Annotated in this window: 43 protein-coding genes (1 of these 43 only partly in view); 18 read left to right on the top strand and 25 right to left on the bottom strand. The window is 40.8% G+C overall.

From position 1 onward, the window contains the following. Positions 1-209: 209 nt before the first annotated feature. Complete coding sequence (locus H6G75_RS04575) at positions 210-572, bottom strand: four-helix bundle copper-binding protein (protein ID WP_190978781.1); 363 nt, start codon at positions 570-572, stop codon at positions 210-212. 1,210 nt (positions 573-1,782) lie between these two features. On the opposite strand from H6G75_RS04575, the gene H6G75_RS04570 reads away from it, so the two are divergent. Next, entirely contained in the window at positions 1,783-4,374 is a 2,592-nt protein-coding gene (locus H6G75_RS04570; protein ID WP_190978780.1) for a GAF domain-containing protein, read from the top strand. A 113-nt stretch (positions 4,375-4,487) separates the two neighbouring features. Here the strand turns inward: H6G75_RS04570 and H6G75_RS04565 are convergent, their stop codons facing one another. Then, on the bottom strand, positions 4,488-5,402 hold the full coding sequence (locus tag H6G75_RS04565) for a DUF4351 domain-containing protein (protein WP_190978779.1): 915 nt from the start codon (positions 5,400-5,402) through the stop codon (positions 4,488-4,490). A gap of 120 nt (positions 5,403-5,522) precedes the next feature. After that, positions 5,523-9,464 (bottom strand): S8 family serine peptidase, encoded by a 3,942-nt coding sequence (locus H6G75_RS04545; RefSeq protein ID WP_277884070.1) that lies wholly within the window; start codon positions 9,462-9,464, stop codon positions 5,523-5,525. A gap of 65 nt (positions 9,465-9,529) precedes the next feature. Between H6G75_RS04545 and H6G75_RS33435 the strand changes: the two genes are divergently transcribed. After that, positions 9,530-9,652: a hypothetical protein gene (locus tag H6G75_RS33435; RefSeq protein WP_277884069.1), complete on the top strand. Its 123-nt coding sequence runs from the start codon at positions 9,530-9,532 to the stop codon at positions 9,650-9,652. Here H6G75_RS33435 and H6G75_RS04540 read toward each other — a convergent pair whose 3' ends face one another. Further along, the gene (locus tag H6G75_RS04540) at positions 9,653-10,084 is read right to left on the bottom strand and encodes a hypothetical protein (protein ID WP_190978778.1); all 432 of its coding nucleotides are present in this window, start codon (positions 10,082-10,084) and stop codon (positions 9,653-9,655) included. Positions 10,085-10,588: 504 nt separating this feature from the next. On the opposite strand from H6G75_RS04540, the gene H6G75_RS04535 reads away from it, so the two are divergent. From H6G75_RS04535 to H6G75_RS04520, 4 genes are all read left to right on the top strand, one after another. Continuing rightward, the gene (locus H6G75_RS04535) at positions 10,589-11,596 is read left to right on the top strand and encodes a zinc-binding dehydrogenase (RefSeq protein WP_190978777.1); all 1,008 of its coding nucleotides are present in this window, start codon (positions 10,589-10,591) and stop codon (positions 11,594-11,596) included. Positions 11,597-11,669: 73 nt separating this feature from the next. Beyond that, a complete protein-coding gene (locus tag H6G75_RS04530; protein WP_190978776.1) occupies positions 11,670-13,832 on the top strand; it encodes a pentapeptide repeat-containing protein in 2,163 nt (720 codons plus the stop codon). Positions 13,833-13,867: 35 nt separating this feature from the next. Beyond that, positions 13,868-14,734, top strand: coding sequence for a GNAT family N-acetyltransferase (locus H6G75_RS04525; protein WP_190978775.1), 867 nt, complete (start codon positions 13,868-13,870; stop codon positions 14,732-14,734). A gap of 318 nt (positions 14,735-15,052) precedes the next feature. Next, positions 15,053-16,834 carry an ABC transporter ATP-binding protein gene (locus H6G75_RS04520; RefSeq protein WP_190978774.1) on the top strand — a complete coding sequence of 594 codons (1,782 nt, stop codon included), beginning with the start codon at positions 15,053-15,055 and terminating at the stop codon, positions 16,832-16,834. Positions 16,835-16,870: 36 nt separating this feature from the next. On the opposite strand, the gene H6G75_RS04515 is transcribed toward H6G75_RS04520, so the two are convergent. Then, entirely contained in the window at positions 16,871-17,242 is a 372-nt protein-coding gene (locus H6G75_RS04515) for a cupin domain-containing protein (protein ID WP_190978773.1), read from the bottom strand. A 554-nt stretch (positions 17,243-17,796) separates the two neighbouring features. Next, complete coding sequence (locus H6G75_RS04510; protein ID WP_190978772.1) at positions 17,797-18,615, bottom strand: type 1 glutamine amidotransferase; 819 nt, start codon at positions 18,613-18,615, stop codon at positions 17,797-17,799. Between the two features lie 302 nt (positions 18,616-18,917). On the opposite strand from H6G75_RS04510, the gene H6G75_RS04505 reads away from it, so the two are divergent. After that, positions 18,918-19,697 carry a hypothetical protein gene (locus H6G75_RS04505; RefSeq protein ID WP_190978771.1) on the top strand — a complete coding sequence of 260 codons (780 nt, stop codon included), beginning with the start codon at positions 18,918-18,920 and terminating at the stop codon, positions 19,695-19,697. Between the two features lie 257 nt (positions 19,698-19,954). On the opposite strand, the gene H6G75_RS04500 is transcribed toward H6G75_RS04505, so the two are convergent. Continuing rightward, positions 19,955-21,292, bottom strand: a complete 1,338-nt coding sequence (locus tag H6G75_RS04500; protein ID WP_190978770.1) for a MurT ligase domain-containing protein — start codon at positions 21,290-21,292, stop codon at positions 19,955-19,957. A gap of 253 nt (positions 21,293-21,545) precedes the next feature. Here H6G75_RS04500 and H6G75_RS04495 point away from each other — a divergent pair, with 253 nt between their 5' ends. After that, entirely contained in the window at positions 21,546-22,133 is a 588-nt protein-coding gene (locus tag H6G75_RS04495) for a thylakoid membrane photosystem I accumulation factor (RefSeq protein WP_190978769.1), read from the top strand. A gap of 157 nt (positions 22,134-22,290) precedes the next feature. After that, the gene (locus H6G75_RS04490; RefSeq protein ID WP_190978768.1) at positions 22,291-22,899 is read left to right on the top strand and encodes a hypothetical protein; all 609 of its coding nucleotides are present in this window, start codon (positions 22,291-22,293) and stop codon (positions 22,897-22,899) included. Positions 22,900-23,029: 130 nt separating this feature from the next. Here the strand turns inward: H6G75_RS04490 and H6G75_RS04485 are convergent, their stop codons facing one another. Continuing rightward, positions 23,030-23,221 carry a hypothetical protein gene (locus H6G75_RS04485; RefSeq protein ID WP_190978767.1) on the bottom strand — a complete coding sequence of 64 codons (192 nt, stop codon included), beginning with the start codon at positions 23,219-23,221 and terminating at the stop codon, positions 23,030-23,032. 480 nt (positions 23,222-23,701) lie between these two features. Here H6G75_RS04485 and H6G75_RS04480 point away from each other — a divergent pair, with 480 nt between their 5' ends. The 3 genes from H6G75_RS04480 (at position 23,702) to ychF (ending at position 27,777) form a co-directional block, all read left to right on the top strand. Further along, entirely contained in the window at positions 23,702-26,230 is a 2,529-nt protein-coding gene (locus H6G75_RS04480) for a mannose-1-phosphate guanyltransferase (protein ID WP_190978766.1), read from the top strand. A 188-nt stretch (positions 26,231-26,418) separates the two neighbouring features. Continuing rightward, on the top strand, positions 26,419-26,640 hold the full coding sequence (locus H6G75_RS04475; RefSeq protein ID WP_190978765.1) for a hypothetical protein: 222 nt from the start codon (positions 26,419-26,421) through the stop codon (positions 26,638-26,640). 45 nt (positions 26,641-26,685) lie between these two features. Beyond that, positions 26,686-27,777 (top strand): redox-regulated ATPase YchF, encoded by a 1,092-nt coding sequence (gene ychF, locus H6G75_RS04470; RefSeq protein ID WP_190978764.1) that lies wholly within the window; start codon positions 26,686-26,688, stop codon positions 27,775-27,777. A gap of 82 nt (positions 27,778-27,859) precedes the next feature. Here the strand turns inward: ychF and H6G75_RS04465 are convergent, their stop codons facing one another. Beyond that, positions 27,860-28,768 carry a hypothetical protein gene (locus H6G75_RS04465; protein ID WP_190978763.1) on the bottom strand — a complete coding sequence of 303 codons (909 nt, stop codon included), beginning with the start codon at positions 28,766-28,768 and terminating at the stop codon, positions 27,860-27,862. 282 nt (positions 28,769-29,050) lie between these two features. Between H6G75_RS04465 and H6G75_RS04460 the strand changes: the two genes are divergently transcribed. After that, the gene (locus H6G75_RS04460) at positions 29,051-30,082 is read left to right on the top strand and encodes a hypothetical protein (protein ID WP_190978762.1); all 1,032 of its coding nucleotides are present in this window, start codon (positions 29,051-29,053) and stop codon (positions 30,080-30,082) included. A gap of 101 nt (positions 30,083-30,183) precedes the next feature. On the opposite strand, the gene H6G75_RS04455 is transcribed toward H6G75_RS04460, so the two are convergent. The 9 genes from H6G75_RS04455 to H6G75_RS04415 all read right to left on the bottom strand — a co-directional run bounded on the left by H6G75_RS04455 (position 30,184) and on the right by H6G75_RS04415 (position 41,325). Then, entirely contained in the window at positions 30,184-30,771 is a 588-nt protein-coding gene (locus H6G75_RS04455) for a DUF1877 family protein (protein WP_190978761.1), read from the bottom strand. Between the two features lie 179 nt (positions 30,772-30,950). After that, positions 30,951-31,823 (bottom strand): S-methyl-5'-thioadenosine phosphorylase, encoded by an 873-nt coding sequence (locus tag H6G75_RS04450; protein WP_190978760.1) that lies wholly within the window; start codon positions 31,821-31,823, stop codon positions 30,951-30,953. 277 nt (positions 31,824-32,100) lie between these two features. Next, positions 32,101-35,169, bottom strand: a complete 3,069-nt coding sequence (locus H6G75_RS04445; RefSeq protein ID WP_242051454.1) for a type I restriction endonuclease subunit R — start codon at positions 35,167-35,169, stop codon at positions 32,101-32,103. A gap of 244 nt (positions 35,170-35,413) precedes the next feature. Continuing rightward, positions 35,414-36,349 carry a DUF4351 domain-containing protein gene (locus H6G75_RS04440; protein WP_190978759.1) on the bottom strand — a complete coding sequence of 312 codons (936 nt, stop codon included), beginning with the start codon at positions 36,347-36,349 and terminating at the stop codon, positions 35,414-35,416. Positions 36,350-36,703: 354 nt separating this feature from the next. Next, positions 36,704-36,928, bottom strand: a complete 225-nt coding sequence (locus H6G75_RS04435) for a type II toxin-antitoxin system Phd/YefM family antitoxin (RefSeq protein WP_190978758.1) — start codon at positions 36,926-36,928, stop codon at positions 36,704-36,706. Between the two features lie 14 nt (positions 36,929-36,942). Continuing rightward, positions 36,943-38,298, bottom strand: coding sequence for a restriction endonuclease subunit S (locus tag H6G75_RS04430; protein ID WP_190978757.1), 1,356 nt, complete (start codon positions 38,296-38,298; stop codon positions 36,943-36,945). After that, entirely contained in the window at positions 38,283-38,702 is a 420-nt protein-coding gene (locus H6G75_RS04425) for a type II toxin-antitoxin system VapC family toxin (RefSeq protein ID WP_190978756.1), read from the bottom strand. The genes H6G75_RS04430 and H6G75_RS04425 overlap by 16 nt, the downstream gene beginning before the upstream one ends. Then, on the bottom strand, positions 38,695-39,009 hold the full coding sequence (locus H6G75_RS04420; RefSeq protein WP_190978755.1) for a hypothetical protein: 315 nt from the start codon (positions 39,007-39,009) through the stop codon (positions 38,695-38,697). The genes H6G75_RS04425 and H6G75_RS04420 overlap by 8 nt, the downstream gene beginning before the upstream one ends. 99 nt (positions 39,010-39,108) lie before the next feature. Continuing rightward, entirely contained in the window at positions 39,109-41,325 is a 2,217-nt protein-coding gene (locus H6G75_RS04415; protein ID WP_190978754.1) for a class I SAM-dependent DNA methyltransferase, read from the bottom strand. A gap of 356 nt (positions 41,326-41,681) precedes the next feature. On the opposite strand from H6G75_RS04415, the gene H6G75_RS04410 reads away from it, so the two are divergent. After that, entirely contained in the window at positions 41,682-43,769 is a 2,088-nt protein-coding gene (locus tag H6G75_RS04410; protein ID WP_190978852.1) for an S-layer homology domain-containing protein, read from the top strand. A 127-nt stretch (positions 43,770-43,896) separates the two neighbouring features. Then, on the top strand, positions 43,897-44,601 hold the full coding sequence (locus H6G75_RS04405; protein ID WP_242051453.1) for a hypothetical protein: 705 nt from the start codon (positions 43,897-43,899) through the stop codon (positions 44,599-44,601). Positions 44,602-44,723: 122 nt separating this feature from the next. Here H6G75_RS04405 and H6G75_RS04400 read toward each other — a convergent pair whose 3' ends face one another. The 3 genes from H6G75_RS04400 to cofH all read right to left on the bottom strand — a co-directional run bounded on the left by H6G75_RS04400 (position 44,724) and on the right by cofH (position 48,221). Continuing rightward, positions 44,724-46,244, bottom strand: a complete 1,521-nt coding sequence (locus H6G75_RS04400) for a family 10 glycosylhydrolase (RefSeq protein ID WP_242051458.1) — start codon at positions 46,242-46,244, stop codon at positions 44,724-44,726. A 347-nt stretch (positions 46,245-46,591) separates the two neighbouring features. Then, positions 46,592-46,987, bottom strand: coding sequence for a photosystem II protein Psb27 (gene psb27 / locus H6G75_RS04395; RefSeq protein WP_190978752.1), 396 nt, complete (start codon positions 46,985-46,987; stop codon positions 46,592-46,594). Between the two features lie 100 nt (positions 46,988-47,087). Then, positions 47,088-48,221 (bottom strand): 7,8-didemethyl-8-hydroxy-5-deazariboflavin synthase subunit CofH, encoded by a 1,134-nt coding sequence (cofH, locus tag H6G75_RS04390; RefSeq protein ID WP_190978751.1) that lies wholly within the window; start codon positions 48,219-48,221, stop codon positions 47,088-47,090. Between the two features lie 1,014 nt (positions 48,222-49,235). Between cofH and H6G75_RS04385 the strand changes: the two genes are divergently transcribed. Both H6G75_RS04385 and H6G75_RS04380 read left to right on the top strand, forming a co-directional pair. Then, the gene (locus H6G75_RS04385) at positions 49,236-50,471 is read left to right on the top strand and encodes a glycosyltransferase (protein WP_190978750.1); all 1,236 of its coding nucleotides are present in this window, start codon (positions 49,236-49,238) and stop codon (positions 50,469-50,471) included. A gap of 211 nt (positions 50,472-50,682) precedes the next feature. Then, positions 50,683-52,356: a glycosyltransferase gene (locus H6G75_RS04380; RefSeq protein WP_190978850.1), complete on the top strand. Its 1,674-nt coding sequence runs from the start codon at positions 50,683-50,685 to the stop codon at positions 52,354-52,356. A gap of 25 nt (positions 52,357-52,381) precedes the next feature. On the opposite strand, the gene H6G75_RS04375 is transcribed toward H6G75_RS04380, so the two are convergent. Next, positions 52,382-52,996, bottom strand: a complete 615-nt coding sequence (locus tag H6G75_RS04375; RefSeq protein WP_190978749.1) for a DUF3318 domain-containing protein — start codon at positions 52,994-52,996, stop codon at positions 52,382-52,384. 206 nt (positions 52,997-53,202) lie between these two features. On the opposite strand from H6G75_RS04375, the gene H6G75_RS04370 reads away from it, so the two are divergent. Continuing rightward, positions 53,203-53,463 carry a hypothetical protein gene (locus H6G75_RS04370; protein ID WP_190978748.1) on the top strand — a complete coding sequence of 87 codons (261 nt, stop codon included), beginning with the start codon at positions 53,203-53,205 and terminating at the stop codon, positions 53,461-53,463. 124 nt (positions 53,464-53,587) lie between these two features. Here H6G75_RS04370 and H6G75_RS04365 read toward each other — a convergent pair whose 3' ends face one another. The 3 genes from H6G75_RS04365 to H6G75_RS04355 form a co-directional block, all read right to left on the bottom strand. Then, a complete protein-coding gene (locus H6G75_RS04365; protein WP_190978747.1) occupies positions 53,588-55,228 on the bottom strand; it encodes an iron uptake porin in 1,641 nt (546 codons plus the stop codon). A 116-nt stretch (positions 55,229-55,344) separates the two neighbouring features. Then, on the bottom strand, positions 55,345-56,991 hold the full coding sequence (locus H6G75_RS04360; protein ID WP_190978746.1) for an iron uptake porin: 1,647 nt from the start codon (positions 56,989-56,991) through the stop codon (positions 55,345-55,347). Between the two features lie 131 nt (positions 56,992-57,122). Then, on the bottom strand, positions 57,123-57,671 hold the 3' portion of the coding sequence (locus H6G75_RS04355) for a Crp/Fnr family transcriptional regulator (protein WP_190978745.1). 72 nt of this gene lie beyond the right edge of the window; 549 of the gene's 621 nt are visible here — the last part of the coding sequence; its start codon lies beyond the right edge, outside the window; it ends in the stop codon at positions 57,123-57,125.

Here is a 57,671-nt window from a genome sequence, read left to right as displayed (position 1 = left end):
AATTTGATCTTTGAAACTATTCAGAGATAATAGCTCCAAGTTTTCCACAGCAATTTCCGCAATTTATAGCAGGTTACAGGTTACAGGCGATAGGTAACAGAGTTCAAAATGTCTTGGTTACTGCTTCAAAACAACTTCAAGCGCCCAGGCTGTATCAGTCTGGGCGCTTGAATAATAGGTTGCAGAGAAACTTCTGCGAAGTAGTTAAATTAAGCAGGCATCATTTGCATAGAACGGCAGGTTTCAGCGCACTTACGGCAAGCTGCGGCACATTCCATCATCTTGGCATCATCGCTCATTTGTTCACAAGTCATTGCACAGCGATCGCACATTTCAGCACACAACATACAAGTGCGTCCCATAAATTCGGAACCACCCATCATCATATTCATACACATCATGCACATTTCAGAGCAATCACGCATCATCCCCATCATGGTCATATCCATGTACATACCGCCTTTACTCATGCAGTAAGTCATAGTTTCCATGCACATTTTCTGACATTCCATGCAAGCGTTCATACAGGTTTGCATTTCCGCAGTCATGGATTCAGTCATCATCATCATCATAAGAAAAATCTCCTGATTTTTTGATGCTTTTATCACGTCCTTTGCCGGACTTACCTATAACATTAATCTGATATTTTTCAGGGGTCAATAGATTTTTTTGTCATTTTTTAAGCCATTAATTCCGATAAATTTACCGGAATTACTCAACCATAACCCACAAAATAGTGATGTTTATTAGCGAATGATTAATCTACTGAGCTTTTAAACTCCGGTATTAAAGTAGAGATTATCTTTTACAGTCAAGCCATAGCTGTAAAGTATGTCTGGAGCTATGTTATGGGTTTGAATAATGTTATATTTCTTTAACAAGCCATTAAAAACTACTTTAAACTTAATACGAAAATTTAGCGGATTTTCATTTGTCCAAAGATAGATTTTTTGCACCTGCTATGTGTCTAAACTTTTGTTCCTAAATAAATGCTAATTACTCTTTTTGATAAATTAAAAATTTGTTATGGTCGGATTTAACTTCCCAAGTATAGCAACCCTATATAAATTAAAGCATTCAGAATTTCAGCTCCTAAACTTAATGTTTCCCCTGGGAAGAATTCAGGAGTCAGAATGTTGAAGAATTTATTCAAATACTTGTCCGTCAATAGATTAATTAGGCTGCATTGCTTTTAAATACTGAATTCTGACTCCTGAGTACGGAATTGTTAATCACCTTGTCTTTCTTGTACCTAGTTTAATTGACAGTCACTAAGGGGTAGAAACTCATTTTCAGTATTGCCCAACTAAGTATCATTGCCATTGAGCAATTTGTCCAAGATTGATTTAGACTCAAGAAATTGTAAAAATTGATAAAATTACAGTATTACAGGGAACTACCATCTTTCCAAAAATTAGGGCTGTTAGTTTAGCCAAAACTTTGGGAATTATCAAAATACTAGTCTCATAGATATTGTTTGCCAGATCAATCACAGCTGACGGAATTTAGTCTCATCCACCAAGATTCCGAATCACAGCTAACTTTTCGCTATCGTATCTTCAGCAAAGAACATGGCCAGAAAAAGAACTATATTTGTTTACGCCCAACTGCCATCAAACCGAGGATTGGCAAAGACAGGGGTAAAGCAGGATGACGCTTGCTCAACAAGCGATTAAACTGTGGGTAATGTCAATCCTTGTATAGCTTTGAGCTATACATAAATAAAATTAATGACATTGTTAATTATTCCTAAAGTCTAATTCTTGCTATAAAAAACTACTTATGACAGTGCATCAACGTGGTGTTGGGGAGACCGCTGATTTAATTATTGGTGTTCACAACCAAGAAAATCAACAATTACAACCCAATTCAGCTCCTGTGGGTGCTCTTGCCAGAAGAAAAGGAACTATTTCTACTTTTCTTGCTCCCTTGACTCAGGACACTTTTAAACAAGTGGTGACTGAGGTTGAGCATAAGCTACAGATTGTACATCAAACCCTGTCAATGTTGGATTCTCATGGGTTTGAGACAATCCTGCAAGAAATGTTGCAGTCGATTACCTTAAAAACTGGGGAATTATTAGGAGCAGACCGTACGACTATATTTTTGTTAGATGAAGAAAAACAGGAATTATGGTCAATTGTAGCTGCGGGAGAAGGCGATCGCTCCTTAGAAATTCGCATCCCAGCCGATAAAGGAATTGCGGGTGAAGTCGCCACCCTCAAACAAGTAGTTAATATTCCGTTTGATTTTTATAACGACCCCCGGTCAATATTTGCCCAAGCACAAGAAAAAGTTACTGGCTACCGTACCTATACAATGCTGGCCTTGCCACTGTTAAATGAACAAGGGCAGTTAGTAGCAGTAGTGCAGTTACTGAATAAATTAAAGTCCATCCACGATATCAACGCTCCCTTAGCAGAGCGAATTGATTCAAAAGGTTTTACAAGTAGTGACGAACAGTTATTTCAAGAATTTGCGCCTTCAATTCGCCTAATTTTAGAATCTTCGCGCTCTTTTTATATGGCGACGCAAAAACAAAGAGCGGCGGCGGCGTTGATGAAAGCAATCAAGTCTTTGAGCCAAAGCAGTCTAGATTTAGAAGATACCCTGAAGCGGGTAATGGACGAAGCCAAAGAACTGATGAATGCCGATCGCAGTACCTTGTGGTTAATTGATCGCGATCGCCATGAATTATGGACGAAAATTACTCAAGATGATGGGACAAAAAGAGAATTGCGTGTACCCATTGGTAAAGGTTTTGCGGGGATAGTGGCTGCATCTGGCAAAACCCTAAATATTCCTTTTGATTTGTACGACAATCCCGACTCAGAAACAGCCAAACAACTTGACCAACAAAATGGCTACCGTACCTGTAGCTTATTGTGTATGCCAGTGTTTAACGCCGATCAACAATTGATTGGTGTTACACAGTTGGTAAATAAAAAGAAATCGGGTGATTTTCCGCTTTATAATCCAGCCACATGGCCAAAAGCCCCAGAATGCTTCCAAGCCAGCTTTGACCGCAATGACGAAGATTTCATGGAAGCTTTTAATATTCAAGCTGGGGTGGCGCTGCAAAATGCTCAGTTGTTTGCCACAGTTAAGCAACAAGAACAAATGCAGCGAGATATTTTGCGGAGTCTTTCTAATGGTGTCATTTCTACCGATAAATCAGGTTGTATTATTGCTGCCAATGAAAGTGCGAAACGCTTGCTAGGTGTAGAAGCTGAAGAACGTCTAGAAGGGAAATTAATTGATGAAGCGATCGCCATTAAAGAAGGCGACTTTAGCAAATGGTTTCAAGACGCTTTACACGGAGATGATATCAAACGCCGTCAGCAATATTATCCTGACCGCACACTCATCAGCACTGGTACAGAACAAGAACAACACAGTATTAATTTATCGATTAATTCCATAGCCGATGTTAACGACCAACAGCAAGTCCGGGGTGCGCTGGTGGTTATGGAAGATATTAGCGATGAGAAACGCCTCAAGAGTACTATGTACCGCTACATGACTCAGGAATTAGCGGAAGAATTACTCAAGTTAGATGATGCCAAATTAGGAGGCGATCGCAAAGAAGTTTCCATTTTGTTCTCGGATATTCGCGGTTACACCACTTTGACAGAAAATCTGGAAGCAGAAGAAGTGGTGAGTATGCTAAATGAATATTTTGAATCAATGGTAGAAGCCGTATTTAAACATAAAGGTACTCTCGATAAATACATTGGTGATGCCATTATGGCTGTGTTTGGTTCACCTCTACCTTTAGAAGAACACGCTTGGATGGCGGTACAAACATCTATAGAAATGCGTCATCGGTTGCATGAATTTAACCAACGTCGTTACGCTGCGAATAAACCAAGAATTAATATTGGCATTGGCATTAATTCCGATACAGTTATTAGTGGTAATATCGGTTCAAGTAAGCGGATGGAATTTACCGCCATTGGTGATGGTGTTAACCTGGGTTCTCGCTTAGAAAGTGTCAGTAAACAATATGGTTGCGATATTATTTTGAGTGACAATACATTTAAACCCTGCCAAGAATATATTTGGGCGAGAGAATTAGATTACATTCGCGTCAAAGGTAGAAATGAACCAGTATCTATCTATGAATTAGTGGGTTTACGTTCTGACCCAATTCCCAGTGAAAAATTGCAAGTTATTGAACACTATCACAAAGGACGTGAATATTATCTCAAGCGTCAGTTCACTTATGCTAGGGCTGAATTTGCCAAGGTCTTAGCATTTGACAACCAAGATAAAGCCGCAATGTTACACCTTTTGCGTTGTCAGCATTGGCTACAATCACCCCCAACTGATTTCGATTGGGATGACGGCGTTTGGACATTTAATGAAAAGTAAAATTATCTGTGTAATATGAGTAGAGACGTTGTATAAAACGTCTCTAAAATCAAGCATTAATTACACTTCATCAAGCAATAATATTAAAAATTTTGTCATTAATTTATTCTATCTTACTGTTGATTTAACCAAGCTTCTAAGTCTGCCACTGTGGCAAAATCTAACAATGCTTCCCCTAGCGATTCTGATTGTTCAATAGATAATCTTTGAATCTGCTCGATTAAAGCCATATCGATTTCTCCCAACCGCCGATTTAACTGGCGCAGAATTAGCTGTTGTTCTCCCTGTTGTACGCCTTGTTGTAAACCTTGCTGTATTCCTTCCTGTCTAGCGCGTTCTCTATCTTCCTGATACAGTGGTGCTAATCTCATCACTAACTCCCGATCATCTGTTTCGATATTTTGGTTAATTCGCAAATTTTGTTGCAGGCTATAAAGTAATTCTAGCGTCACTCTCTGAAAGGGGTGATTTGCTGGTAGTGCTGTTAATTCATCAATCGCTCGTTGCTGTACTTTACCACGTCCTAGTATTCTCAGCCACAAGGTTTCGGGAGTTGATGGTAACTGATGAATTACGACTATGGCTGTTCGCAAATATTCAGGTAAAAAGTACACTCCCTCCACCCAATCTGATTTGAGAACTGCACCAAAACCAGCAAGGATTGTTTCTGATGCTGTGGGCGTTAGTATCCATTGTTGGGGAATTTCTGAGTCTGAGATTTTGTTTTTGCTGCGATTTGCTTCTCGCTGAATTGCCTTGTTTACTTCTAATGATTTTGAGAGACAATCTTTAATTTCTTCGATGGATACTGGGTTGCGGAATGGTTCAAAGATGGCTGGTGTTGTCGCCATTCTGCCTAATATTCCCAAAGTGTTTAAGTTAGCTGTTTGGGCGGGAATTGGTGTGAATAATACGTCTATTTCTTTGACTTCGGCTGCGACTCGACTTGGTGCTTGGACTGTTCCGAATGGTTTGAGGAGTTCTTCTAGGTAGTCTTTGGAGAATTGGTCATGGATGAATCTGGTCATTCCTTATGGCATCAGCAATGATGATTTATCATATTTTACCAAAGCGATCGCCTGCCAAATCAGTAGATAAAATGAGCGATCGCTTAAGTTTTTTGATATGAAGTAACTAATTAGATGCTATTAGGTGAATAGGAAATTAGCTCCAAACAAATTCACGTTTACATCACTACTAATAAAGCCAGATGTACCTGATATGGTGGCTAATAGTTGACCTGTACCAAAGCCTGTATTACCAGCAAGACCATCACCGATTCTTAGTTGTGTACTTGTTCCTGATTTCACGACATCAATGTTAGCAATGCCTGTGAATTGCAATTTATCACCACCGACACCACGCACAAACTGATAAATAGTATCTGTTCCATCACCGGAGGCATATTTAACGGTATCTACTGCATTATCATTTAAACCTAAATAAAGGCTATCATTACCAGCCTCGCCACTGAGGATATCTAATCCAGCACCGCCATAAATGGTATCATTGCCAGCACCACCCCAGGCTTTGTCATTACCGAAGCCTGTATCAATATAGTCATTTCCTGTGCCACCAAAAATTTCATCATTGCCACCTTCTGTTGGATTCCGCCCAGGAAAATCTTTATCATCTCCGTAAAGCTTGTCATCACCATCCTGTCCATCAATGATGTCGTCGCCAAAACTGCCATAGATGGTGTCATTACCTGCACCTCCTTTAAGGGCGGCATATTCTCCGTTGGAATCGACAACTTTGTCATTGCCAGCACCGCCGTCAATGAAGTCATTACCTGCATCACCGTTGAGGCGGTCTACTCCAGCAGCACCATAAATGACATCATTGCCATCTTGTCCCCAGGCTAAATCATCGCCATAGCCTGTATCAATATAGTCATCCCCAGCACCACCAGAGATAACATCGTTACCACCCTGAGTTTGATTGAGCAGGTCTTGATATTGCTCATCTCCGTAAAGTCTGTCATCACCAGCACCACCATCAATGATGTCATCACCAAAACCACCATAGATGGTGTCATAACCTCCGCCACCTTTTAAGGCAGCATAATCTCCGTTGGGGTCGAGAACTTTGTCATTTCCAGCACCGCCAAAGATAATGTCATCACCTTCATCGCCAAAGATAATATCAACATCAGCTTGTCCATCAATGATGTCGTCTCCATAGCCGCCATAAATCAAATCATTGCCTGCTCCGCCTCTCAGTCCAGCAGTGAAGTCTGGGCGGCGATCGTCTCCATCCCCTCCGTAAATAATGTCATTGCCGTTATCGCCTTGGAGTTGATCTCGTCCTGCGCCACCGTCAAGAGTGTCATTACCATCACCACCCAAGATTACGTCATTGCCACTAGTGCCGATGTATGTATCGTTGCCTGTACCAGCACTGGGAATATAGTTAATGGTTTCGTCTGGTCTTCCGCCTCTGGGCAAGGCGTTAAATAGATTTAGAACATCATTGCCAGATATATTGCCTAATTGCTCAATAAAGCCTACACCAGCTTTAGCTCCCGTGGCTGTGGGGTCAAAAAAGAAATTGATAATTAAGTCATCAGAAGCTGTGGCATAACCATCTTTATTGAGGTCGATTAATAGATTGTTATCATCTCTTCTGTACAGTCCAACTTTTCCACTCTGGAGTAGAGATAGAGAAATAATCGCATCTTTGAGATTGAGGGCATCATATCCGCCATCATCTTGAATGATAGTTCTAAACCCATCGGCTGCTGAGACGAGATATAAATCATCTCCTGTACCGCCGTAGAGTTCATCCTTTCCACCTTTGGCTACGAGAATGTCATTACCTGCATAGCCATAAATCTGATCTTTTCCTGTCTGTCCACCTAGATAGTCATTGCCTGTAGTACCTTTGATTGCAGTTTGATCGCGATCGTCTCCTGTAGTACCAGTTTTAGGACTGTTACCAACTAAACTTAAAAAACTGGTACTATCCAAACCAGCGATGTATTCAATAAAGCCAGTACCTTTGGTATTGCCTGTGCCAAAGAAATTGAGGAGAGTGACATCTTGAGCAAAGATGAATTTGTTGTCTTTGTTGAGGTCAATCACTAACGCAGTACCAACCCTGGCAAGGTTAGATAGACTGAGTGAAAAGTTAGTTAGCGTTAAAGTATCTGTGCCAGATTCATCTTGAATGATGCTTCCAGAATCATTGACTACTGGATTGTTAGGATCGAGATAAGCCAAGTAATAGAGGTCATCGCCTGTTCCTCCTAACAGGGTGTTAACACCACCACCACCTGTCAAGAGGTCATTACCTGTTCCTCCTAACAAAAGATCATTGCCTTTATCACCATAGATGGTATCGTTCCCTGCGTCACCATTGAGAGTGTCATCACCCCTACCACCAGACAGAAAATTAGTAGCACTATTACCGATAATTGTGTCGTTACCATCGCCAGTAAAGGCTTTTTCGATGGTAGTTCCTGCACTGATAGTTAAGGCATACCCATTCAAATTACTTGTAGAACCTGGATTGAGGTTGAGGTATGCGTAATTAACAGCCGCAGCGTTAATAGTATCAATACCTGAAGTATCAGTCAGTGTATTGAAGCTATCAATACCATACTCATTAGTATAAAAATAAGTGTCATCAGCTGTATCAACATCCCCGTATATATTTAACTTCCAACTGTTGAAAAGCCCAGTATTTGTAAGCTGTGAATCCCGTATTCTGAGTATCCAATCGCCAGCACTATTTTCTCCCCGAAATTGTGAACTTGAAAACCTAAAATTGATATTATCTCCAGCATCTGGATATCTAACTAAAGTGCTTGTAATCTTTTTACTGGGGGAGATAAGTTCAACAATTAAATCGCCTCGATGGGGATGAGTTATATTGAGTTCTACTTCCACCCAATCAATATCTAAACTAGCAGCTAGGATAGCAGTATAACTAATCTCACTATTATCTGTAATGGGCAAGCCTACATTGCCTGAAGTATAAGAATAAGACTGTTCGTTGTTAAATCGGCTCTGTTTTTGCCAAGTTTCTGCTAAACGGACGGCAGCATGAGCATCTACTAAGCCAAATCCATAGTCATCACTGACGTGTAAACCTTTATTATTCCAGTTCTTAGCTCCATTATTTTTGTAACTGGAGCTAGAACCTGTTTTACGGGCAGAATAGGCAAGAATTTCTTGAATATCTCGATAGCCTAAATTGGGATTTGCTTCCAACATTAAAGCCACTACCCCAGATACCATCGGAGCAGCAGCTGAAGTGCCATTAAACGTGTATGTATAGTCTCCCGAATTATTATAGCCAGCATTTCCTGTGCGATCAGTCGTTACGATAGTGCCAGGTATACCACTACCAAAAGCAGAAACGAGAATAGAAGCCCCTGGAGTACTGTAGTCAGATACAGAACCATCACGGTTAAGTGCCGCTACAGTAATGACGTGCCGGGAGTTTTGAAAGTTGTGATAGTTGGTATTATCTCCTGTGTTACGGCTATTTCCAGCTGCAAAAACAATAGCTGTTCCTCGTCCATTACGTCCATTGGCAACAGCATTTTGGATAGCTTGTCCTGCTTGGGGAAAAGTATAAAAATTATCGTAAAAGCGGTTATGGGCAGAGCTTAATCCTCCAAATCCCCAACTATTATTGACAACATCGACATTAACGGAGTTCTGCAAAGCATTAGTAACCGCACTAATTAATTGATTAGCGGCACTGTCAGAATCAACACTAATAGCAATAGCGCGAAAACCTGTAATCTTTGCACCATAAGCGACTCCCACAACACCAACACCGTTCTTTTCAGCAGAAATGATACCTGCTACAGCCGTACCATGTGCGTTGCTAGAAGTTCCGAAGGGATTTGAATTGTTAGCGTTATAATCGTAGTCGATATTTGAATCGTAATTATCATTGAGATCGGGGTGTAAATAATCAAATCCATCATCAATCACACCGACAACAACACCACGTCCTGTATAGTCATCCCAAACATTAACCACGTTGAGATCAAGACCTCGAATACCAGTGGATTGATCGTAATTGTATAGATACCATTGATTCTGAAATAATGGGTCGGAAGGAAAAGTAGCCATAAGGTTATTTATTGGTTTTGAAATTAACGTTTTATGCAATCCAATAGGGTGTTTGAAAACTGATAATGAAGTTAGTAATAGTTCAACCTATCAATCAGCTAAATTGCTTATTACAAGGAGCGATCGCCCAAACAAATGCTTGCTTATTGCTAAGAGCGATTGCATCTTCATTCGTTAAGAGTTACTAATTATCTCAGTGAACCAAAAAGGTCAGATAAGTCTTTATCAATCTCTTGCTTATAGGTTGGTTCATCCATATTTAAACATTTGCTTACTAGGCTAGAATGATCTTCATGGCGACCTTCAAATAATCTGAAACGTGTATTTTTTAAATAAGCATAAGCTTGACAGGAATTATCACTACTAGCAGATGAAAAATAACCTTGAGAAACTTGGATTTGTTGTAGCATTGCATCTTTAACTTCACGAGTATTATGGCTATTAGCCCAATTTATTGCTTGCTGTGAGTCTACAGGAGATTCGCCTCTAATGACTCGACTTGCATTAACCAAGTAAGCGAATGATTCTGCAATCGCTGTACGAGTTTGGGCTTGCGCTGGTGCAGAAGAAATTACAAAACAGGTGAACATTAAAGCACTAATAACATTGAACTTACGCATGATTAACTCCTAAGTGGTTGTAAATTGCTTGGCAAAATTCAACAAATATTTGCTTATTTCAATGGAGCGATCGCATGATAAAATCCGGCTGATTCATTCAGCGCGATCGCACATATATTGATGTATTTCATGCAGGCGATCGCATGATAAAATCAAGCTGATTCACCAAAGCGAATTGCACAGACGTTTGTATTTAGATATGTGGCAAATTCAGTAAGTCGCTAACTCACTCTTAGAACGATTCTTTTGGGAACATCAAATCTTATATTGCTTATAACGTCACAATTTTTTGTGACTCAAAATGTTTAATCACAAAATTGACATAATTAACTCGTGGCTGTCAATCTGCAATTGCTAAATGTAATCCAAACACACAAGTCTAAGTACATTGAAATACTTTTAACTAAAGTAAAACAAATTTAAACTTCCATAACCTCAACACAGATCAATACTGGTAAAGTTGCAAAAGAACAAGCATCTAGTGTCAGCCAGGAGGAAAGTATTGTGAAAGCCGTCTTAATGACAGCAGCTGGTAGTCCCGAAGTACTGCAATTACAGGAAGTACTAACCCCTAGTGTGCCTTTGGATAATACGCAACTTTTAGTCCGTTTGGTAGCGGCTGGGGTGAACCCGATTGATACGAAACTGCGTAAACGCGGCACTTTTTACCCTGATCAAATGCCGGCAATTTTAGGATGTGATGGCGCAGGTGTGGTGGAGGCTGTGGGTGCTGGTGTACAAAAGTTTCGTCCGGGGGATGCGGTGTTTTTTTGCTATGGTGGCTTGGGTGGACACCAAGGTAATTATGCAGAATATACGGTTGTGGATGAGCGATTTGTGGCGCGTAAACCTGCATCTGTGTCTTTTGCGGAAGCAGCAGCCGCACCGTTAGTATTGATTACGGCTTGGGAAGCTTTATATGAACGTGGAAGATTGGAACCAGGGGAACGGGTGCTAATTCATGCTGGTGCTGGTGGTGTTGGACATGTAGCAATACAACTGGCAAAACTCAAGGGTGCGGCTGTTGCTACAACGGTGAGTACTCAGGAAAAGGCGAATTTTGTGCAGCAACTTGGCGCAGATTACCCAATATTTTACAAACAAACAGATTTTGTTCAAGCCACTTTAGATTGGACTGGTGGTGGAGGTGTAGATTTAGCTTTTGATACTGTTGGTGGCGAGACTTTTCACAAAACCTTTCCGGCAGTGCGGGTGTATGGTGATATTGTGACGATTCTGGAACCTGATGCGAATACGGTGTGGAAAATTGCCAGAAATCGCAATCTCCGCATTGGGTTGGAATTGATGCTAACACCGATGTTGTTGGGACTGGATGAAAGTTTGCAGCATCATGGGGAAATTTTGTCACAGTGCGCGACTTGGATGGAACAAGGAAAGCTGAAAATCCAGGTTAATCATCAGTTTCCGTTAAAAGATGCAGCAAAAGCCCATGAATTAATTGAAACTGGTGCGATCGCGGGTAAAATTGTGCTGCTGATTAGTGATGAATGATTGACATTTGAGTAATTTATTTCTTCCAGTCCAAAATACGCTGAGAAAAGCGCAGAGGTTCGCTCATAATCTGATGTTTGTGTTCCTCTGCGGTTTATTTTTGAGTTTTTCACTACCTGCGTCTGCTGTCGCCGCACAAACACAAGTAGAACGCACACCTCTAACACTGGAAATTTTACAAGAAAGAATAGGTAAACCAATACTCCGCGAAGGTAATTTAACTGTTGATTTGCGGCAGATGGTGATTGATTTGCGTCCAGAGAATAGCAGTTTTCGAGATGCTTTTTATCAGTTGCTGCGGAAAGAATTGCAAAAGGCGGGTGCGAAACCTTTGGGTTTAGACTTGAGTTATTCTGTAATTCAAGGCGATTTTATTGGTAGTGATTTGGGTTTACGTACACCTTTATATGCTCAGGCGATCGCACCAATTTTCACCGCTACTGAACAAGCACAATTAGAAAGTTTACGTCTGATTTGTCTACAATCACTAGCCATTGCTTTACCTAACTCTAAAGATTGTCGTTCACTGTTGGCAACTGATACCAATACCTCTGGCGAAATTAATGTTTTTCGTGGCACTTTAACGCTGGTAAATACTCGCTTTAATGGACAAGTAAATTTTCTGAATACTTTCTTTCTTCAGGCTGTAGATGCTCAAAATGCCACCTTCTTGCAATCAGCAAACTGGAGTGAAACTAGATTTAGTCGTCTGGTTAGTTTCATGAATGCAACTTTCCGCCAAGCAACTAATTTTCAAGGTGGGATTTTTTTTGATAACGTTAATTTTAAACAAGCTCAATTTCAAGAACTAGCTGATTTTCGTAGTAGTTTTTTTGTTCAATCTGCTAACTTTAATCAAGCTTTGTTTAAGCAGTTGGCTAAATTTAACAAAGTACAATGGCAAGGTAATATTAATTTTGCTGATGTTCGCTTTGCTGGTCAAGTTCAATTTACCAAAGCCAACTTTAATCAATTTCTGTTATTGACAGAAGCGACTTTTGAACAAGCCGTAAGTTTTCGGGAAACTCAATTTAATCAGCCTGTGAATTTACGTGGCGCTAGTATTCTCAATTTAGCAGATTTTAGTGATGCAATTTTTGCGAAAACTGCTTTTTTAAATGTACCAGGATTGAGTTTTAATTCTAACCAAGCCAAAATCTTAGGAAATCTTGGTCAAATTGGTAAGAGGTTTTGTGTACCAAGTTTACAAGGTAATCAAAATGTTTTGCGGAATTTAAGTCAGAATTTTCGCCAACAACAACAAATTGCTGATGCCAATCAATTGGAATATCTCAAACAGCGACTCAGATTAATTGAGTTAAGTCAACGGTTGTTGAAAACAAATATTAATAGTGCTTCTAGCACACGATTGATGAATTTGGGTTTTTCAGCAACTCAAGTAGAAGAAATAATTAACCGTCGTCAGTTCAGAATATTTCAAAACAATGCTGAGTTATTAACTTTAGCAGATATTAATTTAGAAACATATCATCAACTGAGAGAACACCTGAGTTTTGGTGAACCTTTAGCTTTAGGTGGATGGATATTACAAGCTTGGAGTTGGTTAGCATTAAGTTTACTGCTATTACTAAGTGGTTATGGCACAAATTTTTGGTTAGCTTTTGGTGTGGGTGGTGTAGCGATCGCTTATTTTGGGTTACTCTTTTGGTTAGTAGACCGTTGTCGCCGTCTTCATCCTCTACCAATAGTTCCCACTTACTACGAAACTGTGGCGATATTGTTAGGTTTTAGTTGTATAGAATTTTTCAGTTTATTAGCTATATTCCGCAATGCCGAACAGCCTTGGCTAACATTGGGCTGTTTATTTATAATTATTATTCCAGTGCCAATCACTTTAATAATTCGATTATATCAACAAGGACGCTATCATGATTTAATGGATGTTTCTTACTTCACTGAAGATGGAACATTCCGCCAATTAAGATTATTAATTGGACGTTTACCAGTAATTCCCCGCAATCAAACATTTCGGGAAAGATATATGCCATTATTGAGCGATCGCCGTTGGAATTGGTTGAATTATTATGACTTTAGCCTAAATAATTTAGTGCGATTAGGATTTAATGATATTCGGTTGCGTGACCAACATTTACCAGGAATTATTGCTACTCTTGCTTGGTATCAATGGAGCTTGGGTGTACTTTATATTACCCTCATTTTGTGGACACTTTCACGGACAATTCCTGGCTTAAATTTACTGATTTATCTGAAATAAAGGATCAATATATAATCTCAGCAACGGAGTTTTTTGTGGCTATTTTAAGAACCTTGGAACCTGGTGATGAAGCATTTCTAGAAAACTTTTTGTTGCAACACGCTGATACTTCGATGTTTTTGCGCTCAAATTGGCGTGAAGCAGGGTTACTTGACCAAGGTGCAAGGTTTCAGGGAACATATATAGCTGCGATCGCTAATGAAATTATAGTTGCAGTCGCCGCACATTATTGGAATGGGATGCTCATAGTCCAAGCACCAGTGCATCTGGCGGAAGTGGTACAAGCAGTAGTCAACCAGTCTCATCGCCCGATTTTGGGCATTGCAGGCCCCGCAGTGCAAGTTGCAGCCACGAAGCAAGTCTTGGGACTAGTTGAACAACCAACTCAACTTGATGACAGCGAAATATTATTGTCTTTGGCATTGCCAAATTTACAAGTACCTCCAGCTTTAGCATCAGGAGAAGTTGAATGTCGTTTACCTTACCCAGAAGAATTTGATTTACTTAGCCATTGGTGTGCTGACTATAATGTCGAAGCTTTGGGACACCTCCACACCCCCGATTTAGTCGTGAATTGTCGCCGTGAGTTAGAAGCACGCCAAGTCAGAGCAAGACATTGGATTTTAGTCGCCGAAGATACTCCCATTGCTTATACAACTTTTAATGCTTGGCTACCCGATATTGTGCAGATTGGTGGCGTATGGACACCACCAGCTTTAAGGGGTAGAGGATACGCCAAATGTGTAGTAGCTGGCTCATTATTAGAAGCGCGATCGCACGGAGTTGAACGTGCTATCTTATTCACCAATCGAGAAAATTATCCAGCCCTAGCAGCATACCAGGCGATCGGTTTTCGTCCTACTGGCGAAGAATTTGGTTTGGTGATGTTTCAGTCAACATAAAGGGAATAGGGAACAGGGAACAGAGACTGTTTGTGATGAGGGATTTAAGGCAATATGGTTTAGATAAGCAAACTAAATTACAACACAACTAGCCAATAACTCAACAAGAAACGAAAAAATGATTTTGGAGGGGGTTTGGGGGACGCAACCGTCCCCCAATCGGGGGTTTGGGGGAGAATCCCCCAAGTCTGGCTCACGCGCTGGTTCCCCTAAATACGCAGTGATAGTATATCTTTGTTAGTTGGAACTCCCTAATTTTAGCCAGCCGCAGACAGCCATTCCCAATCCAAAATCTAAAATCCCAAATCCAAAATTTTTATGAGAGGTACAAGCCCAATTGTTGCATCTGAGCAACTGGCAACTCAGCAACTCTCAACCGTCAGGCGATTTTTACAATACCTGCGACCATATCGCAAAGAAATTCCCATTGCCTTGACATTAGTACTCATTGGTGCATCAACTCAGGCGATCGCTCCTTTTTTACTTGGTTGGTCAGTTGACCATCTAATTGCCCAAGGTAATTTATCTGGTTTGTTGCTGCTGTTAGGACTATTAGCATTACTCTACGTACTTGGTATTTCGGCAACCCGTGGTCAAATTGTGCGTGTCGGCTGGATTATGCAGCGATTATTGGCACAACTGCGCCAAGATATTTTTCTGAAAATTCAGAGTTTGCCACTTAGCTTTTTTGACCGCAGTGAAGCAGGCGATTTGATGAGTCGCTTACTAAATGATGTCAATACCGTCAATCAAGCATTCGGACAAACCGTCGCTCAAATGTTGGGTAACGTTTTTAGTTTGATTGGTATTGTCATTGCGATGTTGGCAATTAATTTACAACTCGGTTTGTTGAGTAACCTAGTTGTGCCACTGATGATTTTTACTACTAGCTTATTTGCTCGTTGGGCAAGAGCGAGATTCCGCGTCACCCGGCAAACCATTGGCGACCTTTCCGCCAAATTAGAAGAAGATATTAGTAGTGTGCGCGAAGCCCAAGCATTTAACCGCGTACAAACCAACATTCAAGAATTCGACCTGCTCAACGCAGCTAACCGGGATGCCAATGTCGAAGCGGTGGCTATTACTGCGGCCTTTTTACCTTCAATTGATTTTCTCAACACCCTCGCCACCGCAGGCGTACTCGCATTCGGTGGTTATCTTGCCGTTACTGGAGCCGCAACTGTGGGTGTGGTGACATCCTTTTTACTCTACGTCCAACAATTTTTTCGCCCGATTCAAATTCTCAGTCAGTTTTACACCCAAGCCCAATCAGCCTTTGCCGGACTAGAGCGAATTTTCCTGCTGTTAGATGAACCAGCCCAACTCAAAGATGCGCCGGATGCCCAAGAAATGCCAGCCATTCAAGGCGAGGTGAGATTTGAGAATGTCACCTTTGGCTATAATCCAGAACAACTGGTTCTCAAAGGCGTGAATTTACACGCCAGTCCTGGACAAATGATTGCACTGGTAGGGCCGACAGGTTCAGGTAAAACGACAATCATTAATTTGATATTGCGTTTTTATGATGTATCTGGTGGGGCAGTCAAAATAGATGACATTGATGTGCGGAGTGTCACCCAAGCAAGTTTGCGCCGTCAGATTGGGATTGTTTTGCAAGATAATATTTTGTTCAGTGGCACTGTAGCCGAAAATATTGCCTTTGGCGCTCCTTACGCCAGCCAAGCCGAAATTGAAAGTGCGGCTCAAGTGGCAAATGTGCATGAGTTTATTACTTCCCTACCACAAGGTTACGCCACCCAATTAGGTGAACGAGGTGCGCCCCTCAGTCAAGGACAGCGACAACTGATTAGTATTGCCCGTGCGGTGTTGATTAATCCCCGAATTTTGATTTTAGATGAAGCAACTAGTAGTATTGACACTCGTACAGAAGCATTAGTGCAGAGTGCGATCGCACGTTTGTTACAAGGTCGTACCAGCTTTGTCATTGCTCACCGCCTCAGCACCGTCACCCAAGCAGATCAGGTATTAGTCATTCAACAAGGACAAATTGTCGAACAAGGCACTCATACACAACTCATAGAGCAACAAGGAGTATATGCCAATCTTTATAGTCTTCAACTAGGCGCAAATAATTCATAGACCCTTACACCCTTGCCCTAGTCCTGCTAGATTTACTCAGGCTGATGATGATTTGATGGTCACAGGTTCATATCCAGCCTCGTAAGGTGTCACCACAGAGATGAATATAAACGGTTCATCACTATGATTAAAAACACCGTGAACACATTTGACTGGTGCTACAACTACATCTCCGGCGGTAATTATTTTGCGAGAACCATCTATATCTAAATAATATTCGCCACTGCCGGATAATATTGTCCAAGTATCCTGACCAGTAGGATGAATGTGCGCTCCAATTTCTTGTCCGGGTTTGACATACCAAGCAACTACAACTGCATCTGGTGATTCCGTCACAATTGAGCGAATTGGTTCACCATCTGTAGGTTGGAAAAAATCAGTACTCTTGAAAATTCTCTCTATACTCATTTTCTGACTAATCTATAGTTGAACAACATACAGCAGAATTCAGAATCGACTTTTTACTAGCCTTGAGAACTAAATTGTATATAGCGGTTCTCGGTTGAACACAGCACATTTTTGACCTCTCTCTTACCAGAAGAGAGGCTTTGAATTGTACTCCCCTTTCCATGTAAAGAAAGAGCAGGTGATTAGGTTTGTATTAGTCTCAACTGCAAACAGCTATAATTCACTCACTGGAAATCTGCTGTATAACATAGACTGACTAATAACAGAATTTATAATACGATTAAACAGATTTTTTGAGCGAGATATATCGGTAAATATTCTATAAGTTATCTGGTAAATAAATATTATTTTATATTGATAAATATGGCGATATTTAATTTTAAATTAGTTTTAATTTATTCTTAATTTTATGTTTTTGTAGATTTTATGTAATCATATTTTGAAATTTAATCGAGTTGATTAGCGCAAATCTATGGTTGTAATGACATACCAAAACCAAAAAATAAAGAGTCAGAATATCAGCTTCTGACTCTGGAATGATAAATTATTCTGACTCAAACTTTGCTAGTAACCGCAGTTGCTACGCTAACTTTCAAACGTTTGAACATAGCTTCTCGTGCTTGGATTGCAAGGTCATCTTCTAGTGGCTTGAGTGTAATAGGTTGTTGATACTTTAGCCGCAATGCAGTTTGAATTAACCAGTCAGCGACAAAGGGATTTTTGGGTAACAGGGGGCCGTGAGAATAAGTAGCGATCGCATTCTGATAAAATGCACCTTCTGTACCATCTTCGCCATTATTGCCTAAACCATACACCACCCGTCCCAAGGCTTCTACTTTACCTAACTTGGTGCGTCCGCCATGATTTTCAAACCCGACAAGATAAGGTTTGCTACCAGTCATCTCTTCTAAATCTTTGGCGAGGCGGGAGGCTGTAACTTCAATTACCAAGTTACCAATGCAACGTTTGGTATTTTCCCCAGGATGAATGGATACTAAATCAAGAATTCCTAACCCTTCAATTCGTTGTCCAAATCCTGGTTCATAATAATGTCCTAGCAGTTGGGGTGAACCGCAAGTAAAAACTCCTGGTGTACCATTGGCGATTTTTTCGCGCATTGCTTCAGCTTTCGACCCTTGCAAATCACGCATTACAATTTCTTGCTGACGGTCTTGTGCGCCACCACCCACAATCACATCTACAGATTTAATATCTTCGGCGGTGGAATTTTGGTCTAGAGGTAATACTTTAACGCTGTATCCCCGCCATTGAGCGCGGCGTTCTATAGTGATAACATTACCGCGATCGCCATAGGTACTCATTAAGGTGGGATACAACCAACCAATTGTTAATTCTAATTTTTCAGAAGTCATAATTCTTTACTCATAACTGGTAATTTATAACTTTTTTCTTTCTAGGATTGCAGAATCCGTAAAAGACTTTTTACTCTGTTCTCTGTCCCCTGCTATATTTTTGCATGGACGTATAGCAATTTTCATCAGATTTCAGTATTTTAGGTCACAGTTTTGTAATTGTCAGACAGCCATAATCTCCACAGGTAACTGTAAATTTACTCAATCTTGGGTAAACAGTTACACTGTTTTTGTGCAATTTTCCCAAAAAGTTAACTTTGTTTAACTAATTGAAAAACTTTTCATATCTCAATGGAGATTATATGCAAGCGATTGAAGCTCCCAATTTGACGGTAATTGCGTATGAAAATGCAGTTTCTGTGTCTCAACTACCTTCTATATGGCAAGATATTGCTAACGGATTGGCAGATGTAGGCATCCCTGAACCCCAAAGTTATGTTGAGATGGCACAGTTATTTCAATATAAGTTAGAACAGGGTGATGTTGACTTATTTAACGAACGTCCAGAACTAGAATATCTCAAATCGTCATTCTCCCAACTATTTGGAAAATTAGCTTGGGAAACCCTAGAATTTTACGGTTATGACTTTATAAAAACTAGCTATCCTGATTTTAATACACTGCTGCAAGATTTAGAATCTAAGGGCGAAGAGTTTGTCAATGAATTAAAAGTAGCGCGGATAGGAATAGAACTTTTTCAAGAATTTGGCTATGAACTACCAGCAAGTTTTTATCATGTGCATTTAGCACCAATTTACCGCGATCATGTATTTGAAGAACGCGCCTTAAGGTTTGATAAGCGAGATATCAAACATAAGCGTTCTTGGGATGCGATATTACACGCAGGTAAGGTTTTTGCGATGCAAATGAAGGTGCAGAGTATCGCCTCTAAATATGGATTTACCTATCAACATGGTTGTGGTTGTAATTCTCACCTATCTTCGATTGATACATCTAATGGAGTATTTGAATATGAATTTACTCCCGAAAAGCGTCAACGGTGGTTGAGAAGTTTTATCTGGACGGCTTGGTATGAATATGCTTTCTTTCCGATTGTTCCGAATACCAGTTATTTAGTTTAGGGAAAAATTTAGAACTAGGGCGAATGGAATTCGCTACTACACAAACGAAGTCCACCTACGTGGACTTAATAAAATAACCCGCGCAGGCGGGTTTTGTCTGTATAGCCGCGATTTATAATCGCCAGGGCTGAATAAAATGTGACTTTTAGTTTTGAGGACAAATCTACGTGTTTTCTCATAAATCAATTTGGATTGCTATATGAGAAAGATGCGGGAGATGAGAAAAATTATAAAAAAGCTTCTTAATTCCCCATTCTCTAAAGAATTTTTCTGCCGGTGAGAACTTCGCGCACTTCTAACATGGCGGAATATGTAGGGAGAATATGCAGGGTTTCGTTGTCTGGTGTATGCTTGAGGGCAGTTGCGATCGCTTGCTTCAAGTCTTCCTCGACAATTAAGTTTAAATTACTCTCCACAGAATTTTCGCTATAACGCAGACGTAACGCCATATCATAAACGCGATCGCCACTCACCACAATAGTTCCGCCACGTTCGACTAATTTTTCTGTATCCACATCCCAAATCCAGGATACATCAGTACCATCGGGGGTGCGATCGTTTAAAACCATGAGTGTAGTTTTATCAGTACTTTGATTCACTACTCGAATAGTCTCATTTGTCCCTACAGGATTTTTTGATAATAAAATTCTCACCTTTTTCCCATCAATAATTAAATCTTCCGCCCTACCGAAAGCAGCTTGGAAATTATTAATAGTATCTCTAATTGTGGTTTCATCAACACCCAATTCAATAGCCGCAGTGGCAGCAGCTAAAGTATTGTATTTGTTATACAAACCAACCAGAATTTGTCCCCATTCGCTACTTTCGAGAGTTGGTTTACTCTTGCTAAAACCACAACTCGGACAAGTAAAATCTCCCAAATGAGACAAGTACACACCTTGATAATCTAAAGAATGTCCACAATTAGGGCAATAAATAGAATCTACGGCGTGTTGAATTGATTCTAGATATTGTTCTGGTTCATTCAAGCCAAAGAATAACACCCGTTGCGGTAACTGCTGACCAAGATGCGATAAAGTCGGGTCATCAGCATTGGGAATTACTACTGTTTCTTTGGGAAGTGTAGAAATTACCTTTGTCCAACGTTTACTGATGGTGTCTACTTCGCCGTACCTGTCGAGTTGGTCACGGAACAAGTTTAAACACAGAATAATACGCGGCTGGAGTGGTGTTAATACCTTGGGGACGATATTTTCATCTACTTCCAAAATGGCGTAGTCAGCATCCAGCGTCCCCACCAAGTTAGTGTTTTCTAGTAAAGCTGTCATCAAGCCATTTTCCAGGTTTGCACCTGTGGAGTTATGGGCGATGTGGTAGCCTTTACGTTCCAAAATGGTTTTTAACAGCAGCGACGTAGTTGTTTTACCATTCGTCCCCGCGATGAGAATTACGCCATTTTTTACCTGCTGACTCAACAATTGCAACAGTCGAGGTTCAATCCGCCGTGCAATCGACCCTGGTAATACACTAGCAGCACCCAGGCGCAGCGATCGCACCGCAAATGTTACAGTTTTCGCCACCGATACCGCCAAACCGAGGCGCAGTCTATCTATGAGTTTAATTTTCTTGCCCACTTCTTTACCTTAATCTTGCTAATTAATCTATCTAGTTGCAAATTTAATCCTGTGAGTTTAGCGAATCCTGGCTCAAAAAGCCAGCACTTAGAAAGTATGAAGTGTGAAAAAGAAATTTCAGACTTCATACTTCATACTTCATCCGTAAGACGTTATCTTAAAAAATAGTGCGCGGGTGTAATTACTTATCCAGCCCAGGTTGCCGAATTCAGCACAAACTTACGACAAATCGTAGCTTGCAAGGTTCCTTTTGATGAATATTACAAAGTTGTTTTTTTTACAAGAACGTATGGCTGACTGGCGACGCTTGATATCGAAATGCCTGTTATTGCTTGTGTGTTTACTGATGTTCAGTATTCAACCGGCTTATGCTGGTATTAATGATGATAATTATGATGGCAATATGTTTGTCGTTTATGCTGGCAATGGTTCCTTAGTTCCACCCAGACAGACACTCGCACAGACTTTAACAGAACATAAACCTGCATTTTTAGCATTTTATGTGGATGACAGTAGCGATTGCAAAAAATATGCCATTGTAATTTCTCGTGTCCAAGAGTTTTACGGACGAGTAGCAGAGATCATCCCGATTGATGTTGATACAATTCCAGTCAAAGAAAAATATGATCCCACAGAACCAGGATATTACTATTCTGGGGGTGTGCCTCAAGTTGTGGTGTTTAACCAATCAGGGCAAGTATTGTTAAATAAAAAAGGTCAAGTACCCTTTGAGGAAATAGACGATAAATTCCGAGAAGTGTTTGATTTATTACCGCGCTCTGAATCAGTAGAATTAAAGCGCCGTTCCTTTAATGAATTTAGCAGTGAGTTAGCCAAATAACTGCCAGGGTAGACTGAGATGGTCTACCCTAATTTTTAGTACTGTGGGCTACTGCATCACCAATCAAGCAAAGGATAATGTTGAAATAACCAATTTTCACACATACGGAAATTCATAGTTCAAAACTATTGACTATTGACCCTTGACTAAATAACTAATGTCAAAAGTTTACACTACCGAAGAGCTAATCCAAATTTTGGCAGCCGAACGCCAAGCTTGTCTAAAAGGAGAGCGTCTGAAGTTAGAAGTAACAGTCTCTGGCAATCCTGTAATAGACCAGTTTATCAGAACCGAGGGGTTCCAAAAGTTTACTGCCTATCAAGATTTTAAAGCGGCTATTCACAACTATCAAAGAGAACATCATGTTTCCGGTATTGTCTGGCGCGAAATGACAGTCAAAGGCAAAACTTTGCGCTATCCAGAAGTAGATACCGAATTAGTAGGGTTGACTAGTGATATCGCCATATTACAATCTGCCAAAGATGCGATATTGAAGTTTTGGTATGAAGTAACCAGTGATATGGATTTATATTTAAGTTTTAATAACAGTAAGCAATATCAACAAATTACTACAGATGATATCCAAAGAATTGCTCACAGAACTGAGTGGGCAAGTTTATGGAAGTGGGAAAATCCTAACTTTTTAGAGATGATTTTACAGCTAGGATGGGGTAATCCTGAAGAAGCCAGATATAAACGTGGTAGACCACATTCTGGTAGTGAATATATTCACGCAGTTAACCCAGGCAATTTACCTATTGGTTAAGTACAAGACCCCCGACTTCTTTAAGAAGTCGGGGGTCTAAAACTCTGGAATTTCAAGAAACTACTCACTAAACTTTTTTAAGATATAGGCGATCGCTACAGGTCGATACTGGTAAATTTAAAATTAACACCTATCCCTTCAACGCTTTTCTAAAATTGCGGCGATAGGATTGATTAGCGATAAATAAAACAGGCCATAACAAAGATAAAGCAACCCGATTGAGTAAGGATGGTGTAAAGTTAGTCCTGGTAAATCCCTTCCAAAACTTCCAACCTAAACCGACATAACCTACTAGCAAAACAAAGACGATTAATTTGCTCATTTTCAGGAACTCCATTCAGTACTGGCTGATTTTAAGTTAAGATTTATCAAAATCTCTCAACAATTATTAATTTATACTAACAAGCGAGAATTTAGTATTGATTTTCTGACCTGTTGAGGATGCGATCGCATCTTCTCTGATTCCAGTGTAAATTAACATCCAACATTGTTGCTATTTAACCAGGAAGCTAAATTATAAAAATAAAAAGAATATACTATTCTAGATTTTTATGTTCTTTTTTCTACTTTCTTGCTACCGCAACAGTATAGGAAACTGGCATAATAAATAAACTCGATTTTTAGAAACATTTCTTTATTTTTCTAGACAGGCTAATGTGTTGAGTAAATATGCTTAACACTTCGTAGATGTCTCTTGTGGAAGTTCCTAAACTCAGAACATCTATAAGACACTAAAAATAAAACCGAAATATTTTCATAGGTTTACAAGCAGTTAAGGCTGCAAATAATCTTAGGAGGATTTATGCGTGCAGTACTGATGGCAGGCGGTTCCGGAACAAGGCTTCGTCCTTTAACTTGTGATTTACCTAAACCAATGGTGCCGATTCTCAATCGACCCATTGCTGAACATATTATCAATCTGCTCAAAAGACATCAAATCACCGAAGTCATTGCCACATTACATTATTTACCCGATGTCTTGCGTGACTACTTTCAAGATGGTAGCGATTTTGGCGTACAAATGACCTACGCTGTGGAAGAAGATCAGCCGTTGGGGACTGCGGGCTGCGTGAAAAATATTGCCGAACTACTAGATGAAACTTTTTTAGTAATTAGTGGCGATAGCATCACAGATTTTGATTTAACAGCAGCAATTGAATTTCATAAACAAAAACAATCAAAAGCCACTTTGATTTTAACTAGGGTTCCTAACCCCATTGAATTTGGGGTCGTCATTACCGACGAAGAAGGTAAAATTAAACGATTTTTAGAAAAACCATCTACAAGCGAAATTTTTTCCGATACAGTCAACACCGGGACATACATTCTTGAACCCGAAGTTTTAGATTATTTACCAGCTAATACCGAAACAGATTTCTCTAAAGATTTGTTTCCATTACTTTTAGCCAAAAATGAGCCGATGTATGGCTATATCGCCCAAGGTTACTGGTGCGATGTCGGCCATTTAGATGCTTATCGGGAAGCACAATATGATGCTTTAGACCGGAAGGTAAAACTCGAATTTGCTTATGAAGAAGTTTCGCCTGGTGTTTGGGTAGGACAGAATACTTTTATCGATGCAACAGCCCATATTGAAACTCCTGCCATGATTGGCGATAATTGCCGCATTGGGGCGAGAGTTCAAATTGAAGCTGGAACAGTCATTGGTGATAACGTCACTCTTGGGGCTGATGCTAACCTGAAGCGTCCAATTGTGTGGAATGGGGCGTTTATTGGTGAAGAAGCCCAATTAAGTGCCTGTGTGATTTCCCGTGGTAGCCGTGTAGACCGTCGCGCCCATGTATTAGAAGCTGCGGTAGTGGGTTCGTTATCTACGGTGGGAGAAGAAGCGCAAATTAGTACTAGTGTGCGTGTTTGGCCGAGTAAGAAAATAGAGTCTGGTGCAATTTTAAACATCAACTTGATTTGGGGGAATACTGCCCAACGCAACTTGTTTGGTCAACGTGGCGTACAAGGTTTGGCAAATATCGACATTACCCCAGAATTTGCGGTGCGCTTAGGTTCGGCTTATGGTTCGATTTTAAAACCAGGTTCCAAAGTTACAGTATCGAGAGACCAACGGAACATTTCGCGGATGGTGACGCGATCGCTAATTGCCGGTTTAATGTCTGTAGGGGTTGATATTCAAAACCTTGATGCTACCGCTATCCCCATCGCCCGGACGGTTATTCCGATGATGTCGGTGGCTGGCGGTATCCATGTCAGAGTCCATCCCGATCGCCCCGACTACATCTTAATAGAATTCATGGATGGCAAAGGGATTAATATTTCCAAAGCCCAAGAAAAGAAAATTGAAGGGGCATATTTTAAAGAAGATATGCGTCGGGCGTTGATTCATGAAGTTGGCGATGTCGCTTATCCCAGTCAAGTTATTGACAGTTACTGCACCGCCTTTGAAAAACTTCTCCACGTTTCTACCCTCACCAACAGTCGTGCCAAAATCGTCATTGACTATGTTTATGCTGTCTCTGGGGCAGTTTTACCCCAAATGCTGGATAAATTCGGTGCGGATGCAGTGGTACTCAACGCCAGCTTAAATAAACACGCTGTTACTACGGCTGACCGCGAAGCCTTATTAACCCAGTTAGGTCATGTGGTGGAAGCCCTGAAAGCTAACTTTGGTGTGCAAGTCTCAGCCAATGGCGAACAGCTAATTTTAGTTGATGAATCAGGCTTTCCCATTCGTGGGGAAATGTTAACCGCCTTAATGGTGGATATGATATTGACATCTAATCCCAGAGGTACAGTAGTTGTCCCAGTTCACGCCTCTAGTGCGGTGGAACAAGTCGCCCGTCGCCATGATGGGAGAGTGATTCGGACGAAGGCTAACCCAACCGCTTTAATGGAAGCTTGCCAAAAAAATTCTAATGTAGTTCTGGGTGGTAGTGGTGATACTGGTTTTATTTTCCCGCAACTGCATCCGGGGTTTGATTCTATGTTCTGCATCGCCAAAATAATAGAAATGTTAACAATTCAAGAGCGATCGCTGGCTACTGCACGTTCCGAATTACCCCGCGTCATTCACAGAACCCAAACAATTCGCTGTCCTTGGACTGCTAAGGGTGCATTGATGCGCTACTTAGTAGAAACCCACCCAGCCCAAAACCTCGAACTCATCGATGGCGTGAAAATTGGTCAACCATTCGATGACAATTGGCTGTTAGTTTTACCCGATGCCAGTGAGCCATTAGTACATTTATACGCCAATAGTAGCGATCGCGATTGGGTAGACGACACCATCCGCAACTACCGCCACCGCGTCCAAACTTTTGTGGAAAGACAGCAAGAATATCACCCCGCAGAAGTTTGAAAATTTCTTTGCTTTGCAAGGGTAGATAGCAGACAAAAGATCCCCGACTTCTTAAAGAAGTCGGGGATCTGAAGCTCTATTTCATACTTTAGACTTCATACTTCAGATTTTTTCCCACTTTTTAGGAAGATGTCAGCATCAAGGGTAATCATCTAGCTTGAGGAAGTCAGGTAATTTAAGAACTACCCATGATTGATATTCAAGCTATTTCAATTCCCGACCCCCAAATTCCGACACCGCAACCAAACCCCCTACCAACGCCTGAACCAAAAATTCCTCAACCAGCGCCAGAACCCGTACCTGCACCCATTCCCCAACCAATACCGGGGCCTGTACCAGAAACTGTACCTGCACCAATTCCGCAAACTGTTCCTGGGCCAATTCCCCAAACCATACCTGAACCTGTTTGAATTATCTTAGTAGTTTGAGCCAAAATCTAAAATCTAAAATCCAAAATGCTAAGAGCCGGAATTGTCGGACTTCCCAACGTCGGAAAATCTACTTTGTTTAATGCCTTAGTAGCCAATGCTAAAGCGGAGGCTGCTAACTTTCCCTTCTGCACGATTGAACCGAATGTCGGCGTTGTCTCAGTACCGGATGAGCGGTTAAACGTGCTTTCGCAAATTGCTGGTTCGGTACAAATTATCCCAGCCCGTGTTGAGTTTGTGGATATTGCCGGTTTAGTCAAAGGTGCGAGTCAAGGTGAAGGGTTGGGGAACCAATTTTTATCCCACATTCGAGAAGTTGATGCGATCGTTCATGTGGTACGTTGTTTTGAGAATGATGATATTATCCACGTTGCTGGTTCTGTTGATCCAGCGCGGGATATTGAAATTATCAATTTAGAACTCGGTTTATCCGACTTAGCCCAAATTGAACGCCGCATTGAACGTACCCGCAAACAAGCCCGCACCAGCAAAGACGCTCAGTTTGAAATTACAGTTCTCGAAAAATTAGTAGCAGCCTTAAACGAAGGTAAATCTGTCCGTCAAGTCAGTTTAAATGAAGAAGAAGCAGCCATTATTCAAGGGCTAGGACTGCTCACCAGTAAACCGATTATTTACGCTGCCAATGTTTCAGAAGATGACTTAGCTACAGGTAATGAATTTGTCGAAAAAGTCCGACAAATTGCCTCACAAGAAAATGCTCAAGTCGTCATCGTTTCTGCTCAAGTAGAAGCAGAATTAGTGGAATTAGCTGAAGAAGACAAAGCAGATTTCTTAGAATCTTTAGGTGTGAAAGAAGGCGGGTTAAAATCTTTGATTCGCGCGACTTATACCTTGTTAGGTTTGCGGACTTATTTCACTAGCGGCCCCAAAGAAAGCCGTGCTTGGACAATTAACGCTGGTATGTCTGCACCCCAAGCCGCAGGTGTGATTCACTCTGATTTTGAACGTGGATTTATTCGCGCTGAAACTGTTGCGTATGATGATTTGGTAGCAAGTGGTTCGATGAAAAGTGCCAAAGAAAAAGGCTTAGTTAGAAGTGAAGGCAAAGAGTACATCGTACAAGAAGGAGATGTGATGTTATTCCTATTTAATGTGTAGGTTAATGAGGGTGTAAGGGTGAATGGGTGTAAGGGTATAAAAGACCTTCACCCTTATACCATTACATCCGCCAAAGTTTGCCTTAATTACTTCCGCCTACCATATACACATAGGAACCAAAATTTTCATCATCAGTACCCACAATTAATCCACCTGCAATACCGGGTACTAGTTCCATACCTTCAATTTTGTGATAATCACTGCGATGGAGTGGAACTAATTGTGAACTTTGCCGCCAAACTAATTTATTACCACTCCATCCCACGTAACCTGCAACATATACTGCTGATTGAAATGGGCCATCATCTCCTGCATCACTGGCTGAAGTGACATAGACAATTCCAGCAGAGTCTATTTTTAAATCAGAAATATGCCGCACATTTCCTAAAGGAAAGGGAACTGTAAAATTAGCAGAACCAAGAGTAGTTATTTGATATTTTTGTAAATCTAATTTTCCCCAATAAATAATTGCTGGTTGTTCTGCTTCACCACGATGCGCCCAAACAGCAACTAATTTGTTATCGATATCTTGCAGTGCAAAGGCTTCAAAGTTACTTTCTGGAGGAATATTTGAAAGACTAAATTCTTTAATTACAGAAATAGTTTTACTATTAGGCTGGAATTTTAAATGATAGGCTTTTCCTGAACTAGCAAAAGCAATAAAATCATTACTGTTTTTGGGAACAGAGGTTAAAGCTTCTAAATCTATTGGTAACGCTAGATTATTTTGCCAATTTAAAGGTAAATACTCAGGGGCATTTTTACTTTGAATCTTAATAGTTGCTAGGCGACCTTGATTTTTTTGTTTGTTATCATGGACAATCAAAAATTCTAGAGAATTATTTTGTTGTCCTAACAAAGCTATACCACTAATACCAAAGGGAATGCCACCACGTACAGGTTGCCATTCTTGCGCCCAGACTTGTTGGCATAAGATTAGCAATGCTCCCAAACATACTATATTGATGATTAACTTGAAAAATCTTGGCATATTGCTGGAACGAAATTATATTTACGTCGCTGAATATACGCAGTAATCAGCATCCGTCATAAAGAGTTTGTTAGTTGATGCTCAATCACATCTAATCCCGACGATCGCTCTTTTGTTTCATCAAAGATGTCATGTAGCGATCGCAACGTCAACGCCAATTAGCTAAGTAATATTTTTGAGTTTCGTCAAACTAGGCTTGTACTAGCTGATCTGTATCTTATTTCCCACTCCCTAAAGATTGTGTCATAATAAGCCGACGCATATTTTAGTCAGTCATCCACCGTGCAAGATACCGACGCTATTAATGACCTTGCTGCTGCCCTACAACAGCCTACTGATCTTAGTTTTGAACTACCAGACCCAGAAGATGAGCAAATTCCTGAGTCTGATTTTTTACAGCAGTTAGATATAGCTTGGCAAGTATGCGATCGCTTTGATCTGCAAACAGAAATTTGGCGGGGACGAATTTTAAGGGCTGTGCGCGACAGAGAAAAAAAAGGCGGCGATGGACGGGGTACTGGCTTTCTCAAATGGCTAAAAGAAAGAGAAATTAGCAAGAGCCAAGCTTATTCTTGGATTCAACTAGCCAACAGTGCCGATACCCTTTTAGAAGAAGGTAGGCTAGAACCAGCCGCAGTCAATAACTTTAGCAAACGCGCCTTTGTCGAAACGGCGAAATCTGCCCCAGAAGTACAGCAAATGGTGAGTGAAGCCGCCCAAAAAGGCGATCGCATCACCCGGCGCGAAGTCCGCCAACTCACCGATGAATGGATGGCGATGTCTTCCGATTTAATCCCGGAACCAGTCAAGGTAAAAGCCGCAGATAATTCCTTACCACCCCGCTACATTGCGCCATTGGTAAAGGAAATGGAAAAGTTACCAGAACAGCACCAAAAATTTATTCAAAAAGAAATTATTGCCAACCCTGACGTAGACACCATCAAGCAAGTAACTACAGAAGCGCGTCAGTTAGCCAAATATCTCAAATCTGCGGCACAAGTCCAAGCACTAGTTAAAGAAGATGTAGACATAGAAACCGCCTTAGAAGAAGCGCACAGAGTCGGCTGTTTAAGCGTTGCAGCTGATTTAGTCAATCAAGCATCGCAAATGGAACAAATGATTGGCAAGTTATACATGACATGGAAACGCATCAGCAGTTTAGCCGATAGATTGTATGTCGATACAGGTGCAAGTACGCCAAACCTGCGCTCTCTTCTCAGTTCCATTGAACCCCTCGGTACAGAAATTATGGAACTGCAACTGAGTGGAACAACTGATCACACTATCCGCCTACAAATTCAAGAAACAAATTGAAAATAATAGTATTATGGACACTTAATTAAATGAGTATGTGTCACAAATCAGTTACAAATGTATGATTCATACTAACTAAGAGGATGTTTTAAAACATCCTCTTAAGTGCAATCAAGAATTACAATTCCCATATTATTTTGAGCAGCATTAATATAGTAAGCAACAAATTCGTTGATAAAATATTCAGAGAAATCTTCAATGTTCTCTACAGACTGTTCCAAGTTCCTAAAGTTTGGTTGTAACTTCTCCAAACTACCAATTATTTTACGACGTTCTGCACTAGCGAATAGATTTAAAGCATCCCAACGTGATGCTAAATCTTCTTGAGCAATTTTAGACAAAGCTTGAGCAACTTCCTGAACCTGTTCAACTGTTAAACAAGTTGCTATCAGTCCATGAGAACGTAATGATTTTAAACATCTTCCGCCAGCTAAAGCATCAACCAACAAAACATTTTCATAGTTCGGTATTGATATTTCTTGGACTAATAATTTAGAATCACTGAACCATGCTGCTGATATGTCAGTTGAACCAGTCAGCAGAAAATATAATACCTCTGGAAAACCGTTATTAACTTCAAAAGAATCATCAGTTCCTCCATCATAATTCTCAGCCCATTGAATTAAGAATGATTCAATGTCATGGAGTGTATTGTAATTAACTTTTAACAGTCTCAGTTCAATAGACATACAAATCATCAATTATTCCAGGATTGTATTTCAGCCACAGACTCCGAAATTGTTGATCATCCCATTCTAGTTGTCCCATGAGTATTAAGTAATGAGTAATAAGTAAAGTTATGACTCATTACTCATTACTTCCCTCAATATACAAGGTTGAATTGCGCTGTGCTTCACCCAACCTACATTTATAAATACTTTTGTAACAATAGATGTAATTTTTCTTTGGTGGCTGTTGGTGCTTTATCTAACTGAGTCAAAATTGCATATTTCAAGGCTGAGTGTGCGTCGCTGGGTGGGGGATTTTTACTCAAACGGCGGACAGTTTCTTGTATTACTTTTTGGGCGTTGACGGCGTTGCGTTGCAAGTTACCAATTACCATCTCGACTGTGACGCTATCATGATCTGGATGCCAACAATCGTAATCGGTGACTAGTGCTAAGGTTGCGTAGGCAATTTCGGCTTCTCTGGCTAATTTGGCTTCGGGTAAGTTGGTCATCCCAATTACTGTTGCGCCCCAACTGCGGTACAGGTTAGATTCGGCTTTGGTGGAAAATGCTGGCCCTTCCATACAGATATATGTGCCGCCGCGATGTAGGGTAACATCTGGTAAATTGAGAGATGCGATCGCCTCTGCTAAAACTCCAGCTAAATTGTGACAAATCGGATCACCAAAGGCAATATGCGCCACAATTCCTTCCCCAAAAAAGGTGGAAATGCGATTTTTTGTGCGATCGATAAACTGGTCTGGTATTACCATATCTAATGGTTTGGCTTCGGCTTTTAAAGAACCCACCGCACTAGCCGAAATTAAATACTCTACACCCAATTTTTTCATTGCATAGATGTTGGCACGAAAAGGTAATTCGGAAGGTAATAAGGTATGATTGCGCCCATGACGTGCCAAAAAAGCTACCTGCGTTCCTTCTAGTGTTCCTACAATTACAGCATCGGAAGGGGAACCGAAGGGGGTTTCGATTTGCACTTCTTCGACATTCTGCAAGGCGGCCATTTTATATAGTCCACTACCGCCAATAATGCCAATCTTAGGGTTAACCATATTTTTTGATACCTGTTGCTGATCTGCCTAGTTATTTTACACAGGTGTAGGACTGAGGCTGAAAAAAATTAGTTTAGTGAAGATGTGTATAATTTTACGTTTACAGGACTTACGCAAAAGTATGAAGAAACGTAGACGCGCAAGCGGCTTCCCGCAGGGTACCGCAAAGGACGCAAAGGACACGAAGTTATAAGAGTTGGAGAGAGTGTTTGCGTAAGTCCTAGTTTATTCAACATCAGCAAAGTATATTTATACGATCGCACCCGCACCTCATCTACTAATCTAACTGTTCGCTTTTGATACTCTCATAAATACTGGATAGTAATTTCTCAAACACAACTGCTTTAAACTCTTCACTATTCATCACTTGCATGAAGATTTTTTCGTTACCATCCATGCGTTCGATAAATAGATTTTCCAGATGCTTGTCTAGAACCGGGGCAAAGTTTTCTTTTGTATTGACTTGAGCCGCTTGTTTAATGGAATCATTAGCGATCGCAGTTTCGGTAATCTGCTCAAAAAATAGCTGGTCTGCTACAGTAAAGTTAGTACCAAAGCGTTCGTTAAGGGTGTCAATTAGCTGGGATAGCGGGACTTCTTTATCTGGCTGACGAGTTCCGACGGCGATCGCACCGCGTAATGGTTCGGCTTGTCCTGCGGTTAAATCTATTTTCCCTTCGCTGATTTTTTCCAGGCGATAAAATTTAAGTTCAATATCCCCAGATAAATCTATTTTAGGAGCTTGGAGACTGCGGGGTAATTTCTTGAGGAGAAATCGCCCGTAAGCATAAAGCTTTTCTAGTTCAGAATCTTGATAAGGAATAATTTGAGCAAGGAATAGGTAGAGATTGCGGAAGCTGCTAAGTTGTGTTTTAAATAGTTCTTTCTCTGCGTCTGGGAGAGCTTTATAATTTTCAATAATTGGGTCTAGTAATGTATTTAATTTTTTGTGTTCGCTTCCGGTAAGAGAAGTTTTCGGACGAAACCAAATTTCACACCACTGGTTTACATCGTCGTGGCTAAAAAGTTGCCATTCGTAAAGCTGGTAAGACAAATCATTTAATTGTTGCGGGTCGGCGCTTTCGCCAACGGGAGTTTCTTCGTAGTAGGGTTTAAAAGCTTTGTAGATATCATCGGGTTTGTTGACAAAATCTAAGACGAAAGTATCTTCTTTCCCTGTAGTGGTACGGTTGAGGCGAGATAAAGTCTGGACAGCTTGCACGCCATCAAGTCGTTTATCCACAAACATTGTATGCAGCAAAGGCTGGTCAAATCCGGTTTGAAATTTGTTAGCGACAAGCAGCACTTGATAAGCATCACTAGCAAATTTATCAGGAATTTCTGAAGTTTTGATGCCACCATTCATGTTGACTTCAGTAAATGTTTGTCCAGGTAATTCATCAAGGATAATAGAACCGGAGAAAGCCACAAGGGATTTAATATCGCTATAGCCTTTGTCTTGAATATATCTATCAAAAGCCCGTTTATATTTAACCGCTTGTTCGCGGGAACTGGTGACAACCATTGCTTTCGCCCTACCGCCAATTTTATGGCGGGTATGGTTGCGGAAATGTTCAATGATAATTTCTACTTTTTGAGCGATATTGTGGGGATGAAGTTCAACAAATCGGGCAACAGCCTTTGCTGCTTGGCGACGTGGTAAATTAGGGTCATCCTGTGCAGTGTGGACAAGTTCGTAATAGCGATCGTAGCAGGTGTAATTCGCTAAAACGTCCTTAATATAGCCTTCCTCAATCGCTTGGCGCATGGTGTAGAGATGAAAGGGAACTTGGCCGTTTTCCCCTGGTTCGTCGAAGACAAGTTGGGTTTTGTGTTTGGGAGTGGCGGTAAAAGCGAAGTAACTGAGGTTGGGTTGCTTGGTGCGGGTGAGTTGTTCTTTAAGGAGTTGTTGTTTGGCTGCATCGCTGAGATCATCTTCCTCTAATTCATCTTCCAGCAATTGGGCGGCGATCGCAGATTCAATACCATCTTTATTTAAAATTTTGCGGAGTTCGGCGGCGGTTTCTCCGGTTTGGGAACCATGCGCCTCATCAACGATGACCGCAAAGCGTTTATTTTTAGTAGTAATGTCTATGGTTTTACCTTTTTTCGCTAAAGTCTCAATGGCTTTAGTAATGAAAGGAAATTTCTGAATTGTCGAAATAATAATCGGTACACCGTCGCTGAGGGCTGTGGCGAGTTGTTGGGTGTTTTCGTCAATTTTCTGGACAACTCCGGCTTTATGCTCAAATTGATAGATAGTGTTTTGCAGTTGTTGATCTAATACGGTGCGATCCGTGATGACGACAACAGTATGAAAGATTTTTTCGTCTTGGTTGTCGTGGAGGTTAGCGAGGCGATGGGCTAACCAAGCGATAGAATTTGATTTTCCTGAACCTGCTGAATGTTGAATTAAATAATTATGCCCAGCTTTATTTTGTTTGGCGTGGGTGATGAGTTTACGCACTACATCAAGTTGATGGTAGCGGGGGAAAATAAGGGTTTCTTTTTTCTGGTAATTAACCCCAGTGGCGGTAGGAATTTTAGTTTCTTTGATTTCGATATGTAAAAACCGGGCTAAGATATCCAAAAGGCTATCTTTTTGTAAAACTTCTAACCAAAAATAACTAGTGCGATACTCTTCATTATCCCCAGGGGGATTACCCGCACCGTGATGATTACCTTTATTTAAGGGTAAAAAATAAGTACTTTCCCCAGCCAACTTAGTAGTCATCCAAACTTCTTCTGTATCTACAGCGAAATGAACTAAGCACCGTTGTTTAAACGCAAATAGCGGGTCTTTGGGGTCTCTCTCCGTTCTATATTGATGAATAGCATTTTGGTAAGTTGTCCCGGTGAAGGGGTTTTTCAGTTCGATAGTTGCAATAGGTAAACCGTTGATGCTGAGGAGAATATCGGGAATGCGTCCGGTTTTGATAGTAACTTGGCGGGTGATGGTGAGGCGATTTTTTTCATAAAGTGCCAAGGTTTCCGGGTTCATCCCTGTGTTGGGCTGGAAGTAAGCAACTCGCAGGGTTTTACCATAGCATTTGAAGCCATTTCGCAGAACATCCAGCATTCCTCGGCTTTTGAGTTCTTTGGTGAGGCTATCTATAATAATTTTCTCAGCATCACTGGTGCTGGCTAGGCGTTCCCATTGTTTAGGTTGGGTGGTTTGGATAAAGTTGATGATTTCGCTGGGGAAAAGGGCTGTATCTGCGTCGTATTCGTTTGCTTTACCTTGGTGATAGCCACTAATTTGCAGGAGTTCTCGTTCAATAATGTCCTCAAATTTATCTTCCGTGTGCATGAGGTATGAAGTATAAACATAATCAAGTATAAGCATAAACTCAGAGCGAAAACTCTGCGTTTAAAAGTATATGTAGTATATATATGTAGTGGCGTGGCAAGGCTAAAATAGAGCATAAAAATGACTCTTGTGGTGTGGGCATCCTGCCCGCACCGGACGGGCTAGAAGCCCATCCCACAAGAAATTTATAATGCAACATTTAAGGCTTGTCACGCCACTACAATAATTTTATTTTTTCTTGATAAATAACCTCTTAGTTTATGATTCAATAAATATTTCATCAATTTTGTTGGTCTAACCAATTTATCAAATCTTCTACAGATTGGAAATCAAAAATTGCATCTGCTAGGTTTTCTATTTGCTCTACAGATAAAGAATCAATCCGGCTTTCTAAGCTAGAATCAATATTATTAAAGCGTCGTTTTAGTTGTCTTTTAACAATTTTTTGTTCCCCTTGTTCAATTCCCCTTTCAATTCCCCTTTCAATTCCTCTTTCAATTCCCTTTTCCATCCAACTGGTGACAATTTCCATGATTCCTTCCTCTTCTACTAAGTTAGCTTGTTTTAATTCGGTATCAAGTGCTTGTTCTTCTGTAGCGTTTAATCGGAGATAGGTGTCAATAAAGCCGGAAATTAGTTCCATTTTAGCAGGGTTTAACTGCAAGGTTACTAACATCCTTAAGCATTCTAGTTTAACTCGGACTCTTTCTTCTGGTTTAAAGTCCATTTTTGCCATTAATGCAGCCGCAACGGGGTTTGGCTGGTTTAAAAAGTTGCGCCAGTTGAGGTTATTTAGTTGAATAGCGATGTAATTAAATTCCAGGATTTTTCTGTTAGGAAAGTTAACTGTATATTGACTTTTTTCTGGGCGTTTGGGTTCGTCGTAGGAAAAGATAACTATGGGGAAGATTGGTAATAAATATTTGGCATCTAAACGAGCGAAGTAATGAAACATCCGCCGTTCAAATTCTTTTTGATTATATGCTTGATTTTCGAGATGAATTAGAAAATATGTATCTTGTTTTCTAAATTTGACTTGGGCTAATAAGTCGATTTTTCTTTTGTCTCCAGAGGTGACATCTGTAAAGATTTCTTCTGGTAAAAATATGAGGCTGTCTTTATTTACGTAGTCTAATACTTCTGGTAGAAATAGTTCTATAAATTCCCAAAAGAAGGTTTGAATTAATTCTTTAAATAATCTATCGTGGTCTATCATTGATGGTGTTTGAAGATAACAAGTATAAATAATGCGATGTGAACTGATTTTTATAACCCCTCTCCAAACCTCTCCCCGAAACGGAGATAGGCTTTGAATTTTGCTCCCCTTCCCTTGTAGGGAAGGGGTTGGGGGTTAGGTCTAAGATACAATTGCACACGGCGTTATTAATAACTAATTTTTACAACTCAATATCATCTAAGAGGACGTTTGAAAAGTCCTCTCGTTAGTAGCAAAACACTTTAGATCCCCCTAAATCCCCCTTCAAAAGGGGGACTTTGATTCTTGTTCCCCCCTTTTTTAAGGGGGGTTAGGGGGGATCAGAATGTACTTAAAGTCACAGCCAAAAACTTTTCAAACATCCTCTAAGGGTAATAATCCTTCATCTACATCGGGAAACTCTTCATCCAATGGTTCAAGGGTAGAAAAGGTTTCTAAAAGGGATTTTTTCTTTATGGGGGATATGATGGCTAAGGGAACACCATTTTGGATGATGGTGAGGGGTTCGCCTGTTTTTTGCGCTTGGTTAATTAGGTTTTGGACGGTTTCGGGAAGTTCTGCAAGGGTGATTTGTGTCATGGTGGTTTCTGGGGTTAGGGGATGGGGACTTGGCGCACGTCTATTTTACCTGTGACGGCGTTGGTAATGAGGGCAGTGCGATATTCTTTTAATAGTTCAATGGCTTGTTGAATCTTGGCTTTTTGTTGCTTTATTTCGGCTGTTTTATGATCTAAGTAAGTGACTATTGCTTGTTGCTCTTTTTTGGGTGGTCTTGGTAGTCTATATAGCTTTAATTTCTCCACGGTCAAATGGGTAATTGTATTGGGATTTCCTTCAGCAACAAAAACACCAAGCTTGACTAAATAATAGAATGTATAGAATAAAAACCTAGGAATTTCTTCTGTTCCAATCACCCTAAGACGATGTATTGCTTTTTGAAAGCCTAAAATGCCATCAACACCTTGAACAATAGCTGACCTTCCTGACTCTCCTCCCTCACATACCAATAAGTCACCATTTTTTACTAAGTACCTTTCATACTCGTTCGGATTAATATCCATTTCTGGCAAGTCATTTTGATTAATAAAATCCCATTGCACATCAACATTTCTTAAATATTTAACTAGATAATCTCCTGATATTCTTCGTTGATCTAGCATTTTTCCTAGTTCAATTAGATATCTTAGTCGCAATAATATTAAACTCCAATGCTCAGGAATTTCACCTAGCCACTCAACCCCAGAATCTTTCATCGGGACGGTTGGATCTAGTCCTTTGGTGACAGCGTGACTGATGAGGGCGGTGCGTTTTTCGTCGAGTTTTGCAATGAGGGCTTCTTTCTTGGCGATGAGGTCGTCTATTTGTTTGGTTTTATAGTCGAGAAAGCGGGCGATCGCCTTCTGCTCATCCGGTGGCGGATAAATAACTTTTAAATTGTTAAGTTCGTTTAGATTAAAAGTGTTATTTACACCTGCTTTTGAAACCATAAAAAATCCAGTTATTCTCAATCCATTTAACATATATTGAAAATATTTGGAATCAGATTCGATAGCATTAAATCTAAGTCTTAATAGGAATGAAACATGAGTCCATTCCCCATCTAAATCAAAATAAGCTGTTTTTCCTAAATGTGATGAACTTCCATTTCTCCAATTAAATAAGAGGTCGCCTTTTTGCAATAAAACTTTTTCCTTTTCTTGTTCGTTTAATTCACAAAATCCAAAATCATCAATTATTAAAACTCCATCTTGAGTGACATTAGGTAATGAAAGTAGGTTTACACCATCTGTTAAACCCTTATCAATTTCTCCGCCAACACCATAAGAAACATTCGCCACTCTTTTAATATGACAAACTTCCCAATGCTCAGGAATCTCCCCCAACCACTCAACCCCAGAATCTTTATACTTTCCATAACCCTGATACTTACCCATTACATAACTTCCCAATCTTCAATCTGTAACCCGTTAACTCTGCTAAATTCCCTAACATTATGAGTAACTAAAATTAAATTATTCGCCAAAGCAATAGAAGCTATTTGTAAATCATTTAAACTAATTGGAGTTCCTTTATTGGCTAAATCTGCCCGAACAGTGCCATAAATTTCCGCACAATGATCATCAAATGGTAGAGATACAAACTGCTGCAAAAATGATTTTTGAACTTTTAAATTTTTTTGAGTATTGTTACTCCTCAAAGAGCCATAAAATAACTCAGCTTTCACCACAGAACAGACTGCAATTTTATTAATCTCTAAAGTATCTATGTGATTTTTGATACTAGACGATCTACCATTCAAATACCTAATACAAACATTCGTATCTATTAAATAGATCGCAGCATTTTTATTCATCAAAATCTCCAGTCAAATCATCCATATCATCAGAAATCCCTAGATCGTCATCTACCAAATCAAGATCAGGACAAGCACCATATAAATTAAGTATGCCTCCAGAATGAAGCATATTATTTTGTCTTAAAAAATCATTCAATTCCGCATCAGAAAAGAAATTGAGCATATCTTTTAATTCATCAAAATCAATCAAGCCTTCTCGGAAAGCATCTAATACAAGGCTTGCAATTATCTTTTGTTGTAAATTACCCAATTGCTCTTGTATCTTCTCTGTTAATTTATCTGGTAAATTAATTGTGATTTGCATAATTTGTAAATCTCCTAAGCCTACATTTTTATTTTATCCTTAAACCACTACTAGGCTCAGATCCCCGACTTCTTTAAGAAGTCGGGGATCTTTTGATTCTTAAACCACTTCCCCCAACATCGCCATAATATCCGCTTCTAAAGACTTAATATCACTCTCAATTTCATCCAAAGGACGAGGCGGCTGATATACATAAAAATGACGATTTAACGGAATCTCATACCCTACCTTAGTCTTATCAAAATCAATCCAAGCATCCGGTACATGGGGCAATATTTCCGCTTTCAAATATGCCTCACAATGCTCCTTTACCAACTTAACCAATTCATTTACACTTGCATCCTTGTCATACCCCAACGGTAACGGCAAGGTAATATCATCCGGTAAAGCTACAATTTCCGTATCTCGTAAATTACTATCCGGTTCAGGATTCCCCTTCGCATCAAAGCAGATTTCCGCTTCTGTATCTGTCTCTCCCAAAGCTGCTAAAATCGCCTTTTTGACAGGAGCTTTTAAACTTAACCCTGCATTTTTTAACACCCGATTTAGGTCTTTTTCAAACTCACTACGCGACAGATAAAGTTTACCCCCATCCAATTTCTGCAACGCATCGATAATTTGAGTTTGCAGATTTTCACCCATCTCAATTTCTAACTGTTGTACCTTCGCATCTTTACGCTTCTTACTCGTTGCTAAATCCTGAAATGCTTTTTGTTCAGATAACCTAGCCAAACGTTCCTCACTCGCCTGAAAGTTTAACCGCAACGGACGTTCTACCGTAATTTTAAGAAATCCAAACTTATGATTATCAAAAATCTTCGAGCAAACCCGCTTTTCTATCTGTCCGTCTGACTCTACTTCACTAATATCATTATGCTCAAAATCCCCATACAACCGCACCAGTTCCGCAATATGTTCTGGGGATAATTCATTGCGCTTATTACCCAAACTCTTTTTCATTTTCTGGAAATGGCGCGTACCATCAATTAACTGCACCTTTCCCCGACGATGAGCAGCTTTTTTATTTGTTACCAACCAAATATAAGTAAAAATTCCGGTATTATAAAACATCTGATCGGGTAGCGCCACCACTGCATCTAACCAGTCGTTTTCAATAATCCAACGGCGAATATTACTTTCTCCACTCCCCGCATCCCCGGTAAATAAAGGCGAACCATTAAACACAATGGCAATCCGCGAACCATCGCCCCCTACTTCTGGCGATAAGTGCATTTTCGATATCATGTGTTGTAAAAACAACAATGAGCCATCATTAATGCGCGGTAAACCAGCCCCAAAACGCCCATTAAACCCTAAATTTTCATACTCATCTTTAACAAAATCTTCTTCTGGTTTCCATTCCACCCCAAAAGGCGGATTAGCAAACATATAGTGAAACTGTTTATCAGGATGACCATCATAAGGTAAAAAATTATTACTTTTGGTTTTGGCGTTTTTTACTCCCAAGGTATCGCCATAAACAAGATTGTTAATCGGCTCATCTTTAATCAGTAAATCAGAACAGCAAATCGCATAAGATTCAGGATTATATTCTTGCCCAAATAACCCTAAATTCGCTGCTGAATTTTGCTTTTTAATATATTCCTCTGCCACAGATAACATTCCCCCTGTTCCGGCTGTGGGGTCGTAAACTGTGCGATAAATCCCTTGTTTAAAGATATCTTGTTCGTCACAAAAAACCAGATTCACCATCAGCCGAATGACTTCACGGGGGGTAAAGTGGTCTCCGGCTTCTTCGTTGGCTTGTTCGTTAAATTTCCTGACTAATTCTTCAAATAGATAACCCATTTGTAAATTAGAAAGTTTCGCCGGTGATAAATCAATATCAGGCTTACAAAACTCTTTAATAATTAGATATAGCCGATTACTCTCATCGAGCTTTTGAATTTCACTATCAAAATCAAATTTCTCGAAAATATCCCTAGCTCTGGGTGAGAAACTGTTAATATAAGCCCTTAAATTACTAGCAATGCCATCAGGATCGCCTAATAATTTTTGAAAGGTAAACTCACTGAGATTATACAACGGTTGTTGACGATCGCCCCCAATGGCAACTTTTGCGATCGCCTTCTCAAAAGCCTCACCCTCCAAACCCATCGCCGCATATTTCGCCTTAGCCTCTAACACCGCTTGCTTCGTCGGTTCCAAAACCGCATCCAACCGCCGCAACACAATCAAAGGTAACATCACCCGGCGGTACTGGGGTGGACGATAAGGGCCACGCAGTTTGTCTGCAATACTCCAAATAAAACCAACTAACTCTTGATTAGTAGAACTTTCTATACTTGCAATCATAGATATTTTACGGGATAAAGTTAAGCACCTAGTCCCAAGCATGGAAGTCGCTGGGTGCAAAATGTGAAGTAAAGAATATTCAGTAGGACTTACGCATCAAAACGAAAAATCAATGGTTTTGGTGAGGGTTTAGGGGTATAGGGGTGTACTTATTCAAAATCCTTACACCCCAAACCCTTTCACCCTTACACCCAATCTCCACAGATAATCTTTGTGCGTAAGTCCTGTTCAGTTTACCCCGTTCTTTGCCCAAACTATATTTGTAGTTTGATCACCCAACCCCAACGAATGAAATTCGCCTAGTGCAAGATATGAGATAAGTTATTATTCATACCGTGATTGCATCTCAACAACCAATGGTAAACTCCACCCTCGTGGCGACTCTCTATGTCAACCCTGTAACGGGGAAAGATACTAATGATGGTTCAAGGTTGAACCCGTTTAGAAGCCTCACCCGTGCTTTAAGAACCACAACACCGATAATTATTCAGCTGTCACCAGGTACCTACAGCGCGGCTAACGGTGAACAGTTTCCCTTGGTGTTAACTGCGGGGGTAACAGTCATTGGTAATGAACTGAATAAAGGTGCAGGAATTATCATTTCTGGCGGGGGTGAATATCAAAGCCCGACTTTTAGCGTCCAGAATATCACGTTGTTATTGCTGGGTGATGCCAGTTTGATGGGTGTGAGTGTGACAAATCCCAATGCTAAGGGTACTGGGGTATGGATAGAGTCATCAACTCCTTATTTGGCTAACAATACCTTTACTGGTTGTGGAAGAGAAGGAATATTTATTACCGGCAATGCCAAACCCGCCATTTTAGATAATGTGTTTGTCCAAAATGCCGCCAGTGGGTTGTTTATGGCGCGGAATAGTAAAGGGGAGATATTACGCAACACTTTTCAAAAAAATCCATTGGGGATAGCGATTACAGACTCAGCCGCACCATTAATTGCCAATAATAAGTTATCAGAGAATCGGACTGCGATCGCTCTTTCTCGTGATGCCCGTCCGGTATTGCGGCAAAATTCCATCAGTAAAAATGCCCAAGGTGGCTTGTTGGTTAATGCTAATGCTGTCCCAGATTTGGGTAATAGCCAAGATGCTGGCGCGAATATCTTTCAAGATAATGGCGAGTTTGATTTACAAAATGCAGCCGCCCAACCTTTAGTTTCTGCGGGTAATCAATTAAACCCCACCTTCGTCAAAGGGCAAGTCAATTTCGTCGCCGCCACTGATGATAGTCCAAGAATAGTTACCGGAAGTAGCAGTTTTCCTGATTTGGCGGGACATTGGGCGGCGGTGTTTGTGGAAGCCTTAGTTAGCCGAGGGGCAATTAGCGGTTTTCCTGATGGCACATTTAGGCCGAATGCACCCATTACCCGCGCCCAATATGCGGCGGTGTTGGCGAAAACTTTTCAGTTACCCAGCAGTAGTCAAGCTAGTAAATTTACCGATATCAAACCTGATTTTTGGGCAGCACCAGCTATTTTTAGTGCAGCGACAGCAGGATTTATTAGCGGTTTTCCTGATGGCACATTTCGCCCTGGAAATAATCTCACAAGGGTACAGGCGATTGTATCAATTGTTAATGGTTTAAAATTTACAGGAGGTAATTCTAATGTGTTGAGTGTCTACCGCGATCGCGCCCAAATTCCCAGTTATGCTACTAATGCTGTCGCCGCCGCCACGCAAAAATTAATCATTGTTAATTATCCCCAATCGGATTTGTTAGAACCACTGCGGGAGATTACACGCGGCGAGATTGCCGCCTTACTATATCAGGCGTTGGTTGCTAATAGCAAAGAAAAAGCGATCGCCTCGCCTTATATTGTCAGTCCTGATGCCGAAGTGCCGACATTTACCGACTTAGTGGGACACTGGGCAGAACCATTCATTCGCACCTTAGCCAGCCTGAATTTAACTCAAGGTTTTGCTGATGGTAGCTACCAACCAGATAAACCCATGACTCGCGCCCAATATGCAGCTTTGGTGGCGGCAGCATTTAACCCGACTCCAAAACGCCCAGCCATTGAATTTATTGATGTTCCCCAGAATTTTTGGGCTTACAAAGCTTTACAAATTGCCGCCAGTGGTGGTTTTGTGAGTGGATTTAGCGATCGCACTTTCCGCCCCGATCAAAATGTCCAAAGGCTACAGGTAATTGTTTCCCTCGTAAATGGCCTCGGCTTACCCGCCGCCCAAAGCAATCTATTACTTCCTTACACCGACAGTAATACTATTCCTGAATATGCCCAAAAAGCAGTGGCAACTGCTACACAACAACGCATCGTTGTCAACTACCCCAAGCCTAACTTACTCGCCCCCACGCGTGAAGCCACAAGGGCGGAGGTTGCCGCAATGGTTTATCAAGCTTTAGTAGCTATTAACCGCACAGAAATTATTAATTCGCCCTATATTGTTTCGACAGCCAAGGGCTGACCAAGTAAAATGAAAAACATTGCTGATTAACTTGGAAACCTTGGTGACCAACCCTATAGCTAAAAACACACTAGGCTATAGGCGATGGGTCGAAAATTTACACCTATTGCCTCAAGCCAATAGTCCCATGTTTACCAAAACGCCAGAAACAGCTGCTGAATTAGCAGCCGCCCTCCTAATTCATTACAGTTTTGACCTCAGTGGCCATAGTGCTGCTGAGTTAGTTTGCCGTTGGCAAAATCAATATCCCCTTGATTGGCTGCATTTAGCAGTGATTGAAGCTTTGTATCAAGGTCGTTATAAAGCGATTTCTGTCCAGCAAATCCTGGCATTTTGGCAACGACGACAACAGGCAATTTATCATTTCAATATGGAATTTGAACGCCTGATTTGCAGTAAATTCCCAGAAATCTTAACTGCCCTAAATACGCCAGCTTTACCGCCTGCTCAAGAAGATGATAGTTCAGAAAATGTAGCGAATGTTGCCAATTTGGCAGTAAATAATTCTGCATACTCGGTTGAGGCTGAATTTGAACCCAGCTACAAACAAACAGAAACAGCCTCTAGCCGTGGCGAGAGTGAACGTGTCAAACATATTTTGGTATCATCAACTTTAACTCTCCCTCCCACAGAAACTAAATCTAGAGTGACTTCATCACCAGTCCTACCCCATAATTTCTCAGCAAACTCTGACAATCAGCCCAAATTACTGCCATCTAACGTTAATCATCCCCCAATTGACCGCTTTACTCCCGAAACAAGCGATCGTTCCGAGTCTTTTACCTCTAAACTCAAAGCTATTTCTAACGAAAAGCCGCAAAGAGTGTATTGAAGTCGGGAGTATGTTGTTGACGTTCTGCCCTAAACACAGTGTGATCCCCTCAGCCGAAGACAAGGAAGATAGAAAACCATTAAGCCTCGCCATTACCTCACTTTCAGGCATAGGGTGAATGATTAACGAAGACGGCAGAATTTGCGATCGCTATCATTTTCTGGATATTGCCAAGAATAGGCAAAATGACTAACACCTGCTAGTTGCGGCGCATATTTGCGTAGGGCTTGCATTTGGGCTTCTAGAGATGGACGAGTGCTGGTTGATTGTCCCCATGCACCGGCTAAGGCGGGAATAATTTTTGTCCCTGGTTTAGCAGCACTAATCACCCGTTGCACTTGCGCGGTAATACAGCTAACATCACTACAAGTTGCATAAGCCATTGCGTGCCATTGCAAGTTACTGGGAAATCTATCCCAAGGTTGCAAGCGGGAATCATAGCCTTGTCCCACCATTTGGTTGCCATCGGGGAAAAACACGACTCCGGCGGGAATGCCTAATTGTTGTGCTGGGTAACTGGCTAAAGCCACAAAATCTAAGATACCTTGCATAGCATGGGCAACCATTAACTGCCAGAGTTCAACTTGCAAAGTCGGTTGTCTGTCGGTTGCGGGTAACAGGGCTTTTTCCTGTGGGGGCGGAATGCGCCCTTGCCACATCGGTTCCCCTTCTTGGGGATACAGTTTATCTACTTCATCAATATCGCCTGCGGTGACATATCCTTTAGTCAAAAACCGCCGCATCAAATCCAATCCTTTAGTATTCAAAGCCCGCTTAAATAAAGCTTCTTGAGTAGCTGGGGTAAATAGCCATAAATCAGTGACTTTTGTGGCAATGGAATCAGTGCCGGCTTGCCTGGGATAACGCACATAATCAAATAGCAAACCATCGGGGCGACGGCGTAGCACTTGCTGTACCATCTGGAAGTAATCACGCTTGGCTTGCATATTGTAGGGGTCGATAAATACTTGCGAACCGTTATCGACAACATATAAACTAGTTTGCCCTTTGCCATTACGGGCGATCGCAGGTTCTCGATCTGGTCTTTTGGCGTATGTATAGCCAAAATTAGTGGTAAACATCCAGGAATAAACCTTCAGACCCCGTTCTCGCCCTTTTTGAATCGCTAACGCCAGTAAATCAATCTTTTCCGTCCCTGGAGTTCGTATGACAGAAGGCCAAGCTGTGGGATTATCGGCGGCTGGTAATAATACCTGCCCATCATAAAATGTTTCTATATAGATTTGGTTATAGCCCCGGTTGACCATCCGATCCATAATTTGGTCAATTATCCCTGGTTGAATATCACAGGGATATAAACGTAACCAAACGGCTTGAATTTTGGGCCAAGTCCGATTGCGGCATTCTTGTACATCTTGGGCATGTTGGCGTAGTAGCTTTTTGTACTGGCTTTGGGCATCGCGATCGCCTTTCAGCGCCAACAAACGTAATTTTTCCTTTGTTTGGGCAGCTGTGTTGGATAACTGACAATCTTGGTTAACTTGTGCTTGTGCTGGTTGGCTAATCAAGTTAGGCAGCAAAATACTACTAATAAAAACCACAGTCCACAAGCGTTGCCAGAATAATTTTGCTGTGAAAAATTTTGCGGAATGGTTAGATATACCAGCAAGGTAGATGTACAAATTCACGGGCATTGACGATTAAGGTGTATCAATTGTTATAGCAAGAGGTATAGGGTGAAAGTATTGGTATTTCTAGGGTTGACACTCGGAAAATCCTCTTTCATTTAAATACAGCTATTGCATCTAGGAATTACGCAATTACACAAAAAATTAAAAGTTTGGAGGTATGGGGATTTAAGGGTGTAAGTTTTCAAAACCCTTACACCCCATACCCCTACACCCATTCTTCACAAACAATCTTTGTGCGTAAGCCCTAACAGATATACCTTTGTCAAAATAAATAAATCAAGAGTCCAAAGTCATAACTCTGAACTCTTGAATCTGAAAAAATATTACTAGAGGAATAGTTAAGCACCACGCTTCAGTGCAGACTCTACTTGCTGAAACTCCTGTTCTAGACGATTTTTCAATTTTTGCGGAACTGGACGGTTTGGGTAAGAACTGTAGTGTCCCGCTAGAGAGTTAAGGGCGGTACGCATGGTTGTAAATGAACTTAAACCAGAAGTTGAACCAGCGCGTTGGTAGCGGGCTGAGAAATCGTTAATTTTTTGCCGCGCTTCTGCTTGAAGTGCTGCTTTGTCTGGTGAATCCTCAGTTATTTCTAGGGCTTTTCTCAGGGTACTCACTACATTCAATGTGTCTTGGCGATAATCCCCCGTTAAGCTATCAGGGCTGGAACAACCGATTAAGCCAATTGCTAAAACTAAAACCAAAGCAAGCAGACGTGACCAATAGCGTTTCATAAGCATTATTTGAAACTACACATAAATCATCGTCCATCCTATCTTGGAATGGTATCTAGGGGATCAGGAGAAGCATGAAGGACAAAATCAGCAACAAATTTTATACTTTTTGATACAAAGTATCTCGTTGTTGATAAGGTCTTCCCAAAGATGCGATCGCAGTTTGTAAGGTGTCCACTTCCATACAAGTACCGCCCACAGCACCAGCCATTGTGGTGATATGTTCTTCCATCAATGTGCCACCAATATCGTTACAACCCCAAACTAAGGCTTCTGTCGCCCCAGCCAACCCCAACTTTACCCAACTAGGCTGATGGTTAGGAATCCAATTACCCAAGTAAATTCGGGCGACTGCGCCTAAAAGTAAAGCATCTGCTAAAACTGGTTGATCACGCCCTACCCGACGGCGTAAAGATTTTGGCGCTTCTTGACCCACAAAGGGTAATAAGATAAATTCTGTAATGCGTGCTGGATAGCCGTGATTGATGGCTGTTTGTTGGAGCGATCGCAATTTTTCTAAATGCCCAATTTGTTGTTCTGGGGTTTCGATATGCCCCGATAACATGGTACTGGTAGTAGGTAAACCCAATTTATGGGCTGTGGAGATAATTTCTAGCCAAGTTGCTGTGTTAATTTTCTCTGGGCATAATATTTTTCTCACTTCATCATCCAACACCTCAGCCGCCGTTCCTGGCATCGAACCAACGCCAGCATCCCGCAAAGCTGCAATTACCGTTGCATAATCCAGCCCGTCAACTCTGGCGATAAACTGCACCTCTTGGGGAGAGAAGGCGTGTAAATGAATTTGCGGAAATTCCTGTTTAATCGTTTCAACTAACTTGATGTAATAAGGTAAAGATTGACCATTTATTTGGGCTTCGGGGTTTAATCCGCCCTGCATACAAATTTCTGTCGCCCCCTGCTTAACCGCATCTTGGGACTTTTCTAAAATTTGCCCCCAATCTAACCAATAAGCACCTACATCATCAGCATCTCGGCGGAAAGCACAAAAACTACAATGCTGTTCACAAATGTTAGTAAAATTAATATTACGGTTAATTACGTAAGTAATGGTATCGCCTACCTGATTGTAGCGGAGTTGATCGGCTGTGTGACGAATTGCCGCGATCGCTTCAGGCTCCGTTTGCTTTAACAACAATACTCCTTCTTGAGGAGATAAATCGTACCCCATTAAGGCACGCTCAAGAATGTTTGTAACAGAAGTGTTTATCACAATTAATCACTAAAACTGTACTGTTTTTAGTCAACGCTGGCTATTAGTTCGATCCTATAACTTTTATCAAAACAGAATTCAGGAGTCATAGCATTTCACTTAAAAAATGATGCGGATGGGTAAGCAGAGGAGGTAGAGGAAGCAGAGGACGTTATTTGTATCAGTAATTTCGTGAATTGCTATCAGGAATCAGAATTCAGATGAATATTCGGTACAACATTTCAGTAGACTCAGTGCATCGCCCCTGAATGCTGAGTTCTGAATTCTTCTTCAATGCGCTTATTTAGCAAAAATACAGGGCTTTGTACAGAGATTTTCTTTCATACATCAAAAATCTAAGATTTATTACTTAAGAAAATTTGCTATTCGTAAAAATACTTGTCAGAAGATATCTAATGATTTTTAATAGAAAATTCAGTATTTTTACGGAAACAATTTATTCATGATTCAGATAAACTCTATTAGCTCCTGAGTTATTACCTACTTATTTTTACATAGTAGTACTAATTCTGTAATTACCTAATTATTGCACCTACTTGTTAGGTGCATTTGTTTTATAGGTGATCTGACTTATGTGATGTTCAGGAGTAGAAAGCAGGGGGATCAAGTAGACAAGGGAGACAAAGTAGATAAAAGTCTTGTTGAGTCAACAAATTGGATAATTGATGATTGGGCATACCCTAAACGCAAAATCAAAAGTCGAAACCAGAATCTCATAAGAGCCTGTCAAGAAACAACTTTTATAATTCGCTATCTAGAAAGATTACTAAATAAGGATTTTTAACTTAATTAAAAGAAGCAAGGTTGTTAACTCACAACCCCTAAGTAGTTGTACACATCTGATCTCTTTGTCGTCCTTGTCCCATTTCCCCATCCGCAAGATAAACTATGTGCTAATCTAGCGACTTGAGCAAATTTATGATTATAAGTAAACTTGGGGAACAAGAAACTATGTAAAGAAATATAAAATAGGTTAGCATTCTGATTTTCTCTTCCCCACCGTAATTTAGCTCTATGAGAAACAGCCCAAGCAATACATTATTATCAGTGCCATCTGGCGGTTTGCAGATTTCAGAATTTCCACCTCATCATCTAACGACTGATCAAACAAATATTTATTTTTCGCTGATCATTCCTACTTATAAAGAACGTGACAACATCGTTAGGCTCATCAAAGTACTGAGTGAACTGCTAGAGGAAGTTATCCCAGATGATTATGAGTTAATTGTGGTAGATGATGATAGTCCAGACCACACTTGGGAAGTCGCGCAATCGATGATGGCAGAATACCCCAATTTGCGGGTGATGCGTCGCCAACAAGAACGGGGATTATCTTCAGCAGTTATCCGGGGCTGGCAAGTTGCGAGGGGAAGTGTATTGGGCGTAATTGATGGGGATTTACAACATCCGCCAGAAGTATTGGCACAGTTATTACGTAGTATTGAACAAGGTGCAGACTTGGCTGTTGCGAGTCGTCATATAGAAGGTGGTGGGGTAAGCCGTTGGAGTGCAGTGAGGCGTTTTTTATCTCGTGGCGCTCAAGTTTTGGGTTTGATCTTCTTACCAGGGGTATTAGGGAGAGTTTCTGACCCGATGAGTGGTTATTTTATGGTGCGTCGCCGTTGTATTGCAGGGGTACAACTGAATCCCGTAGGCTACAAAATTCTCTTAGAGGTCATTGGTAGGGGAAATGTCGCAGAAATCGCCGAGGTGGGTTATGTATTCTGTGAGCGCAAACAAGGTGAAAGCAAAGTAACCTGGAAACACTATGTCGAATACTTACATCACTTATTGCGCTTACGGCTAACGACACAACAAGTGGGACAAAAATCTACTTTTCCTATTGGTCGATTTCTCCGCTTTGGCTTAGTAGGGTTAAGTGGTGTATTTGTGGATATGGCAATACTTTATTTATTGAGTGACCCATCAACTTTAGCTTTACCTTTAACACGCAGCAAAATTATTGCGGGTGAAATTGCCATTTTCAACAACTTTTTGTGGAATGATGCTTGGACATTTGCTGATGTGGCGATGCACCAGCAAGAATGGCATCATCGTGCAAAGCGGTTTTTGAAATTCAATCTGGTGTGCTTGGCGGGATTGTTAATCAATGTTTTGGTGTTAAACTTGGTGTTTAATTTTGTAATTCCCAATCGTTATATTGCTAACTTGATTGCGATCGCAGTTGCGACTATCTGGAATTTTTGGGTGAACTTAAAACTGAGTTGGCGCGTAACTGATGTGAAATGAGGGATTTTGTTGGGAAGGGAGACAAGGTAGACAAGGGAGACAAGGGAGAAATCTAAATGAACTTAAATTTACAAATCAAGTCAAAATAGCAAAGAGTTGACTTGTAAATGGCGCGGCTATGAAAGTTTTGTTTTGGAGTGCATCGAAGTTTTACAAAAATGCGATCCTGTTGTTATCTACCTTTGCTAACCGCCGCGTTACCCCACAAACCATGTCGGGACATTGGCATTTTGTGACTAATAGTCGCTGGTTTCATCCTTTGCTGTTACTGCTGTGGTTTTTGATTGGTCTGGGTTTGCGGTTAACTAATTTAACAGCTAAACCGCCTTGGACTGATGAATTTTCGACTTTAGTGTTTAGCTTGGGGAATAGTTTTTTACCAGTACCCTTAGACCAAGCGATCGCACCTGATATTTTATTACAACCATTACAACCCCAAGCAAGTGATACTATCCAAGATGTTTGGATGCACTTGAGCCACGAAACTAATCATCCGCCACTATATTTTTTCTTGGCTCATTGGTGGATGCAGTTATTTCCGACACAACAAGGTCTAGTTTCATTATGGGGGGCGCGATCGCTCGCTGCAATCTTTGGTGCGATATCTATTCCCGCTATTTATGGTTTAGGATGGCTAACTTTTCGTTCTCGCTTGATTGCACATATCGCTGCTGCCATAATGGCGGTATCACCTTACGCAATTTTTTTAGCCCAAGAAGCACGTCATTACACTTTAGCAATTTTGTGGGTAATTGCATCTTTGGCTTGCTTCATTATCGCTACACGCCACATTCAAAATCGCACACCGTTACCCATCACCACAGCACTAGCTTGGGTAGTAATTAACGCTTTCGGAATTGCGACACATTACTTTTTTGTTCTTACTCTTGGTAGTGAAGCTTTAGTATTACTTTTCCTCGGCTGGCGACAACGTAATTTTATCTCTCCACCTTGGCGGCGAATTTATGCGGTTGCTGCTGGTACTGCTGTTTCTGGGATAGTTTGGGTACCCATATTTTTACAGAATAATTATGGCGATAAATTAACCGATTGGATACAACAACCGCGCCAAGGTTTTGAGTGGTTAAACCCATTTTTTCAAGCCTTTGCTGCTTGGGTGACAATGCTGTTTTTACTGCCAATTGAATCACCAAAACTAGCAATTATTTTAATTTCTGGTTTAGTAATGTTGGTTTTCTTTATTTGGTTTTTACCAATATTGATTCGGGGAATCAAAGTACAATTACAACAACCAGAAACTCAGGTGATTTGGGGGATTATTTTAGCTGCGATCGCTTTATTTTTTGTCTTTACTTATTTCCTGGGAATTGATTTAACCAGAGGCGCACGTTATAACTTTGTTTATTTTCCGGCTGTCATTCTTTTACTCGGCGCAAGTTTAGCAGTTCGTTGGCAAACTCAGCAAAATAATTATAAAATTACAGGTCAACAAGCCCTAGCTATAATTTGGCTGATGGGGTTTTGTAGTGCTGTAACTGTAATTTGTAATTTAGGCTATCAAAAATACTATCGCCCTGATTTATTTTTACAACTTATCAGGCAAACATCCCAAGTTCCGGTGGTAATTGCTACTACTCAAATTACTCATGTGCAGATTGGTGAAATGATGGGTGTTGCCAGAGAATGGAAAATTCAAAACCAACCCTCACCATCAATACAATTTATTCTTGCTCATCAAGACCAAGACCCAAATAAATCTACAAACACTCTCAATAATATTTTAAAAACTCTACCAAAACCTTTTGATTTGTGGTTAGTAAATTTTCATGCACCCATAGCAGCAGAAACCGAAAAATGTATTGCTGAAACTAAATCTTTACCAGCAGTTAACGGCTATGAATACAAGATTTATCATTGTGAATAGTCATTTGTTATTCTCCCCACATACCTTAGCGTTCCTCTGCGTTAAAAAACTCCGGTATACCCACAGGTGATAAACCTGCGATCGCTCGCAAATTTTGACAACGAATTAACTCGGTAAAATCTAACCCAGAACGTTTTTCTATTTTGGCTACGGCTTCAATTGCAGAGAGTAAAAATTGTGCTGCTTCTGTTTCCGAATAACCCCGGCGTTGGGCTATTTTAATGGCTGCTTTATCTGCATTTAACTCTGACTCTGATGATTTATTGCTGCGCCAAATGCGGAAAGCTGCGATCGCACTTAATCCCACAGCCACACCCACACCCACAGCATCTGACTGTGACGATTCAATTAATCCCGCCAACAACCCCAGCAGCACAACACCTTGATAAATATCCGGTTTAAACCATCTCACCCCACTCAACCAACTCACCTTCTGCAACAGCAATAAATCCCGTTGTGGCTTAGTTAAACGTCCCCACAAATCAAAATTAATACATATCGGTCTATACTGTTGCCAAGGTAGAGGAAAAGTAGCATCAATTACTTGTGCCTGCTCTGGTTTACTGACGATTTTAAGTGTCATTCTCCCCGAAGCCGGCATGACATCTAACAACCGACGAATTTCAGCATTTTGTTCCATCTTTATGTTATTTGCGACTGTTGTGGTTAGTTTTGATGAAAAATTGAGATGTTCAGATCCCCGACTTCTCAAAGAAGTCGGGGATCTTGACCTTTAGCGAAATTAAGAGTTGTAAAAAAACAGACGAATTTAGCAAAATACCAGATAAACAGATATATATTAATTCGGGCTGATATGCTGCCTACTGAGATTAAATTTTAAATTACATGGACGCTTTTGCTCCCATCCCACCTGAATGGACATCCGAGGCAGTTCACGCCTATGAATTTTGCTGTCCAACTTGCCGTTCTAGTAGTTTAGAAGCATTACAGGTTTGGATCAATCGGCGATCGCCTGTATTCTCAGAAGAACATCGCCGCAAATGGCAAGAGTTTTATCACTGCCATTGTGGTTGTGCGTGGTGGGCTTGGAGTAGCGACAGACCGCCATCAGATTTAGTCAAACCAGAAGATAACTTGAATTTGTGAAAATCGAGAGACATCAGATCCCCGACTTCTCAAAGAAGTCGGGGATCTGTTCTTCACGAATGCTCTTAATAAATAAAACCCCACCTTTAAGCGGGGTTTTATTCATCTCATCCAAAACTGAAATCTAGAAAGTGAAAGTTGTGCGGAGTGTACCTACGTAGATAGTATCGTTGTTGTCGTTATGTTCTGGGTTGAAGATTACTAACAAGCCAGGAGTGACTAAGATGTTATCGCTGACTTTGATTTTATAAAGACCTTCTAAATGGTAAGAAGTGTCTCTGTCAGTATTTGCTCTAGTACCAAAATTCAGGTCAGTAACTTTGGGTGGTTGACCAAAAATGATACCCAAAGTGTTGCCTTCTCTACCCAGGTCTTTGATAGATAAATTAGCAGCCCAGTACCAAATATCTGCACTACCGGAGGTTGTACCCTGTTCAACCTGTGCATCCGTGTAGCCTACCCAACCACCAACGCCAATCTTATCGGTGGGGCGGAAGTTAGCCATGAAACTGTAGTTATTAGCAGAGGTAGCAATATTACCAAAAGGTCTGTTGGAAAGAGAACTACCTTGGCTACCAAAAAGGTTTACATCAATACCGTCTACAGTGGGACTATCATTTTGATAGGTATGAGAGTATGCAAAACCAACGTTGATCTGTTTGCTGGGTTTGAAGTCTATTTGACCAAAGTAGGCATTAGATCCGTTGAACAGACCATTACCTTGGCTGGGGTCACTAGCGTTAGGTGCAAGATAGGCACCTGTTAAGCTGATAGGCCCTTTGGGGTTGACTGTGACTGTCAAACCAGCACCACCAGGAGATGATGCACGATAAATTGGGCTGAAACGTCCGTAGCGGGATAAAGCACCTGTACCGCTACTTCTAAAGTCTGGGTTGAATACGTTAATGTTGTTCCAAAGTTCCGCACCAAACGCATCAACCTTGACTCGCACTGCATCACTCACCAGGTTGAATTCATAGTTGAGTTTATCAATTTCAACCTCGTTTCCGTTGTCACCATCATGGCCTAAGCGAGTCATGTTGGTTCCTGTAACAGCAGTACCAAATGGCGTGAGATTTCGAGCTTGCAAACGAGTTTGCAATCTGTCTGAACCTGTGAAGCTGGTGTACAAGTTCAACCGCACCCGGTCAGCAAAAATAATGTTGCTATCTAAATCACGGTTGTTGTTGCGATTAGTGTCTGTATCAGCGCGGTCATCCCCGAAAGGTGCTGCTATGGTAAAAATAGCTTCCCCAACTAGCTTGGTAGTAGTAGAAAATTGATTTGCTTCTAACTCAGCAGTGCGGGCTTCCAGTGCATCTACCCGACCGCGCAGAGTTGCCAATTCCGCAGAAAATTCTTCTTGTAAACGCTGTAATGTGGCTAAATCTTCTTTAGTAACTAAATCGGCTGTGGCTGTAGCAATTAGTTCATTAACTCTGTCTAAACAAGCATTCAAACCAGCCGCAAACTCATAACGAGTTAAAGCACGATTCCCACGATATGTACCGTTGGGATAACCTGCAATACATCCGTAACGCTCTACTAAGGACTGTAATGCTTGGAATGCCCAATCTGTTGGTTGTACATCCGAAAACTGTGATACGGATGTCACTTGACCCATGCTGTCGTTTTGTTGGGTTAATTGTGCAACAGTTGTGATTTGTTCATTAGCTTCTCCTGCTAAAGCACTGTTAGCCGCTAGTAAAGACGCAGCCAAAACTGCTGGACTAACTCGCAGTACATTCCAGAAAGAATTTTTCATGATTTTGTTTGCTTTCACTCACACCATACCGTCAAAATTTATGGGTACATCCCTTATTATTTTTTAAGGGAAAATACCCATAAACTTTGTTTTTATTATATCACGTAAGTGTGATTTTAGAAAGTGAAAGTTGTGCGGAGTGTACCTACGTAGATAGTATCGTTGTTGTCGTTATTTTCAGGGTTGAAAATCACCAACAAGCCAGGAGTTACTTGAATATTGTTGTTAACTTTGATTTTGTAGAGACCCTCCAAATGATAAGCAGTATCTCCATCTCTACGATTAGCAACAGGTGTATCTGTAACTGTTGGCTGCTGACCGAATACTAGACCCAGTACGTTACCTTCTTTCCCAAAGTCTCTGAGTGCTAAGGTTCCAGCCCAGTAGACAATATCTGCATTTTGTCCTCTTCTGATGGTAGCTGTACTATCTTCAGCTATAGCATTGGAGTAACCAGCCCAACCACCAATTGTCAACTTATCATTAGGTTTAAAGCTGGCTTGGATACCGTAGTGATTACCTGTGGTAGCAACACCAGTACCAAAGGGGCTAATTGCAAATGCACTACCAGTATTGCCGATGAAGTTGACAGCGTTGCTTGCAGTACCAGCAGGTGAAGTTCTAGCACCGTCGTAAGTATGGGCGTAGGCAAAACCAATGTTAAAGGCTTTGCTAGGCTTAAATTCTAGTTGTCCAAAAGCCGCATAGTCACCGTTGAACAAGCCAAAACCTGCATCGGGAGTACTAGCTTTAGATGCTAAATAAGCTCCGGTGAAGGTAATAGCACCTTTAGGGTTAAGAGTAACCGTTAAGCCAGCGCCGCCAGAACCTACACGATAAATTGGGCTGAAACGTCCGTAACGTGAAATTGAACCTGTACCACTGCTTCTAAAATCTGGGTTGAAGACATTGACGTTTTCCCATAACTCCCCAGTGTTAGCATCAACTTTCACCCGAATATAATCGCTCAAATTGAAAGCGTAGTTAATTTTATCAACTTGAACTTGGTTGTCAGTGGGGTCAGCAAAGGATAAGCGGGTTTGACTTGTACCAGTTACACCTCTGTTGTTGGCGATATTACCAGCTTGTAACCGGACTTGCAGTTGATCTGTACCTGTGAAGCTGCTTAATAGATTTAAACGCGCCCGGTAGTCAAAAGTAGTGTTGGAGGTTAAATCCCTTGTTGGTGTTTGAGGATTCGATACAGCTTGGTTATCACCAAATGCTTGAGATACGTCAAAAATTGCTTCCCCAACTAACTTGGTGGTAGTAGAGAATTGGTTTGCTTCTAACTCAGAAGTGCGGGCTTCTAGTGCATCTACCCGACCACGCAAAGTTGCCAATTCCGCAGAAAATTCTTCTTGTAAACGTTGTAATGTGGCTAAATCTTCTTTGGTGACTAAATCGGCTGTTGCTGTCGCAATCAGTTCGTTAACCCTGTCTAAACAAGCATTCAAACCAGCCGCAAACTCATAACGAGTTAAAGCACGATTCCCACGATATGTACCGTTGGGATAACCTGCAATACATCCATAACGTTCTACCAAAGACTGTAATGCTTGGAATGCCCAATCTGTTGGTTGTACATCCGAAAACTGTGATACGGATGTTACTTGTGCCATGCTATCTGATTGTTCAGACAACTGAGCTACAGTTGTGATTTGTTCGTTAGCTTCTCCTGCTAAGGCACTATTAGCTGCTAATAAAGAAGCAGCTAAAATTGCTGGACTAATTTTCAGTACATTCCAAAAAAGTTTGTTCATTATCTTTACTCTCACTCACACCCACCAGTGCAATATATGGATGTATTTCAGCTACAATTGATGCTTGTTTTATGGGTATACACACATAATTCCAGGTATCAATATAACAGATGTGATGTAATTAACACAAGTTAATAAACATTGTTTTTAACTATAGTTTGGGTAGTGAATTTATTGGGTAAACGCAAAATAATCCGCCGCTTGTATCTTAACAAGACCCCTTCTTCTTCAAATTGTTGTAATAGTCTGGTAATTGTCACCCTAGTTGTGTTTAAAACTTCGGCAATTTCTTGATGGGTGATGTTGATGTCGATAACTCTATCTTGTTCGACATTACGTCCAAATTTATCACTCAGCCAAACCAAAAATTTCCATAACCGCAAGGAAATTGGTTTGAGATGGACGATGCTTAAAAGCTCTTCTGACTGTTGAATATGGGCAAATAAACCTGCCATATCTTGGTGCCAGAGATAAGATGGTACAATACTTACCTCTACGCTGGTAAGGCACTCAATTTGGTAGGGTTTCACTTTCGATAAGGGAGAGCCAATCAAATCTCCAGGCCCCCAATAACCTAAAGTGATGAAGGTTCCATCTTCTGCCCAAGTTAGGGTACGAACTGCGCCACGTTCTATTCTCCAGATTACCTCATTTCGCAGGGGAATAATTTCTTTACGGGC

It is taken from the genome of Nostoc sp. FACHB-280 (assembly GCF_014697615.1).
Taxonomy (GTDB): Bacteria; Cyanobacteriota; Cyanobacteriia; order Cyanobacteriales; family Nostocaceae; genus Nostoc_B.
Note: the sequence above shows the minus strand (reverse complement) of the source record. Positions and strands in the feature narration are given on the sequence as shown.

Excerpts from the sequence above, each read along its gene's own strand:
- H6G75_RS04575 (WP_190978781.1), bottom strand. The coding sequence starts at position 572 with ATGATGATGATGATGACTGAATCCATGACTGCGGAAATGCAAACCTGT.
- H6G75_RS04570 (WP_190978780.1), top strand. The coding sequence starts at position 1,783 with ATGACAGTGCATCAACGTGGTGTTGGGGAGACCGCTGATTTAATTATT.
- H6G75_RS04565 (WP_190978779.1), bottom strand. The coding sequence starts at position 5,402 with ATGACCAGATTCATCCATGACCAATTCTCCAAAGACTACCTAGAAGAA.
- H6G75_RS04545 (WP_277884070.1), bottom strand. The coding sequence starts at position 9,464 with ATGGCTACTTTTCCTTCCGACCCATTATTTCAGAATCAATGGTATCTA.
- H6G75_RS33435 (WP_277884069.1), top strand. The coding sequence starts at position 9,530 with ATGAAGTTAGTAATAGTTCAACCTATCAATCAGCTAAATTGCTTATTA.
- H6G75_RS04540 (WP_190978778.1), bottom strand. The coding sequence starts at position 10,084 with ATGCGTAAGTTCAATGTTATTAGTGCTTTAATGTTCACCTGTTTTGTA.
- H6G75_RS04530 (WP_190978776.1), top strand. The coding sequence starts at position 11,670 with ATGTTTGTGTTCCTCTGCGGTTTATTTTTGAGTTTTTCACTACCTGCG.
- H6G75_RS04520 (WP_190978774.1), top strand. The coding sequence starts at position 15,053 with ATGAGAGGTACAAGCCCAATTGTTGCATCTGAGCAACTGGCAACTCAG.
- H6G75_RS04515 (WP_190978773.1), bottom strand. The coding sequence starts at position 17,242 with ATGAGTATAGAGAGAATTTTCAAGAGTACTGATTTTTTCCAACCTACA.
- H6G75_RS04510 (WP_190978772.1), bottom strand. The coding sequence starts at position 18,615 with ATGACTTCTGAAAAATTAGAATTAACAATTGGTTGGTTGTATCCCACC.
- H6G75_RS04505 (WP_190978771.1), top strand. The coding sequence starts at position 18,918 with ATGCAAGCGATTGAAGCTCCCAATTTGACGGTAATTGCGTATGAAAAT.
- H6G75_RS04495 (WP_190978769.1), top strand. The coding sequence starts at position 21,546 with ATGAATATTACAAAGTTGTTTTTTTTACAAGAACGTATGGCTGACTGG.
- H6G75_RS04490 (WP_190978768.1), top strand. The coding sequence starts at position 22,291 with ATGTCAAAAGTTTACACTACCGAAGAGCTAATCCAAATTTTGGCAGCC.
- H6G75_RS04485 (WP_190978767.1), bottom strand. The coding sequence starts at position 23,221 with ATGAGCAAATTAATCGTCTTTGTTTTGCTAGTAGGTTATGTCGGTTTA.
- H6G75_RS04480 (WP_190978766.1), top strand. The coding sequence starts at position 23,702 with ATGCGTGCAGTACTGATGGCAGGCGGTTCCGGAACAAGGCTTCGTCCT.
- H6G75_RS04475 (WP_190978765.1), top strand. The coding sequence starts at position 26,419 with ATGATTGATATTCAAGCTATTTCAATTCCCGACCCCCAAATTCCGACA.
- ychF (WP_190978764.1), top strand. The coding sequence starts at position 26,686 with ATGCTAAGAGCCGGAATTGTCGGACTTCCCAACGTCGGAAAATCTACT.
- H6G75_RS04465 (WP_190978763.1), bottom strand. The coding sequence starts at position 28,768 with ATGCCAAGATTTTTCAAGTTAATCATCAATATAGTATGTTTGGGAGCA.
- H6G75_RS04455 (WP_190978761.1), bottom strand. The coding sequence starts at position 30,771 with ATGTCTATTGAACTGAGACTGTTAAAAGTTAATTACAATACACTCCAT.
- H6G75_RS04450 (WP_190978760.1), bottom strand. The coding sequence starts at position 31,823 with ATGGTTAACCCTAAGATTGGCATTATTGGCGGTAGTGGACTATATAAA.
- H6G75_RS04445 (WP_242051454.1), bottom strand. The coding sequence starts at position 35,169 with ATGCTTATACTTGATTATGTTTATACTTCATACCTCATGCACACGGAA.
- H6G75_RS04440 (WP_190978759.1), bottom strand. The coding sequence starts at position 36,349 with ATGATAGACCACGATAGATTATTTAAAGAATTAATTCAAACCTTCTTT.
- H6G75_RS04435 (WP_190978758.1), bottom strand. The coding sequence starts at position 36,928 with ATGACACAAATCACCCTTGCAGAACTTCCCGAAACCGTCCAAAACCTA.
- H6G75_RS04425 (WP_190978756.1), bottom strand. The coding sequence starts at position 38,702 with ATGAATAAAAATGCTGCGATCTATTTAATAGATACGAATGTTTGTATT.
- H6G75_RS04420 (WP_190978755.1), bottom strand. The coding sequence starts at position 39,009 with ATGCAAATCACAATTAATTTACCAGATAAATTAACAGAGAAGATACAA.
- H6G75_RS04415 (WP_190978754.1), bottom strand. The coding sequence starts at position 41,325 with ATGATTGCAAGTATAGAAAGTTCTACTAATCAAGAGTTAGTTGGTTTT.
- H6G75_RS04410 (WP_190978852.1), top strand. The coding sequence starts at position 41,682 with ATGGTAAACTCCACCCTCGTGGCGACTCTCTATGTCAACCCTGTAACG.
- H6G75_RS04405 (WP_242051453.1), top strand. The coding sequence starts at position 43,897 with ATGTTTACCAAAACGCCAGAAACAGCTGCTGAATTAGCAGCCGCCCTC.
- psb27 (WP_190978752.1), bottom strand. The coding sequence starts at position 46,987 with ATGAAACGCTATTGGTCACGTCTGCTTGCTTTGGTTTTAGTTTTAGCA.
- H6G75_RS04385 (WP_190978750.1), top strand. The coding sequence starts at position 49,236 with ATGAGAAACAGCCCAAGCAATACATTATTATCAGTGCCATCTGGCGGT.
- H6G75_RS04380 (WP_190978850.1), top strand. The coding sequence starts at position 50,683 with ATGTCGGGACATTGGCATTTTGTGACTAATAGTCGCTGGTTTCATCCT.
- H6G75_RS04375 (WP_190978749.1), bottom strand. The coding sequence starts at position 52,996 with ATGGAACAAAATGCTGAAATTCGTCGGTTGTTAGATGTCATGCCGGCT.
- H6G75_RS04370 (WP_190978748.1), top strand. The coding sequence starts at position 53,203 with ATGGACGCTTTTGCTCCCATCCCACCTGAATGGACATCCGAGGCAGTT.
- H6G75_RS04365 (WP_190978747.1), bottom strand. The coding sequence starts at position 55,228 with ATGAAAAATTCTTTCTGGAATGTACTGCGAGTTAGTCCAGCAGTTTTG.
- H6G75_RS04360 (WP_190978746.1), bottom strand. The coding sequence starts at position 56,991 with ATGAACAAACTTTTTTGGAATGTACTGAAAATTAGTCCAGCAATTTTA.